Source organism: Pseudomonas sp. Ps21-P2 (genome assembly GCF_039672565.1).
Classification (GTDB): domain Bacteria; phylum Pseudomonadota; class Gammaproteobacteria; order Pseudomonadales; family Pseudomonadaceae; genus Aquipseudomonas.
The window spans coordinates 517,287-574,957 of record NZ_JBDFPL010000002.1 but is presented as its reverse complement, the minus strand read 5'-3'; the positions used below and the strand labels follow the sequence as shown (position 1 = coordinate 574,957).

The 57,671-nt window shown below is 61.7% G+C and carries 44 protein-coding genes and 1 pseudogene (1 of these 45 only partly in view); 9 read left to right on the top strand and 36 right to left on the bottom strand.

The window, feature by feature from the left end:
* The 12 genes from hutI to hutC all read right to left on the bottom strand — a co-directional run.
* Nucleotides 1-704 carry the 5' portion of an imidazolonepropionase gene (hutI, locus tag ABEH28_RS06345; RefSeq protein WP_346629423.1) on the bottom strand. The gene continues 502 nt to the left of window position 1, outside the view, so 704 of the gene's 1,206 nt are visible here — the first part of the coding sequence; the start codon lies at nucleotides 702-704; its stop codon lies off the left edge, out of view.
* Nucleotides 705-860: 156 nt separating this feature from the next.
* Nucleotides 861-2,264, bottom strand: a complete 1,404-nt coding sequence (locus tag ABEH28_RS06340) for an amino acid permease (RefSeq protein ID WP_346629422.1) — start codon at nucleotides 2,262-2,264, stop codon at nucleotides 861-863.
* Between the two features lie 186 nt (nucleotides 2,265-2,450).
* Nucleotides 2,451-3,974 carry a histidine ammonia-lyase gene (hutH, locus tag ABEH28_RS06335; protein ID WP_346629543.1) on the bottom strand — a complete coding sequence of 508 codons (1,524 nt, stop codon included), beginning with the start codon at nucleotides 3,972-3,974 and terminating at the stop codon, nucleotides 2,451-2,453.
* 23 nt (nucleotides 3,975-3,997) lie between these two features.
* The gene (gene hutH / locus ABEH28_RS06330) at nucleotides 3,998-5,647 is read right to left on the bottom strand and encodes a histidine ammonia-lyase (protein WP_346629421.1); all 1,650 of its coding nucleotides are present in this window, start codon (nucleotides 5,645-5,647) and stop codon (nucleotides 3,998-4,000) included.
* 13 nt (nucleotides 5,648-5,660) lie between these two features.
* A complete protein-coding gene (locus ABEH28_RS06325) occupies nucleotides 5,661-6,545 on the bottom strand; it encodes a glycine betaine/L-proline ABC transporter ATP-binding protein (protein ID WP_282369788.1) in 885 nt (294 codons plus the stop codon).
* Nucleotides 6,542-7,393 carry a proline/glycine betaine ABC transporter permease gene (locus ABEH28_RS06320; protein WP_346629420.1) on the bottom strand — a complete coding sequence of 284 codons (852 nt, stop codon included), beginning with the start codon at nucleotides 7,391-7,393 and terminating at the stop codon, nucleotides 6,542-6,544. Before ABEH28_RS06320 ends, ABEH28_RS06325 begins: the two co-directional genes overlap by 4 nt.
* 93 nt (nucleotides 7,394-7,486) lie before the next feature.
* Entirely contained in the window at nucleotides 7,487-8,452 is a 966-nt protein-coding gene (locus ABEH28_RS06315) for an ABC transporter substrate-binding protein (protein WP_346629419.1), read from the bottom strand.
* Between the two features lie 139 nt (nucleotides 8,453-8,591).
* The gene (locus ABEH28_RS06310) at nucleotides 8,592-10,061 is read right to left on the bottom strand and encodes a cytosine permease (RefSeq protein ID WP_346629418.1); all 1,470 of its coding nucleotides are present in this window, start codon (nucleotides 10,059-10,061) and stop codon (nucleotides 8,592-8,594) included.
* Nucleotides 10,062-10,238: 177 nt separating this feature from the next.
* Nucleotides 10,239-11,936 (bottom strand): urocanate hydratase, encoded by a 1,698-nt coding sequence (gene hutU, locus ABEH28_RS06305; protein ID WP_346629417.1) that lies wholly within the window; start codon nucleotides 11,934-11,936, stop codon nucleotides 10,239-10,241.
* 503 nt (nucleotides 11,937-12,439) lie between these two features.
* Nucleotides 12,440-13,618, bottom strand: coding sequence for a Na+/H+ antiporter NhaA (gene nhaA / locus ABEH28_RS06300; protein ID WP_346626932.1), 1,179 nt, complete (start codon nucleotides 13,616-13,618; stop codon nucleotides 12,440-12,442).
* Nucleotides 13,619-13,671: 53 nt separating this feature from the next.
* Nucleotides 13,672-14,265, bottom strand: coding sequence for a HutD family protein (locus ABEH28_RS06295; RefSeq protein WP_346629416.1), 594 nt, complete (start codon nucleotides 14,263-14,265; stop codon nucleotides 13,672-13,674).
* Nucleotides 14,262-14,972, bottom strand: coding sequence for a histidine utilization repressor (hutC, locus tag ABEH28_RS06290; protein ID WP_192171477.1), 711 nt, complete (start codon nucleotides 14,970-14,972; stop codon nucleotides 14,262-14,264). Before hutC ends, ABEH28_RS06295 begins: the two co-directional genes overlap by 4 nt.
* A gap of 190 nt (nucleotides 14,973-15,162) precedes the next feature.
* On the opposite strand from hutC, the gene ABEH28_RS06285 reads away from it, so the two are divergent.
* Nucleotides 15,163-16,527 carry a formimidoylglutamate deiminase gene (locus ABEH28_RS06285; RefSeq protein WP_346629415.1) on the top strand — a complete coding sequence of 455 codons (1,365 nt, stop codon included), beginning with the start codon at nucleotides 15,163-15,165 and terminating at the stop codon, nucleotides 16,525-16,527.
* Nucleotides 16,528-16,654: 127 nt separating this feature from the next.
* Here the strand turns inward: ABEH28_RS06285 and ABEH28_RS06280 are convergent, their stop codons facing one another.
* The 6 genes and pseudogenes from ABEH28_RS06280 to ABEH28_RS06255 form a co-directional block, all read right to left on the bottom strand.
* Nucleotides 16,655-17,152 carry a lipocalin family protein gene (locus ABEH28_RS06280; protein WP_346629542.1) on the bottom strand — a complete coding sequence of 166 codons (498 nt, stop codon included), beginning with the start codon at nucleotides 17,150-17,152 and terminating at the stop codon, nucleotides 16,655-16,657.
* A gap of 86 nt (nucleotides 17,153-17,238) precedes the next feature.
* Nucleotides 17,239-17,493: an outer membrane protein assembly factor BamE gene (gene bamE / locus ABEH28_RS06275; RefSeq protein ID WP_192171240.1), complete on the bottom strand. Its 255-nt coding sequence runs from the start codon at nucleotides 17,491-17,493 to the stop codon at nucleotides 17,239-17,241.
* 311 nt (nucleotides 17,494-17,804) lie between these two features.
* Nucleotides 17,805-18,815, bottom strand: a complete 1,011-nt coding sequence (locus ABEH28_RS06270) for a class 1 fructose-bisphosphatase (protein WP_192171239.1) — start codon at nucleotides 18,813-18,815, stop codon at nucleotides 17,805-17,807.
* Nucleotides 18,816-19,182: 367 nt separating this feature from the next.
* Nucleotides 19,183-20,583: pseudogene (locus tag ABEH28_RS06265) on the bottom strand (DUF3999 domain-containing protein).
* The gene (locus ABEH28_RS06260) at nucleotides 20,580-23,450 is read right to left on the bottom strand and encodes a DUF2339 domain-containing protein (RefSeq protein WP_346629414.1); all 2,871 of its coding nucleotides are present in this window, start codon (nucleotides 23,448-23,450) and stop codon (nucleotides 20,580-20,582) included. Before ABEH28_RS06260 ends, ABEH28_RS06265 begins: the two are co-directional and overlap by 4 nt.
* Before the next feature lie 375 nt (nucleotides 23,451-23,825).
* The gene (locus ABEH28_RS06255; protein WP_346629413.1) at nucleotides 23,826-26,309 is read right to left on the bottom strand and encodes a glycogen/starch/alpha-glucan phosphorylase; all 2,484 of its coding nucleotides are present in this window, start codon (nucleotides 26,307-26,309) and stop codon (nucleotides 23,826-23,828) included.
* 380 nt (nucleotides 26,310-26,689) lie between these two features.
* On the opposite strand from ABEH28_RS06255, the gene pip reads away from it, so the two are divergent.
* The 4 genes from pip (at nucleotide 26,690) to mdoH (ending at nucleotide 32,909) form a co-directional block, all read left to right on the top strand.
* Nucleotides 26,690-27,661 carry a prolyl aminopeptidase gene (pip, locus tag ABEH28_RS06250; protein WP_122533954.1) on the top strand — a complete coding sequence of 324 codons (972 nt, stop codon included), beginning with the start codon at nucleotides 26,690-26,692 and terminating at the stop codon, nucleotides 27,659-27,661.
* On the top strand, nucleotides 27,662-28,099 hold the full coding sequence (dtd, locus tag ABEH28_RS06245) for a D-aminoacyl-tRNA deacylase (protein ID WP_282369766.1): 438 nt from the start codon (nucleotides 27,662-27,664) through the stop codon (nucleotides 28,097-28,099).
* A gap of 264 nt (nucleotides 28,100-28,363) precedes the next feature.
* Nucleotides 28,364-30,319, top strand: a complete 1,956-nt coding sequence (locus ABEH28_RS06240; RefSeq protein WP_282369765.1) for a glucan biosynthesis protein — start codon at nucleotides 28,364-28,366, stop codon at nucleotides 30,317-30,319.
* Nucleotides 30,312-32,909, top strand: a complete 2,598-nt coding sequence (gene mdoH / locus ABEH28_RS06235) for a glucans biosynthesis glucosyltransferase MdoH (RefSeq protein WP_346629412.1) — start codon at nucleotides 30,312-30,314, stop codon at nucleotides 32,907-32,909. Before ABEH28_RS06240 ends, mdoH begins: the two co-directional genes overlap by 8 nt.
* An 88-nt stretch (nucleotides 32,910-32,997) precedes the next feature.
* Here mdoH and ABEH28_RS06230 read toward each other — a convergent pair whose 3' ends face one another.
* The 11 genes from ABEH28_RS06230 to ubiE all read right to left on the bottom strand — a co-directional run bounded on the left by ABEH28_RS06230 (nucleotide 32,998) and on the right by ubiE (nucleotide 44,278).
* Entirely contained in the window at nucleotides 32,998-34,941 is a 1,944-nt protein-coding gene (locus ABEH28_RS06230) for a methyl-accepting chemotaxis protein (RefSeq protein ID WP_346629411.1), read from the bottom strand.
* A 182-nt stretch (nucleotides 34,942-35,123) separates the two neighbouring features.
* Nucleotides 35,124-37,040, bottom strand: coding sequence for a methyl-accepting chemotaxis protein (locus tag ABEH28_RS06225; protein ID WP_346629410.1), 1,917 nt, complete (start codon nucleotides 37,038-37,040; stop codon nucleotides 35,124-35,126).
* Between the two features lie 1,036 nt (nucleotides 37,041-38,076).
* The gene (locus ABEH28_RS06220) at nucleotides 38,077-38,784 is read right to left on the bottom strand and encodes a 16S rRNA (uracil(1498)-N(3))-methyltransferase (protein ID WP_346626924.1); all 708 of its coding nucleotides are present in this window, start codon (nucleotides 38,782-38,784) and stop codon (nucleotides 38,077-38,079) included.
* Nucleotides 38,781-39,575, bottom strand: coding sequence for a twin-arginine translocase subunit TatC (gene tatC, locus ABEH28_RS06215; RefSeq protein ID WP_065986665.1), 795 nt, complete (start codon nucleotides 39,573-39,575; stop codon nucleotides 38,781-38,783). The genes ABEH28_RS06220 and tatC overlap by 4 nt, the downstream gene beginning before the upstream one ends.
* The gene (gene tatB, locus ABEH28_RS06210) at nucleotides 39,572-40,147 is read right to left on the bottom strand and encodes a Sec-independent protein translocase protein TatB (protein ID WP_205485025.1); all 576 of its coding nucleotides are present in this window, start codon (nucleotides 40,145-40,147) and stop codon (nucleotides 39,572-39,574) included. Before tatB ends, tatC begins: the two co-directional genes overlap by 4 nt.
* A gap of 10 nt (nucleotides 40,148-40,157) precedes the next feature.
* A complete protein-coding gene (locus tag ABEH28_RS06205; RefSeq protein ID WP_065986662.1) occupies nucleotides 40,158-40,442 on the bottom strand; it encodes a twin-arginine translocase TatA/TatE family subunit in 285 nt (94 codons plus the stop codon).
* Between the two features lie 42 nt (nucleotides 40,443-40,484).
* Nucleotides 40,485-40,817, bottom strand: coding sequence for a phosphoribosyl-ATP diphosphatase (locus ABEH28_RS06200; RefSeq protein WP_192171226.1), 333 nt, complete (start codon nucleotides 40,815-40,817; stop codon nucleotides 40,485-40,487).
* Nucleotides 40,818-40,819: 2 nt separating this feature from the next.
* Nucleotides 40,820-41,212, bottom strand: a complete 393-nt coding sequence (gene hisI / locus ABEH28_RS06195) for a phosphoribosyl-AMP cyclohydrolase (protein WP_074890798.1) — start codon at nucleotides 41,210-41,212, stop codon at nucleotides 40,820-40,822.
* A gap of 56 nt (nucleotides 41,213-41,268) precedes the next feature.
* Nucleotides 41,269-42,888, bottom strand: a complete 1,620-nt coding sequence (ubiB, locus tag ABEH28_RS06190) for a ubiquinone biosynthesis regulatory protein kinase UbiB (protein ID WP_282373361.1) — start codon at nucleotides 42,886-42,888, stop codon at nucleotides 41,269-41,271.
* Nucleotides 42,885-43,508: an SCP2 sterol-binding domain-containing protein gene (locus ABEH28_RS06185; protein ID WP_346629409.1), complete on the bottom strand. Its 624-nt coding sequence runs from the start codon at nucleotides 43,506-43,508 to the stop codon at nucleotides 42,885-42,887. Before ABEH28_RS06185 ends, ubiB begins: the two co-directional genes overlap by 4 nt.
* A complete protein-coding gene (ubiE, locus tag ABEH28_RS06180) occupies nucleotides 43,508-44,278 on the bottom strand; it encodes a bifunctional demethylmenaquinone methyltransferase/2-methoxy-6-polyprenyl-1,4-benzoquinol methylase UbiE (protein ID WP_122534362.1) in 771 nt (256 codons plus the stop codon). Before ubiE ends, ABEH28_RS06185 begins: the two co-directional genes overlap by 1 nt.
* A gap of 141 nt (nucleotides 44,279-44,419) precedes the next feature.
* Between ubiE and ABEH28_RS06175 the strand changes: the two genes are divergently transcribed.
* Nucleotides 44,420-44,698, top strand: coding sequence for a polyhydroxyalkanoic acid system family protein (locus ABEH28_RS06175; protein WP_346629408.1), 279 nt, complete (start codon nucleotides 44,420-44,422; stop codon nucleotides 44,696-44,698).
* 16 nt (nucleotides 44,699-44,714) lie between these two features.
* Here the strand turns inward: ABEH28_RS06175 and ABEH28_RS06170 are convergent, their stop codons facing one another.
* From ABEH28_RS06170 to ABEH28_RS06145, 6 genes are all read right to left on the bottom strand, one after another.
* Nucleotides 44,715-45,092: a DUF971 domain-containing protein gene (locus ABEH28_RS06170; RefSeq protein WP_346626922.1), complete on the bottom strand. Its 378-nt coding sequence runs from the start codon at nucleotides 45,090-45,092 to the stop codon at nucleotides 44,715-44,717.
* A gap of 127 nt (nucleotides 45,093-45,219) precedes the next feature.
* A complete protein-coding gene (hslU, locus tag ABEH28_RS06165; protein ID WP_346629407.1) occupies nucleotides 45,220-46,557 on the bottom strand; it encodes an ATP-dependent protease ATPase subunit HslU in 1,338 nt (445 codons plus the stop codon).
* A 69-nt stretch (nucleotides 46,558-46,626) separates the two neighbouring features.
* The gene (hslV, locus tag ABEH28_RS06160; protein ID WP_065986638.1) at nucleotides 46,627-47,157 is read right to left on the bottom strand and encodes an ATP-dependent protease subunit HslV; all 531 of its coding nucleotides are present in this window, start codon (nucleotides 47,155-47,157) and stop codon (nucleotides 46,627-46,629) included.
* Between the two features lie 276 nt (nucleotides 47,158-47,433).
* Nucleotides 47,434-48,123, bottom strand: coding sequence for an SPOR domain-containing protein (locus ABEH28_RS06155; protein WP_192171219.1), 690 nt, complete (start codon nucleotides 48,121-48,123; stop codon nucleotides 47,434-47,436).
* Between the two features lies 1 nt (nucleotide 48,124).
* Complete coding sequence (gene argS, locus ABEH28_RS06150; RefSeq protein WP_346629406.1) at nucleotides 48,125-49,870, bottom strand: arginine--tRNA ligase; 1,746 nt, start codon at nucleotides 49,868-49,870, stop codon at nucleotides 48,125-48,127.
* 120 nt (nucleotides 49,871-49,990) lie between these two features.
* Nucleotides 49,991-52,210, bottom strand: a complete 2,220-nt coding sequence (locus ABEH28_RS06145; protein ID WP_346629405.1) for a primosomal protein N' — start codon at nucleotides 52,208-52,210, stop codon at nucleotides 49,991-49,993.
* Nucleotides 52,211-52,378: 168 nt separating this feature from the next.
* Here ABEH28_RS06145 and rpmE point away from each other — a divergent pair, with 168 nt between their 5' ends.
* From rpmE to ABEH28_RS06130, 3 genes are all read left to right on the top strand, one after another.
* Nucleotides 52,379-52,612: a 50S ribosomal protein L31 gene (rpmE, locus tag ABEH28_RS06140; protein WP_065986634.1), complete on the top strand. Its 234-nt coding sequence runs from the start codon at nucleotides 52,379-52,381 to the stop codon at nucleotides 52,610-52,612.
* Nucleotides 52,613-52,635: 23 nt separating this feature from the next.
* Complete coding sequence (locus ABEH28_RS06135) at nucleotides 52,636-53,439, top strand: thermonuclease family protein (RefSeq protein ID WP_346629404.1); 804 nt, start codon at nucleotides 52,636-52,638, stop codon at nucleotides 53,437-53,439.
* 178 nt (nucleotides 53,440-53,617) lie between these two features.
* Complete coding sequence (locus ABEH28_RS06130; RefSeq protein ID WP_282368788.1) at nucleotides 53,618-54,886, top strand: malic enzyme-like NAD(P)-binding protein; 1,269 nt, start codon at nucleotides 53,618-53,620, stop codon at nucleotides 54,884-54,886.
* Between the two features lie 243 nt (nucleotides 54,887-55,129).
* Here ABEH28_RS06130 and ABEH28_RS06125 read toward each other — a convergent pair whose 3' ends face one another.
* On the bottom strand, nucleotides 55,130-57,607 hold the full coding sequence (locus ABEH28_RS06125) for a penicillin-binding protein 1A (RefSeq protein WP_346629403.1): 2,478 nt from the start codon (nucleotides 57,605-57,607) through the stop codon (nucleotides 55,130-55,132).
* Between the last annotated feature and the right edge of the window lie 64 nt (nucleotides 57,608-57,671).

The window sequence follows — 57,671 nt, the reverse complement described above, 5'->3', positions numbered from 1 at the left end:
AGCTTGACCGGCAGGCCCAGCTGGCCGGCGGTGATGAACACCTGTTCGACCTGGGCCGGCGAGAACGCCAGGTATTCGCAGAACGCATCGACGGCATCCACCAGATTTTCCGCCGCCAGCGCCGGCAGCATTTCGCTGCAGATGTGAGCGATGTAGTCGTCGGCGCGGTCTTTGTATTCCGGCGGCAGGGCATGGGCGGCCAGGCAGGTGCTGCGCACGGTGACCGGCAGGTTTTCACCCAGCTGGCGAATCACCCGCAGGATTTTGCGTTCGCTGGCGAGGTCCAGGCCGTAGCCGGATTTCATCTCGATCGTGGTCACGCCGTCCCTTAGCAAGTGCAGCAGACGACGTTCAGCGCTGGCGTAAAGCTCTTCTTCACTGGCGGCGCGGGTGGCGCGCACGGTGCTGGCAATGCCGCCGCCCGCTGCCGCGATTTCCGCGTAGCTGACGCCCTGCAGACGCTGCTCGAACTCGCCGCTGCGGTTACCGCCGAACACCGTGTGCGTGTGGCAATCGATCAGGCCGGGCGTCACCCATGCGCCGTTCAGGTCGACGCGCTTGACGTCGCCCTGGTCAGGCAGGTCTCGGAGAGGACCGATCCAGACGATCCGCGCTGCATCGGTCACGATGGCGGCGTCCTCGATGATCGAGTACGTGCCGTTCGCCATGGTTGCTGCGTGACAGTGGTGCCAGAGCGTTTTCATCGATCTCTCCAAGGTTTCGGTTTTACAGCCTGTTGCAAGTACTAAGTGTAGGAGTGAGCTTGCTCGCGAAGTGTCTCCGCCGAATATTCGGCGCCTGAAATTCAGTCTTCGCGAGCAAGCTCGCTCCCACACGGACCGTTCATGACAGTCCATTTATCAGCTGTTTGATGTGGCCTTTATCAGGTTCTGCTTCGGCTTCACCCAAATCCAGTACGCAACCACCAGCAACCCGATCCACACCGCCCCCACCACCAGCGCGGCCTGGCTGTCCGGGAAATAACCCAGCACACCAAACACGAACACCATGAACAACGTGGCAACAATCGGCGCGACGGGCCAGAACGGCACCGGGAATTTCAGCTGGGCCACTTCTTCTGCGCTCATCGACCGGCGCATGGCGATCTGCGTGACCAGAATCATCAGCCACACCCAGACCGTCGCGAAGGTCGCGATCGAGGCGATCAGCAGGAACACGTTTTCAGGGATCAGGTAATTCAGCACAACGCCGCAGAGCAGCGCGACGCCCATCACCAGCACGGTCATCCACGGCACGCCCTGGGCGGACAACTGAGCAAAACCCTTGGGCGCCTGACCTTGTATCGCCAAGCCGTACATCATGCGTCCGGCGCCGAAGATGTCGCTGTTGATCGCCGAAACGGCGGCAGTGATGACTACGATGTTGAGGACGGTCGCCGCAGAGGAAATCCCCAGGTGATCGAAGATCTGGACGAACGGGCTGCCCTGGCTGCCGATCTGCTGCCACGGATACAGGGACATCAGGACGAACAGCGTGAGCACGTAAAACAGCAGAATCCGCAACGGCACCGCGTTGATCGCGCGAGGAATCACGCGCTCCGGGTTGCGCGCTTCGCCGGCGGTGATGCCGATGATTTCGATGCCGCCGAACGCGAACATCACCACGGCCAGTGAGGCCACGAGGCCACCGATGCCGTTGGGCATGAAGCCGCCGTAGGCCCATAGATTGCTCACGCTGCTCACGCTGCTGACGCCGCCGCCTGAGACCGAGCCGAGGCCGAACAGCATGATGCCGAAGCCGGCGAGGATCATCGCGATGATTGCGCCGACCTTCAGCAGCGACAGCCAGAACTCCGTTTCACCGAAGACTTTGACGCTGCACAGGTTCAGCGCGCCGATCAGAAAGACAATGCCGAGCACCCAGATCCAGCGCGGCACCTCGGGAAACCAGAAGCCCATGTAGATGCCGAACGCAGTGACATCGGCCAGGCAGACGATGACCATTTCGAAGGCGTAGGTCCAGCCGAGGACAAAACCTGCGAGCGGGCCCAGATACGTGGTGGCGTACTCGCCGAACGAGCCGGACACCGGGTTGCGCACGGCCATCTCGCCGAGAGCGCGCATGACCATGTAAACCGCAGCGCCGGCGATGATGTACACCAGCAGAACGGCGGGACCGGCCAGTTTGATGGCCGACGCGGAACCGTAGAACAACCCGGTGCCGATGGCCGAGCCCAGCGCCATGAAGCGAATGTGACGCGCGCTGAGCCCGCGTTTCAGATCTGTAGCGTTTTGCGATGTCATTTCACACGTTCCTAGTCTTACTTTTTGCTGCGAAACGAGAGGCTTTTGTAGGAGTGAGCTTGCTCGCGATTGCGGTGTGTCAGACGGCAAATGCGTTTCTGACCCATTGCATCGCGAGCAAGCTCACTCCTACAGGGGGTAACCCCCCACTCATTTCAACGACAGGCCATCCCTGGCCTGTCCCGATCAGAAGCTCGGCAGCAGGTCAGCAGAAACCAGGTCGCTCAGGCAGTTGGAAGCCAGCAGCTCGATGGCGGCCTCGATATCAGGGGCGAAGAAGCGGTCTTTCTCGTAGAACGGGACTTTGCCGCGCAGCGTGGTGCGGGCGATTTCCAGTTTCTCGGAGGTCTTCAGACCGTTGCGCAAGTCCAGACCCTGACACGCAGCCAGCCATTCTACAGCCAGCACGCCGCGAGTGTTCTCCGCCATTTCCCACAAGCGCTTGCCAGCGGCGGGCGCCATCGACACATGGTCTTCCTGGTTGGCGGAGGTCGGCAGGCTGTCGACGCTGTGGGGGTGGGACAGCGCCTTGTTTTCACTGGCCAGCGCTGCGGCCGTGACCTGGGCAATCATGAAGCCGGAGTTGACGCCGCCGTTGGCCACCAGGAACGGCGGCAGCTGCGACATGTGCTTGTCCATCATCAGCGAGATGCGGCGTTCGCTCAGCGAGCCGATTTCAGCGATGGCCAAAGCGATGTTGTCGGCGGCCATGGCAACCGGTTCGGCGTGGAAGTTACCGCCGGAAATCACTTCACCTTCTGCCGCGAACACCAGCGGGTTGTCCGACACCGCGTTGGATTCGATCGCCAGCACTTCGGCGGCCTGACGCAGTTGGGTCAGGCAGGCGCCCATGACCTGTGGCTGGCAGCGCAGAGAGTAGGGGTCCTGAACCTTGTCGCAGTCGCGGTGGGAGTCGGAGACCTGGCTGCCGTCGCCAAGCAGATCGCGATAGGCCGCAGCCGAGTCGATCTGGCCGCGCTGACCCCGTGCCGCATGAATACGTGCGTCGAAGGGTGCGCGGGAGCCAAGCACGGCTTCAACGGTCAGCGCGCCGCAGCTGAGGGCGCCGGCGAACAGGTCTTCGGCTTCGAACAGGCCGCGCAAGGCATAGGCCGTAGACACCTGCGTGCCGTTGAGCAGCGCCAGGCCTTCTTTGGCCGCCAGCGTCAATGGCGTGAGCCCGGCGATGGCCAGCGCTTCCACGGCATTCAGCCATTCGCCCTTGTAGCGCGCCTTGCCTTCGCCCAGCAGCACCAGCGACATATGCGCCAATGGCGCGAGGTCGCCGGATGCGCCGACTGAACCCTTGAGCGGGATGTGCGGGTAAACCTCGGCGTTGATCAGGGCGATCAGCGCGTCGATGACCTGACGGCGAATCCCGGAGAAACCCCGGCTCAGGCTGTTGACCTTGAGCACCATGATCAGGCGCACCAGCTCATCGCTGATCGGCTGGCCAACGCCAGCGGCGTGGGACAGCACCAGCGAACGCTGCAGGTTTTCCAGGTCGGCGCTGGCGATGCGCGTTGACGCCAGCAGGCCGAAACCGGTGTTGATGCCGTAGGCGGTGCGATTTTCGGCGAGGATCTGCTCGACGCAGGCCACGCTGTCTTCGATCTGCCGATTGGCGCTGGCGTCGAGGGTCAGCGTGACGGGCCGCTGATAAATCGCGCGCAGCTGGGCGAGGCTCAATTGGCCGGGGATCAGATTCAGCGGGGTCGCCTGTTGGGTGTCGGTCACGATGCTGCTACTCCTGATTGGGTATCGGTCGTCTGCGCTGAACCGGCGCCTGCCTGTCCTGCGCGAGGGGCGCTTGCGCTGCGACCGTTGTTGTCGGTGTTGTGGTGAGCGCCCACCGCGTAATCGCGGCAACGCTGGAATACGGTTTCCAATGACTCTTCGTTCTTGAGCAGGGTCACGCTGCTGGCGATGTCCGGCGCCAGCCAGCGGTCTTCGTCGTAGGCCGGCACTCGCTCGCGCAACAGACGCCACGCCGCCTCGGTGCCGACGCCAAAGCGCGGGCCCTTGAAGAACTCGAACGCCTGGGCGGCCAGCAAATACTCGATCGCGAGGATCTGCGTCACGTTCTCCAGCACCTTGTGCAGCTTCAACGCGGCGCTGGTGCCCATGCTCAGATGATCCTCCTGCAGACCGGACGTCACGTAGTTGTCGATGACCGCCGGTTGTGCCAGCTGGCGGTTTTCCGCGCACAGCGAGGCGGCGACGTATTGGGTGATCATCATCCCGGAGTTGACCCCCGGCTGGCTGACCAGAAACGCCGGCAGCCCGCTGACCGTGGGGTTGATCAGCCGGTCCAGGCGCCGCTCGGCAATCGAGCCCAGTTCGGCCATGGCAATCGCCAGCAGATCAGCGGCCATCGCCACGGATTGGCCGTGGGGGTTGGCCTGGGAAACAACGCGATACGCTTCAGGCGTGCCGAGCAGCAGCGGGTTGTCGGTGGCCGAGTTGAGCTCGATTTCGATCTGCCGTGTGGCGTGGGCCAGTTGGTCGCGGGTGGCGCCGTGGACCTGCGGGATCGAGCGGATGCTCAAGGCGTCCTGGGTGCGGATGCCCTGACTGTTGGCGAGCACTTCACTGCCGGCGAGCAGGCCACGCAGGTTTTTGCCGACTTGCTGCATGCCGGGGTGTGGCTTGAGCGAAATAATGGTTTCGTCGAAGGCGTCGAGCTGGCCGCGCAGGCCCTCGAAGGTCATGGCGGCGATCACGTCGGCCCACTGCATCAGGCGATTCACGTCGGCGACGGCCAGGCAGCTGAGGCCGGTCATGCACGGCGTGCCGTTGACCAGACACAGACCGTCCTTCGCTCCCAGCTCCACCGGCGACAAGCCTTCTTCGCTAAGCGCCTGCAACGCCGACATCACTTGGCCGCGGTAACTGACCTGACCCACGCCGAGCAGTGCGACGCCGATGTGCGCCATGTGCGTGAGGTAACCCACCGAACCCTGGGACGGCACTTGCGGGGTGATGCGTCGATTGAGCAGGGCGAGCAGGGCCTCGACCACCTGACGATGAATCCCGGATTTGCCCTGGCTGTAGTTGATGATCGCAGCACAGGTGATCGCGCGGGTCTGCTCGTCCGGTAACGCCGGGCCGACGCCGCAGGCATGGCTGAGCAGGGTGTTGCGCGACAGTCGGCCAAGCTGCTCGTCGGCCAGTGACACGTTGCACAGCGCGCCGAGGCCGGTGTTCACGCCATAGGCGCGTTCGCCGCTGGCAACGATGCGCTGCACGATCGCCTGGGCATTGTCGATCCGCGCCCAGGCGGCTTCGGACAGCGACAGCGTCGCGCCATGACGGGCAACCGCGGTAACGTCCCGCCAGCTGAGCGGGCCTTCGCCGATGATGATCTGTTCTGCTCGCGACATGACCACAGCGTCCTTAGAGAGTCGCCACGCGCCGCTGCACGAAACGATCAACGTAATCGTCGGCGGGCGAGTAGAGGATTTCCTTCGGCGTGCCGACCTGAATCAGCCGACCGTCTTTGAGAATGGCGATGCGGTTACCGATGCGCACGGCTTCGTCGAGGTCGTGGGTGATGAACACGATGGTTTTCTTCAGGCTCGACTGCAGCTCCAGCAACTGGTCCTGCATCTCGGCGCGAATCAGCGGATCGAGTGCGCTGAACGCTTCGTCCATCAGGATGATGTCGGTGTCCGCCGCCAGCGCCCGTGCCAGGCCGACGCGCTGACGCATGCCGCCGGAAAGCTGATGCGGGTACTTTTTCTCGTAGCCCTTCAGGCCCACCGTGGTGATCCAGTGCTGTGCGCGCTCGGCGCATTGGGTCTTGCTTTCGCCACGGATGGTCAGCCCGTAGGCGACGTTGTCGATCACGGTCTTGTGCGGCAGCAGGCCAAAGCTCTGAAACACCATGCTGATCTTGTGCCGACGGAAGTTGCGCAGCGCTTCCATGTCGTAGGTCAGGATGTTCTCGCCATCGACCAGGATCTCGCCGCTGGTGGGATCGATCAGGCGGTTGAAGTGGCGGACCAGGGTCGATTTGCCGGAGCCCGACAGGCCCATGATCACGAAAATCTCGCCGCTGGAAATGGACAACGACAGGTCGTTCACCCCGACCACGCAGCCGGTCTGCGCCAGGACCTGATCCTTGCTCTGGTTGTTCTGCACCATGGCCAACGCATCTTTCGCGCGGTTGCCGAAGATTTTGTACACGTTCTTGACGACGATTTTGCCGCCCGTGTTCTCTGGAACGCCCGCGCTCAGTGGATTGCCCGAGCTCGCTGGATTAATAGTCTCGACGCTCATTTGTTCGCCTCATGCCGTGGACGGCCGTAGGCCTGCGTGATGCGGTCGATCACGACCGCCAGAATGACGATGGCCAGACCCGCTTCCAGGCCGCGCCCTACGTTCAGGGTCTGGATGCCGACCAGCACGTCTTCGCCCAGACCGCGGGCACCGATCATCGAGGCGATCACCACCATCGACAGCGCCATCATCGTGGTCTGGTTGATCCCGGCCATGATGCTCGGCAGGGCCAGCGGCAACTGCACGCCAAACAGTTGCTGCCAGCGGTTGGCGCCGAACGCGTTGATCGCTTCCATGACCTCGCCATCGACCTGACGAATGCCCAGATCGGTCAGGCGAATCAGCGGCGGCGCGGCGTAGATGACGGTGGCGAAGATCGCCGGGACTTTGCCCAGACCGAACAGCATCAGCACCGGAATCAGGTACACGAAGCTGGGCATGGTCTGCATGATGTCCAGCAAGGGCATTAGTATCGAGCGCAGGCGATTGCTCCGCGCCGACAGAATGCCGAGCGGTATGCCGATGATCACCGAGATCACCGTGGCGACCAGCATCAGCGCCAGGGTCTGCATCAGCTTGTCCCACAGGCCCACGGCACCGACCAGAAACAGCAGGCCGACGATAACCACCGTGGTGGTGATCTTGCGGGTCGCGTGCCAGGCGATCAGGCCGACGATGGCCAGCAGCAGCCACCACGGCGCAATGCGCAGCAGGCCTTCGAGCTTGACGATGGCCCACAGCAGCGTGTCGGAGATGTGCCGGAACACGTCGCCGTAGTTGGTGACCAGCTTGTCGACCCAGTCATTGACCCAGTCGGCGATGGAGAACGTGAAGCTTTCGGGGAACATATCGTTATCTCATTCAAATACTGCGTGCGGATCCGTGCTCAGGTGCTGCCCGGTTCGGATGCCGCCGGATCGCGCGGCACCCGGATCAAGCTCTTACAACGAAGCATCCACCTTCTTCGCCGCATCCTCGCTCACCCACTGATGCCACACTTCCGGGTGTTCCTTGAGGAAGATCTTCGCCAGCTTCGGCGACTCGATGCGTTCCTTGGTCATGCGCGCCAGATTCTGGTTGAGCAGGTCGATCGGGATGTTGACCTTCTCCATCACTGACACGAGTTCAGGCGCCTGTTCGTGGAACGCCTTGGACAGGCCGACCTTGATCTCGATGGTCTTGTTCACGCCGTCTTTCTCTTCCAGGCGCACCATGTCCACCTGGCCCATCAGCGGGGTCGGCGACCAGTAGTAAGCCAGGATCGGCTCGCCACGTTTGTAGCTGGACAGAATCGCCGCATCCAGCGCCGGGCCGGTGCCCGGGCGGAAGTTGGTGTATTTGCTTTCCAGGCCATAGCTTTTCAGCATTTCGCTGTTTTCCAGCTCGCAGGTCCAACCCGCCGGGCAGTTATAGAAACGGCCTTTCTCCGGCTCTTCGGCGTCCTTGAACAGCGCTGAGTATCTGCCCAGGTCGGCGATGGATTTCAGGTCAGGTGCCTTGGCTTCCAGCTTGCGCTTGGCGTCGCCTTCGATCACGTAACGTGGCACGTACCAGCCTTCCACCGCGCCTTTCACCGGCGAACCGACGCCGACCACTTTGCCGGCGGCTTCAGCCTTGTTCCAGACTTCGCTGCGGCCGACCCACTCTTCGGCAAACACTTGAATGTCGTTGGTGCTCAGGGCGTTCTCCATGGTGATGGAGTTGCCCGGCAGGCTGTCCGTTTCGCAGCCGTAGCCCTTGTTCAGCACAACTTGCAGTACGTCGGTCAGCAGCATTGCGCTTTCCCAGTTCAGGCCGGCGAATTTCACCGGCTTGCCGGACTCGCACCATCCCGCAGCCTGACTGGCGCCACTGGCGAGCACGCCCGCGGTGAGCAACGTGGATAGCAGGGCCTTTTTCGTGTTCATTGAGTGACGCTCCGGTCTTGTAGTGGATGACGGCAGTAACGAAAACAGACGGCTTCCAGCCAAGGGGAGAGACACTTGTCGGCCTCGTCCCGCTTCTCTCTCCAGCATGCCCCCTGCAACAGACGTGCATGACGAACGGTCAGTTCACCGCGACGTGCGCAGGGGCAACGGTGCAACTTGCCTGAGGCGCCCCCGAATCCGTTGGCAGGATCAGGCGATCGGCCACGTTGCCCGGCCACCTCTTCGCCGCCACGTAGTACAGCACAGCCGGCACGATGAGGCCGATGATCCACGAGATGTCGGTGTCATCGAGGCTCGCCACCAGCGGCCCGGTGTAAAAATGCGTGGAAATGAACGGCATCTGAATCAGCACGCCCACCACGTAAATCCCGATGCCCATCCCGTTCCAGCGGCCATAGCGACCGTTCGGGTCCGACAGCGCGGGAATGTCGTAGCGCTCTTTGGTGATGCAGTAGAAATCCACCAGATTGATCGCGCTCCACGGCGTGAAGAACGCCAGCAGAAACAGGATGAACGCCGAGAAGTCCTTGAGAAACGAGTCCTTGCCCAGCAGCGCCAGGGCCGTCGCGATGCCGACCATGGCGAAGATGTACGTCAGCCGCAGCGCGCTGGAGATGTACCGGTTGCCGCGAAAGCCGCTGACGATGGTGGCGATGGACATGAAGCTGCCGTAGGCGTTGAGCGTGGTGATGGTCACCTTGCCGAACGCGATGCTGAAATACAGCGCTGCCGCCACCGCGCCTGTCCCGCCAAGGCCGACGATGAACGAGACCTCGTGATGGGCGAAGTTCTTGCCGGCCAGCGCCGCCGCGAACACGCCGAAGACCATGGACGCCTGTGCGCCGATCACCGAACCCAGGCCCACCGCCCAAAATGTTTTGCCGGCCGGAGTGTTGCGCGGCAGGTAGCGCGAGTAGTCCGCGACGTAAGGGCCGAAAGCGATCTGCCAGGACGCCGACAGGGAAATCGCCAGCAGGAAACTGCTCAGCGAGAAGTGCTTGTTGCCCAGCAGCGCGCCGACGTCGTTGCCCGCCAGCAGCGCGGCGAACAGGTAAACGAAGGCGATCACGCCGATGAGGCTGGCGACGCGGCCGATCATGTGGATGACCCGGTAGCCCAGAATGGTCAGTACCACGATGGCGGCGGCGAAGATCACCACGCCCTGCCAGTCCGGCACGTTGATCAGTTGCGCCACCGCTTGACCGGCAAGCAACGAGCCGCTGGCGGAAAAGCCGATGTACATCAGGCACACCAGCACCAGCGGGATCACCGCGCCGTAGACGCCGAATTGCACCCGGCTGGAAATCATCTGCGGCAGGCCGAGCTTCGGTCCTTGTGCCGCGTGGAGCGCCATGACGCCACCGCCGATGAGCTGACCGATGAACAGCCCGATCAGCGACCAGAACACATCGCCGCCCAGTACCACGGCCAGGGCCCCGGTGACGATCGCGGTGATCTGCAGGTTGGCGCCCAGCCACAGCGTGAACTGACTGAACAGACGACCGTGTCGTTCGGCATCAGGGATGTAATCGATCGAACGCCGCTCGATCACGGAAGCAGGTGCAGCACGATCATCTGGAATAGCCATTGCGAAGATCCCCGTAAAGCGAGTGTTGGCACGCGCAAATTCTGCAGAATGCATCCCTCTGTAGGAGTGAGCTTGCTCGCGAAGAGGCCGGTACAGACGACGCATCACCTGCGTCTGGGCCTAAGCATTCGCGAGCAAGCTCGCTCCCACATGGGCTGCGAGCAACCCGGGCATTGATCAGTTATTGATCATCGGCAGGTTCAGACCCTGCTCTTTGGCGCAGTCAATCGCGATCTGATACCCCGCGTCGGCATGACGCATCACGCCGGTGGCCGGGTCGTTGTGCAGGACGCGGGCGATGCGCTCGGCGGCTTCATCGGTGCCGTCGCAGACGATGACCATGCCCGAGTGCTGCGAGAAGCCCATGCCGACGCCGCCGCCATGGTGCAGCGAGACCCAGGTCGCGCCGCTCGCGGTGTTGAGCAGGGCGTTGAGCAGTGGCCAGTCGGACACGGCGTCGGAGCCGTCCTGCATCGATTCGGTCTCGCGGTTCGGGCTGGCGACGGAGCCGGAGTCCAGGTGATCGCGACCGATGACTACCGGCGCCGACAGCTCGCCGCTGCGGACCATTTCGTTGAACGCCAGGCCCAGCTTGGCGCGCTGACCCAGCCCGACCCAGCAGATACGTGCCGGCAGACCCTGGAAGCTGATGCGCTCACGGGCCATGTCCAGCCAGTTGTGCAGGTGCGCGTCGTCCGGGATCAGCTCTTTGACTTTGGCGTCGGTCTTGTAGATGTCTTCAGGATTGCCCGACAGCGCGGCCCAGCGGAATGGACCGACGCCACGGCAAAACAGCGGACGAATGTAAGCGGGCACGAAACCGGGGAAATCGAAGGCGTGGGTCACGCCGACTTCCTTGGCCATCTGACGGATGTTGTTGCCGTAGTCGAACGTTGGCACGCCCATCTTCTGGAACGCCAGCATGGCCTCGACGTGCTCGGCCATGGACTGCTTGGCGGCCTTGACCACAGCGGCAGGCTCGGTGGCGGCGCGCTCGCGGTACTGCTCCCAGGTCCAGCCTTTTGGCAGGTAGCCGTTGAGCGGGTCATGGGCGCTGGTCTGGTCGGTAACCATGTCCGGGCGCACGCCACGTCGGACCATTTCCGGGAGGATCTCGGCGGCGTTGCCGCACAGGGCGATGGAGATCGCCTTGCCTTCGGCGGTGTATTTGGCGATGCGGGCGAGGGCGTCGTCGAGGTCAGTGGCTTGCTCGTCGACGTAACGGGTCTTCAGGCGGAAATCGATGCGGCTCTGCTGGCATTCGATGTTCAGCGAGCAGGCGCCCGCCATGCCGGCGGCCAGCGGCTGTGCGCCGCCCATGCCGCCAAGGCCTGCGGTCAACACCCAACGGCCTTTGAGGTTGCCGTCGTAATGCTGGCGACCGGCTTCGACGAAGGTTTCGTAGGTGCCCTGAACGATGCCCTGGCTGCCGATGTAGATCCAGCTGCCGGCGGTCATCTGGCCGTACATGGCCAGGCCTTTGGCGTCCAGTTCGTTGAAATGCTCCCAGCTCGCCCAGTGCGGCACCAGGTTGGAGTTGGCGATCAGTACGCGCGGTGCGTTGCTGTGGGTCTTGAACACGCCGACCGGCTTGCCGGATTGCACCAGCAGGGTTTCGTCGTCATTCAGGTTCGTCAGGCTTTCGACGATCTTGTCGTAGCATTCCCAGTTGCGCGCTGCACGACCGATACCGCCGTAGACCACCAGTTCGTTCGGGTTCTCGGCGACTTCCGGGTCGAGGTTGTTCATCAACATCCGCAACGGTGCCTCGGTCATCCAGCTCTTGGCCGTCAGTTGCGTGCCACGGGCTGCGCGGATTTCCACATCGCGGCGTTTGGTCCATTGCTGAGCAGGGGTGTTGTGGTCAGTAGTCACTTAACAATCCTCGATGATCAATCCGGCCGGGACGCGGGGTCCGTGACGAATGTGGGAATAAGGTTCTGCATGAGCGTCGCTGCTGTGATCCGAACCGGGCGTGGACGCCTTTTATCGACTCATGCTTACTTGTACATACAAGCATATGCAACCAGGGGGCCAATGTTGGTTTTGCAGGCGCAGAAATCCCGTCGGCCCGCTCTGCGTCGGGCTTGCCAAGATTTCAGGTTTAAGGAGGGTTACGGATGCAAAGAAGATGAAACGAAGGAAATTGTTACTTTTCGGTGCGAACGCACCAGCTCAGTGCGCGAATTGGGTAACAGAACGTCGTGTGCAGATATCGCTGCCGACACCTGACCTGTGGGAGCGAGCTTGCTCGCGAAGAGGCCCGTACATCCGCCAAATTCTCTGCGGCTGATACACGGTCTTCGTGAGCAAGCTCACTCCCACATGATCGGTAGCGCTGGGTATATCAGGGTAGTCTCAGTGCTAATCAGCACTAATCAGTGCCGGGCCAGCTTGCTGCGCAGCAGCCACACCCCGGCAAGCGCCGACGCGATCGAACCCAGCAACACGCCCACTTTCACTTCATCGATCAGATGCGCAGCGCCCGGGAAGGCCAGGTTGCCGATAAACAGGCTCATGGTGAACCCGATCCCGCAGAGCAGGGCCACGCCATACAGCTGCGGCCAGTTGCTGCCTTCCGGCAGGGTTGCCAGGCCGGATCGAATTGCCAGCACGGCTGCGAGAAACACGCCGATCTGCTTGCCGACGAACAACCCCAGTGCCACCCCAAGCGGCACCGGATCGACCAGATTGCCGAGGGTGATGCCCGACAGGGACACGCCCGCATTGGCGAAGCCGAAAATCGGCACCACCGCGAACGCCACCCAGTAGTGCATTTTTTCCTCAAGGAACAGCAGCGGCGAGCGGGCTTCTTCCTTGGGCGTGCCCAGCGGAATGCACAGCGCCAGCGCCACACCAGCCAACGTCGCGTGCACGCCGGATTGCAACACGAAGAACCACAACAGCAGACCCAGCAGCAGGTACGGCAGCAATCGCTGCACGCCCATGCGGTTCATGATCACCAGCACGGCCAGCGTCGCGAAGGAGGCACCGAGCATCGGCATGTTCAGGCCGCTGCTGTAGAACAGCGCAATGATGGTGACGGCGCCCAGGTCATCGAGAATCGCCAGTGCGGCCAGAAACACCTTTAACGACGTCGGCACCCGCTTGCCCAGCAACGACAGCACGCCGAGAGCGAAGGCGATATCGGTGGCCGCAGGAATCGCCCAGCCGCTCAGGGTTTCGGCGTTGCCCATGTTGATGCCGATATAGATCAGCGCCGGCACCAGCATGCCGCCCGCTGCCGCAAAACCGGGGAGCGCGCGCTGACCCCAAGTGGCAAGGCCACCCGCCAATACTTCGCGTTTGATTTCCAGACCGACCATGAGAAAGAAGATCGCCATCAGCCCGTCGTTGATCCACAGCTCGATCGACAACCCGCCCCACACACTGTGCAGTGCGGCGAAATACGAGGGGGCGAGGGGGGAGTTGGCAACGATGATCGCCGCGAGGGCAGCGCCCATCAGCACAAGGCCGCCTGCCGACTCCGATGAAAGAAAACTGGCAAGAATGGCGAGGGCTCGGGGGCTTTCTTTATTGTTGTTGAGCGTCGTCATGGTCGTCCCTGTGCTGGCGAAAAAAACGCAATCTACCACAGGGACGGCGGGACTCAGACGCGTGACAACTCGATCACGCACACGCGACTGGCGCGAGGGGCGTAGAGCACAACCTCCAGCAGCCCGCCTGCAGCGTTGTCCAATTGCAGGCAATCGTGTTTTTCCAGCCGTTGCGGCGGATGCTCGCCGACATTGGCGGCCATCTGCTCGGCCGCGCTGAATACCACGAACGTGTTGGCCGAACTGAAAAACCGCTGCGGCTGCATCACGTCGATCCACTGCAGGCGCGCGCGGTAGCGGGCTGGCGAGTAGATCAGGTTGAAGTCGCGAATCGGGCCGTCGAGCAGCGTGCATGACACTGCGCTGTCGCCGCTGAATGCGAACGGATCGGACGGCAGCAGTGGCTCGCTGTCCTGGCCATCGATGTTCAGCGTCATGCCTGCGCCTTGCAGCACCGTGATGATGCGCTGATAACCGGCGAACACCGAAAAGCCGCCCGACTCACCGATGTCGGCAATCGACAACCGCCAGCCGAAACCCTCCAGGCCTTCGCCGGCATCGCGAGTGATTTCCTCGGTGCTGCCGCCGCCGTTTTTCCAGGGCATGCGCGGGTAGTCAGCAGCGCGCAGAACAGTCAGTTGAGTCATTTGCTGAAGCGTCCTTCCAGGCGGTGGCGTGAACCGGGATGAATCAGGCGGGCGGCAGTCACCGGTTGGCGCCCGGACCAGGTGCGCCGACGCACCAGCAGGCACGGCTCGCCCTTCTCGATCTGCAGCAATGTGCACTCGTCGGGTTCAGCGAGAATCGCCTCAACCACGTGCTCGCCCTCGGTCAGCGGCGCGACCTGAGACAGATAGGCGTAGGGCGTTTGTTGGGTGAAATCCTGCTGCAGGTAGTCCGGCGCGACGAGGGCGTTAACGAAACGGTCCTCGATTTGCACGGGGATATCGTTTTCGAAATGCACGATCAGCGAATGAAACACTCGCTGGCCTTCACGCATGTCCAGCGCCAGCGCGCGTTCGGAACCAGCGGCTTCTTCCGTGAGGATGATGACCTGGCAGGTGTGGGTATGTCCGCGGGCGGCGATCTCATCGGCGATGTTATGCACTTCGAACAGTGCCGATTGGGTCTTGGGCTCGGCGACGAATGTACCGACGCCTTGCATGCGCACCAGCAGCCCTTCGGCGGTCATCTCGCGCAGGGCACGATTGATGGTCATGCGGCTGAAGCCCAGCTGCGTCACCAGTTCGCTCTCGGACGGTACGCGGTGGTGCGGCGGCCACGTGCCGTTCTGAATTTGTTGGGTGATCATGTGCTTCACCCTGGCGTACAGAGGCGCCGGACTGTCACCCATCTGGGAGGCCAGCGGCAAATTGGCAGGCGGAGTCGGCACAGAGAAATCCTTGTTATGGCGTTATTCAGGCGGAAGAGGTTACAGCGTCCACGCTAACCATTAACACGTGTGCCGACAAGCGCGGCGCAGTTTACCGGCCGTATAAACGTCTGTATATGTATAGACAATTTCACGCAAGGGGTGCCGAGTCATGTCCGTTTTCTTTGCCGAACGCGCGCTATTGCCCACCGGCTGGGCCAATAACGTTCGTTTCGAGGTCAGCGCCGATGGCCTGCTGAGCCAGATTCAAGCCGATGCCGAACGCGCTGGCGCCGAGCTGCTCAACGGGCCGGTCGTGCCGGGCATGCCCAATCTGCACTCCCACGCCTTTCAGCGCGCCATGGCGGGCCTCGCGGAAGTGGCCGGCAATCCCAATGACAGTTTCTGGACCTGGCGTGACCTGATGTATCGCCTCGTCGGGCAGATCAGTCCGCAGCAGCTCGGCGTCATCGCGCGGCAGCTGTACATCGAAATGCTCAAGGGCGGTTTTACTTCGGTTGCGGAGTTTCACTACGTCCATCAGGACACCACCGGCAAGCCCTACGCCGACCCCGCCGAGCTGGCGCTGCAGGTCAGCCAGGCGGCGAGTTCGGTCGGCATCGGCATTACCCTGTTGCCGGTGCTCTACAGCCACTCCGGTTTCGGCGGCCTGAACCCGAACGAAGGCCAGCGCCGATTCATCAACAGCACCGACAGTTACCTGGACCTGCAAGCACGTCTTAAGCCCATCATCGCCGCGCAACCCGCCCAGGCGCTGGGGCTTTGCTTTCACTCGCTGCGTGCCGTGACCCCGCAGCAAATCAGTGACGTGACGGCCGCCAGCGACACCCATTGCCCGATCCACATTCATATCGCCGAGCAGCAAAAGGAAGTCGACGATTGCCTGGGCTGGAGCGGTCGCCGGCCATTGCAGTGGCTGTATGAAAACGTCGATGTCGACGCGCGCTGGTGCCTGGTTCATGCGACCCATGCCGAGCCTGACGAAGTGGCGTTGATGGCGAAAAGTCGTGCGATCGCGGGCCTGTGCCTGACCACCGAAGCGAACCTTGGCGACGGGATTTTCCCAGCGGTGGATTACATCGCACAGGGCGGGCGCTGGGGTATCGGCTCTGATAGCCATGTGTCGCTGAGCGTGGTCGAAGAGTTGCGCTGGCTCGAATACGGTCAGCGTCTGCGCGATCAGCGCCGTAACCGCCTGTACCGGCCTGATCAGCCGATGGTCGGGCGCACGCTATACGACGCGGCGCTGGTGGGCGGTGCCCAAGCGATGGGCCAACCGGTAGGTGCGCTGGAAGTGGGAAAACGGGCCGACTGGCTGGTGCTGGACGGTAACGACCCTTATCTGGCAACGGCGTCTGGCGATGCCATTCTCAATCGCTGGCTGTTCGCCGGGAGTGATCGTCAGATCAAGGATGTGATGGTCAATGGCCGCTGGGTGATCCGCGACGGCCACCATGCCGATGAAGGGCAGAGCAGCCGTGCGTTCGCTCAGGTGCTGAGGGAATTGCTGGGCTGAACATGTGTGCAGAGGCGAAGGGCCCCTTCGCGAGCAAGCTCGCTCCCACAATTTTTGTGTCCATAGGTAGAACTGCGGCGCTGTCATGTTTTATGAGAGTGAGCTTGCTCACGAATGACCGAACAGGTCAGTCCTTTGCCTTGCCCACTTTCGAATCCGCCACCCGCCAGATCAGCTTGGTGGTGTCGTAGCCCTGTTGCTGCGCTCTCATCAGCAGGTCGTTGCGCACTGCATCCGGCACTTGAGGCGTGCGCGACAGCAGCCAGAGGAACTTGCGGTTCGGACTGCCCACCAGCGCCACCTTGTAGTCGGGGCTCACGTACAGCACCCAGTAATCGCCCTTTGCCACACCCGGGAAGAGGTTCGAGAACCAGTTGTCGAACACGACCCACAGCTTGTCGGTCTTGCCCTGAACCTGCGGTGAAGCCGTTCCGGTTGCTTGCTCCCACTTGCCCTCGATCGTGCAGCAGCGGTTGGTGACAGCGATGTTGCCATCGTCCTTCAGCGTGTAATGCGCTTCGGACTGCGCGCAGTTGCGCTGGAAGAACATCGGCAGCCGCGCCACTTCGTACCACGTGCCCTGATAACGCTTGAGATCAACATGATCAACCGTCTTCGGCGCCATGGATTCAGTTTCTGGCTTAACCGCACAGGCGCTGATCCACAATGCTGCCAGCGCCACGGCGCCGATTTTCAATCCCTGACGAATATTCATTCAAGCCCCTGCGCTGAAAACAGCACGACCTTGTCGGCGGCGTATTGGACGCTGATGAAGGTCTTCGCATCGCCCCACGTGCAACTGGACATTCCCAACGCGCCGGAGCATTCGGTCGGACTGCCGAGCAGTTGCTCGACTTGGGCCTTGGGCATGCCGGCCGAGATTTTCGAGTAATTTTCCTGAGTGACCTTGCTGCAGGCCGCCAGCAATACGCAGAACGACAACACCGCGAGAGTGCGCAAAGACATGAGATGAAGCTCCTGAATCGAGGGAGGAGAGCAGCGCCGCAGCGCCGCCCTGATGCCGCAAGCTTAGAAGAAAAAAGGGGAGGACTGGTTTCGAGGAAGAGATTTTTCCGCTCGGCCAGACAGCACGCGGTTGTGCAGCAAAAGTAAACCCTGTGGGAGTGAGCTTGCTCACGAAGACGGAATTTCAGCCGCATAAAATTTAGCGGTTGTTCTTGCCCGCCTGCGACAACAGTGAAGCGCCACCCAGGTCACTTCCACTTAACCGGGTCCTGCAGAAAAGAAATGGCCGCCAAAGGCGGCCATCCAGGACGTTACTCTTTGTGATACGCCGTTGCGCGTTCCACTTCTTCTTTCGAACCCAGGAACACCGCGACGCGCTGGTGCAGGCCTTCGGGCTGGATGTCGAGGATGCGCTGATGGCCATCGGTCGACGCGCCACCGGCTTGTTCCACTAGGAACGACATCGGGTTGGCTTCGTACATCAGGCGCAGTTTGCCCGGCTTGGAAGGCTCGCGGGAATCGCGCGGGTACATGAACAGGCCGCCACGGGTCAGGATACGGTGTACATCAGCGACCATCGCCGCGACCCAGCGCATGTTGTAGTTCTTCTTCAACGGACCGTCTTCGCCCGCCAGCAGCTCTTCGACGTAGCGCTTGACCGGGGCTTCCCAGTGACGCTGATTGGACATGTTGACCGCGAACTCCTGAGTGGACTCCGGGATCTTGATGTCTTCGTGGCTGAGGACAAAGCTGCCCATCTCGCGGTCCAGCGTGAAGCCTTTGACGCCGTCACCCAGGGTCAGCACCAGCATGGTCTGCGGGCCGTAGATGGCGTAACCGGCGGCGACTTGCTGGGTGCCTGGCTGCAGAAATGCCTTCTCGTTCAGCGCTTCGTTCTGGCTCAGGTACTCGTTCGGGCAACGCAGCACCGAGAAGATCGTGCCGACCGGCGCGTTGATGTCGATGTTGGACGAGCCGTCCAGTGGGTCGAACACCAGCAGGTAGGCGCCTTTCGGGTATTTGCCGGGGATCTGGTAGGCGTTGTCCATTTCTTCGGACGCCATGCCAGCCAGGTGACCACCCCATTCGTTGGCTTCGAGCAGAATCTCGTTGGACATCACGTCCAGTTTCTTCTGCACTTCACCCTGCACGTTTTCGGTGCCCATGCTGCCGAGCACGCCGCCCAGGGCGCCTTTGGATACCGCGTGGCTGATCTCCTTGCACGCACGCGCCACCACTTCAATCAGAAAGCGCAGATCGGCAGGGGTGTTGTTGGTGCGGGTCTGCTCGATCAGATAACGACTCAAGGTAACGCGGGACATGGAGAGCTCCGAAATGGGGGATAAAAACGCGCACAGTCTAGCGTGAGCGGAGATTTAATACTGCCTGTCAGACCGGTTAGGTAGTGATTCAGTTCACGGGCTACATCCAAGTGGGACCGGCTTTAGCCGGGAAGAGGCCAGTGTGAACACCGCAAATCTTGCAGCGTGACGACCGACGCCTTCCCGGCTGAAGCCGATCCCACAAGGGATCGTCGCACCCGGTCGCATCGGGTGTACGTTAAGCGTAACGCGATCGGGGTGACGAATTGGCGGCCATCGTCTGCAATTTTTTCGATGCCGGATCGATTCAGCGTCATCACCCCGACACTTATAATTTGGCGCCTCGGTTGGCGCGTTATTTTGCGCGTTACTTGCTACGAGACCCGCGCAGTGTGCCAAGCGCCATCCAGGCCAGAAAAACCACGCCGAGTATCAGCACGGCCCACAAACCGATGCGTTTCAGGTCGGGACCACTGGCCTCCACGGGTGCAGCCGCAGCAACCGGCGCGACCGGTGTGGAGGCCATGGACGCACTGCCCAGCGCCGCCAGTTTCTCGGGGCTGACACCGGGAATCAGCGTCGCCAGTGGCAGCGCCGCGCTTTTCACCGTGGCACTGCCGACGGCCAGGCTGTAAGGCGGCGCGCCGCGGCCGAGAAACACCAGTTGCGTGGCGCGCACGGCAAAACTCAGCGTCGGCGCGTCATTGCCCAGGCCGCCGCCACGGTCATCGACCTCAAGTTTCAGCTGCTGCACGACATTGCCCGGCAGCTCCATTTCATCCTGCACAACGTCCTGACCGTTCTGGCTGAGCCGATAAAGCAGGCCGTTGTCGATCAACTCCCACGCTGCGTTGCTGTCACGACGCCCATAGAGCGTGGCAGGCGCGAGGCTGTTGGGTTGCGCGATGTCGATCCGCATGCGTTCCAGCGGCAGGGCCACCGGCAGTTGCCACACATACACGCCCGGTTTTTCGACGCGTCCATTGATGGCCGGCGACCAGCTCAACGGCAGCACGCCGGGCCGCGTGCTGATCAGTTGCACGGCGTTCAGCGTCGGCGCGGACAGGGGCGATTTCCACAGCAGACGCAGATAGCGGGCGCTGCGCCCCGGCAGATTGACGACGCGCTGCTCAACCAACTCTTCAGCAAATGACAGCCTCGCGACCTGACCCTCGCCCCAGCGCTGCCAGTGCTGGAGGTCGTCGCTGGCCTCGATGCTGAACCGCTGAAAGCCGTCGCGCTCGCTGCTCCAGTCCAGAATCAATTGATCCAGCGGCGCGTTGATCGCGCTGGTGTCGAGCAACCAGCCGCGCAGAATCTCTTCGCCCGCCTCGATCTCGCCCTGGGGCTGCACCTCCACCAGCGTGCCGTTGGGCGTTCGCTCGACGCGGATTTTCGGCTCGGCGTCTTACGCGGCATCACTGTTGTACAGCGGGAACCACTTCACCGAGACCGGGCTTGCGTCGGCTGCACGCTGGGGCGGGCTTTGAGTGATCGCGTAGGGCTGGGCCTGGCCGTCCGCATTGAAAACGCGCACATCGTTGAGATTGCTCTGGCGCGCGTTCAACTGCACGCCGAGGGGCAATTCCAGCCGATACCAAGGCCCTTCGCCGCTGACGGTCAGGGGCGCATGGGTGGTGAAATCATCCGGCAGATCCTCCGCCTGACTGAGCGACGCCGCGCACAGCAGCGAGCCCAGCAACGGGACAAGCAGGGCAGCCTTGATGAAGAACTGACGACTCAACTGAACACTCCTTACACCCTTCATTTCGATGCCCGGTCCGCAGTACCCGCATCGGTCAAACCCTCACTTCGGGCCGGATGCCGGGGCGGCAGGGGGGCGAAATATCCCACCACCAGCAACAGAACGCCAACGCCGATGAAGGAAATGATTCGCTCCAGTCCGCCGCGATTGCTCAGCTCGACGAAGAACAGTTTGGCGACGACAACCCCAATCAGCGCGGCGCCGACGATCCACAGGTCGCGGCGGGCGCTTAGGTGGCCACCGATCATCAGCGCCAGAGCGCTCAGCGTCCAAACGATGGAAAGCCCGGCCTGTACCCGCATGGATTCAAACAGCGCATCCGGATACCAGGCCACGCCCAGCCAGTGATGCGCCGTGCGCAGGACCATGGCTGTGATCAACGCAAATAGCGATGCGCCGGCAATGACCAGCGCCGCTTTTTGAGCCCGCCCCTCGCTGACGCCCAATTGCGGGAGTTGCTGGCGGCTCCAACTGAAGATACCGGTCAGTGTGATCAGCAAGCCCAGCTCCAGCGGGTTCAGCAGCGGCAGATAGGGCAGGGGATCGGCAGCGCCTTCGCTGAACCCGTTCGCCAGCCAGAACCAGCCGAGCATCAATGCCGCCAGCGGCGCGGCGGCCCAGACACGGTATTCACGCGGATAGGCGGTGACGGGCCAGAGCCACGTGCGGGAAGCCGTCATCGCCAGCAAGTACAGGCTCGGCAGCAACGCCCAGCCCAGCCAGCGCCAAGCGTTATACGACTCTGACAACACCAGCAATCCGTAACGAAGTTGCAGCGAGAGCACGGCGATGATCAGCCAGCAGCCGATCACATGGGCTGCACTGCGCAAGCGCGGGAGCAGCAGTTTGTCGAGCCGATTCAGCGACAACAGATGAACCGCAAACACCGCGAGCCAGCCCAGCCAGCCCCAATCGGCGGCAGGGTTGTAGTAAGAGTTGAAGCTCATCAGCGCCAGCAATACCGCACTCATGGGCGTCAGCAGCGTGGACAGCTGCGCGATTCCCGCCCAGTTCAGACGCAGGGCCGCCATTGTCCACAGCCCGACACTGAAAGCGCCCAACAGCAAGAGCGTCGAGAACTCGGTCTCTCCCGGCACGTAATGGGTGCTGACGCCCACTGCCGCGGACCACCACAGCGCGCCCCAGATCAACAGCAATGGCTGCAGGAAGCGATTGCTCAACGACAAACGCAAGGTGCCTACGCGCTCGACCGTGAAGGCGCTGACCAGGCCGGCAAGCGCGATGATCAGCGGTGTCCAGAAATCGCCGTGGTTGAAGTTCGGCACAAACCAGCGGCCGACCACGCCAAGGAACGCGATCCCCGCGCCCAGTTGCAGCAGCAAGCCGAAAACCCGCGCCAGCAAGCGGTTCTGGCGCATGCCGAGCCAGAACACCGCCGCGCCTTCGACGGCCCAGGCGACCGTCGTCCATTGCGCGCTCAGGCCCAGCGGAATCGCCAGCGTGCCGAACACAACGCCCAGTGACAGGCACGTTTCGACCAGCAGCAATGCCCGACCCGGTGCGCGCCTGGCCAGGAACCGAGCAATGCCCATGTACAGCAAGCCAAGCGCCAGTGCGCTCAACGCAGCGCCGAATTCCAAATGTTTGACGAGCGCGTATTGCAGGCCGAAACCCACGATAGGCGTGCCGAACAACAGGCTGCCATCGACGTAGTGAGTCTGGCGCGCGGACCAGCGCAGGGTGGCTTCGCGGCTGTCGTCGTCGGGCCCGGCGGCATGCTCTTGCAGCTTGCGTCGGGCGAACAGCAGGCCGATGGCCAGGTACATCAGGAAGAACAGAATCAGGAAGGGTTCGGTGCTCCAGAACAGCTCGGGCGTGTACGCGTCCATGCCCCAGGCGAAGCCAATGCCGAACGTGCCGATGAAGCCGATCAGGTTCAGCGGGCGCCATGCCTTGAACCACGCGATGGCGAAAATGCCGGCGTTGAGCAGGGCGAAATAACTGAACAACGCGACATGACTCCCCTCGCCGGAGGACGTCAGCAGCGGCGCAGCAAACCCGCCCAGCGCGGCCACGCAGGCGAGGGCCAGGGAGTTTTGCGTGACGGCGAGAATGGCCGAAAACACGGTGACTGCAACCAACAGGCTGAACGCCATCCCCGTCACCAGCAGGGTGTGGACTTTCATGGCGGCGAATACGGTCAGGTACAGCACCGCGACGCCCGTCCCCTGCAGCATCAGCGCGAAGGACTCATTGCGGTGACGCAACCACCAACCCAGACCCAACAGCGCCAGGGCTGCCAACGCCACGCCGGCATAACGGGCTTCGATCGGGACGACCATGCCTTCGGTGGCGTAGCGCAGCAGAAACGCCAGGCCGAGAAACAGCAGCACCACGCCGACCCGCAGCACGGTGTTGCCACCCAGCAGCCAGTTTTTAGCGCGCAGTAAGGCGCTGTCGAAGAGGCTGTGCGGGGGAGGAGCGGGCTGGGTTGAAGCGGGCAGGGAGGCGGGCGGGTAGCTCGGGGCTGTAGGTGACGGCGCGTGCGGAGGCCGGCTCCATTCTGAGTCGCCAGCGTCCGAGGCGGCCGGTTCAAGATCCGGGAGGTCCCACAGCAGTTCCGGGCCGTCGTCTGCGATGGGCTGAACATTCAACGGCGCAGGCGCGGGCGCATCCGGCAATTGCGCGGCGGCTGAGTCCAGCTGGCTAAGGCGTTGTTGAACGGCGTTGAGGTCCAGCCGGGTTTTGGCGAGCTCGGCTTTCTGCGCAGCGGTCTCCCGCGTCAATGCACCAAGCCGGAAGCTCAAGCCTGCGGCCAGGCCAATGACCGCGCCGACAGCGCCGCCCAACAGCGACTCATCAAGAAGCGCTCCGATTACCAGACCGGCCAGCAGAAGAATCCATTGCACGCGACGACATCCCTTTTCGGCCGATTAACGGCGATGGCGAAAAGTATATCGGGCCTCAGGAAAGGGGAAACATTTTGTGTCGGGGAGGAGATCTGGGTTTAAGAGGGCGGTGAAGGGGGGCGGCGTTTTTTGGTGAGTGAAGGTAAGTCTTCGCGAGCAAGCTCGCAGGATCGAGGTGAGGTCAGGATCTTGGCCTCGCTGCCGGAATTGTGGGAGTGAGCTTGCTCACGAAGAGGGCGGTACATCCGCTAAATCACCAGCGGCTGAAATACCTATTCGCGAGCAAGCTCGCTCCCACAGGATTTGCATCTGCTTCGAAACCGAGTGCTGTGGCCGAGGTGATCGTCTCCGCTGAGGCGATCACCCCCCGCGTCCTTAATCCAGCGCGTTCCAGATTTCGGTCGCGTACTCGCGGATGGTCCGGTCCGAAGAGAACCAACCCATGCGCGCGGTGTTGAGCACCGCCGAGCGCCACCATTCTTTCGAATCGTGCCAGCGCGCTTCCACCTTGGCCTGGGCGTGCCAGTACGACTCGAAGTCCGCGCAGACGAAGAAACGGTCGTAGTTGATCAACTGATCGATCAGCCCGGCATAGCGATACGGATCATCCGGCGAGAACACCCCGCCCCGAATCGCTTGCAGCACGTCATTCAAACGCCCGGACGCCGCGATGTCCTGATGGGCGTTGAACTCACCGGCATGCTTGCGCGCTTCGACTTCCTGCGCGGTCATGCCGAAGATGAACATGTGCTCCAGGCCGACCTGCTCGCTCATCTCCACGTTGGCGCCGTCGAGGGTGCCGATGGTCAGCGCACCGTTGAGGCCGAACTTCATGTTGCTGGTGCCGGACGCTTCCAGACCTGCCGTGGAAATCTGCTCCGACAAATCCGCCGCCGGAATGATGCTTTCCGCCAGGCTGACGTTGTAGTTGGGCATGAACACCACTTTCAAACGGCCGCGCAGCGTCGGGTCATTGTTGACCGTACGCGCGATGTCGTTGGTCAGCTTGATGATCAGCTTGGCCGAGTGATAACTGGCCGCCGCCTTGCCGCCGAAGATCTTCACCCGCGGCACCCAATCGGTGCTCGGGTCGGCGCGCATGGCCTGATACAGCGCCACAGTGTGGAACAGGTTCAGCAACTGACGCTTGTACTCGTGGATGCGTTTGACCTGCACGTCAAACATCGCCTCGGGGTTAACCGAGATGCCCATGCGTTCCTGAATGATCGAGGCCAGGGCTTGTTTGCTTTGCAGGCGCTGAGCAGCGAACTCCTTCTGGAAACGTGCGTCGTCGGCCAGCGGCTCCAGTTTCAGCAGTGCGGTCTCGTGGTTGTCGAGCACCTGCTCGCCCAGCTCGTTGACCAGCATGGACGTCAGTTGCGGGTTGGACTGGAACAGCCAGCGGCGGAAGGTGATGCCGTTGGTTTTATTGTTGATGCGATCCGGGTGCAGCTTGTGCAGATGGGCGAAAACGGTTTTTCGCATCAGCTGCGTGTGCAGCGCTGACACACCGTTCACGCTGTGCGAACCGAGGAATGCCAGGTTACCCATGCGCACGCGACGGCCGTTGTCTTCTTCGATCAGCGACACGGCGCGCAGCAGGTCGAACAGTGCGGGGTCGTCTTTGAAGTCCTGGCGAACCTTGTCGATGTGCTGAGCGTTGATCATGTAAATGATCTGCATGTGGCGCGGCAACATGCGCTCCATCAGGCCGACCGACCAGGTTTCCAGCGCTTCAGGCAGCAGCGTGTGGTTGGTGTACGCCAGGGTGCCCACGGTGATGCGCCAGGCCTCGTCCCACTCCACGTCGTGCAGGTCGATCAGAACGCGCATCAGCTCTGCCACAGCGATCGACGGGTGCGTGTCGTTCATCTGGATGGCCACGTGTTCCGGCAGGCTGCTGATGCAGTAGCCCATGTTCTTATGACGGCGCAGCAAATCCTGCAGCGACGCCGAAACGAAGAAGAACTCCTGACGCAGGCGCAGTTCCTGGCCCGCTTCGGTGCTGTCGTTTGGATACAGCACACGGGAAATACTTTCTGCCCGCACCACTTCCGCCACCGCACCGACGTGGTCACCGGCGTTGAAGCGTTCCAGGTGCAGGTCTTCCACGGCGCGCGCACGCCACAGGCGCAGCGTGTTCACCGCTTTGCCGCGCCAGCCCACAACCGGGGTGTCGTACGCGATCGCGCGGACGGTTTCACCTGCGGTCCAGACCTGACGGGTTTCGCCCGAGGCATCCAGAACAGGTGCGCCGGCTGCATCAAGCAGGGGCTGGACGCTGCCGCCGAAGCCGATCTGGTAAATCACTTCAGGGCGTTCGAATTCCCACGGGTTACCGAAGTCCAGCCAGTTCTCGGTCTGCTCCTGCTGCCAGCCATCGACGATGGCCTGACGGAACAGGCCGTGCTCGTAACGAATGCCGTAGCCATGACCCGCAATGCCGAGGGTCGACATGCTTTCCATGAAGCACGCCGCCAGACGACCGAGGCCGCCGTTGCCGAGTGCAGCATCAGGCTCCAGCGAGCGGATTTGCTCAAGGTCGACGTTCAGGCCCTTCAACGCTTCGCGCGCGGTTTCGAGAATGCCCAGGTTGCTCAGGCTGTCGAACATCAGACGGCCGATCAAGAACTCGAGGGAGAGGTAATAGACGCGCTTCTTTTCCTGCCGGTAGACGTAGCGCGTGTGGTTCATCCAGCGCTCGGCCATTTTGTCGCGCGTCGCCAGGGCGATTGCCATGAACCAGTCATGATCGAAGGCATGGTCGGGGTCTTTACCGACGGCATACTCGAGTTTGTTCAGCACAGCTTCTCGGAAGGCTGCCACTTCAGCGTCACGAACGTTGGGTTCCGGAGACATCGGGTACGACCTCAAGTTGGTTTGACGATTAAATGGGTGGGTTGACTGTAGGGCGTGTCATTGGTTATTTCCTCCCGATCGGATGAAAAATACGCGGTTGCACGACCCTCGGTTCGACTCGAACAAGCTACCTCGGTTCGCCGTCAATGCACACCGGCGGCGAATATCTGGCGCTTTCCCCCTGATCTGGAGACGGCTTGCATTGATCGTTCCACTCTGACGTTGATCTTGCTCATGCCTGCTTTCAGTGGGCTTATGCCGCGTGAAACAGGGGATCACAGTTGGCCAGAATGAGGCAGACATGTTCATTCGCCGATTCGGGTTTATGATGCCCCACGGCAGATACACCGCAGCCCCTGAACCGGACTTTTGGAGCACCTATGCAGACTTTGTACCCGCAGATCAAACCTTACGCCCGGCACGATCTGGCGGTGGAAGAGCCGCATGTGCTGTATGTCGATGAAAGCGGCTCGCCAGACGGCTTGCCCGTCATCTTCATCCACGGCGGGCCGGGTTCGGGATGCGACGCACAGAGCCGCCGCTACTTCGATCCGAACCTCTACCGCATCATCACGTTCGATCAGCGCGGTTGCGGCCGGTCCATTCCTCACGCCAGCCTGGAAAACAACACCACCTGGCATCTGGTCGACGACCTCGAACGCATTCGCACTCACCTTGGCATCGACAAATGGGTGGTGTTCGGTGGCTCGTGGGGTTCGACGCTTTCCCTGGCCTACGCGCAGAAGCACCCGGATCGGGTTCACGCACTGATTTTGCGCGGCATCTTTCTGAGCCGTCCCCAGGACATCAAGTGGTTTTATCAGGAGGGTGCGAGCCGGCTGTTCCCTGATTACTGGCAGGATTACATGGCGCCGATTCCGCCGGACGAGCGCCACGACGTGCTCGGCGCATTCCACAAACGCCTCACCGGCAGTGACCAGATCGCGCAGATGCACGCCGCCAAGGCATGGTCGACGTGGGAAGGGCGCACCGCCACGTTGCGTCCGAACCCGCAGGTGGTCGATCGCTTCACCGAGCCCCATCGCGCCCTGTCCATCGCGCGCATCGAATGCCACTACTTCACCAACGGCGCGTTCCTTGAAGAAAACCAGCTGATTCGCGACATGCCGAAGATCGCCCATCTGCCGGGCATCATCGTCCATGGCCGCTACGACATGATCTGCACGCTGGACAACGCCTGGGAGCTGCATCAGGCGTGGCCGAACAGTGAGCTGCAGGTCATCCGCGACGCCGGGCACTCGGCGTCCGAACCGGGGATCACCGATGCGCTGGTGCGCGCAGCGTCAGAAGTGGCGCGCCGTTTGCTGGATCTACCCCCGGAAGAAGCATAAATGAAAGCGTTGCTGCAGCGCGTTTCCCAGGCGCGCGTCGACGTCGCCGGCGAAACCATTGGCGCGATTGATCAAGGATTAATGGTCCTGATTGGCATCGAGCCTCAAGACACGCCGACCAGCGCCGACAAGATGTTGCACAAGCTGCTTAACTACCGGGTATTCAGTGACGCCGACGCAAGGATGAATCTTTCGTTAACCGACGTTAATGGCGGGTTGTTGCTGGTCTCTCAGTTCACACTGGCGGCGGATACCAAAAGCGGGATGCGGCCGAGCTTCTCAAAAGCCGCGCCTCCGGCACTCGGTGCCGAGCTGTTTGGCTACCTGGTGACGAAGGCCAGAACGTCTCACCCGACCGTGGAAACGGGCCAGTTTGGTGCAGATATGCAGGTGCATCTGGTCAACGATGGCCCCGTGACATTTTTGCTTGAGACCTGAATGGCCAGGTCTGTTTGATGACCCCGGATTTACGCGCTTTAAACGCAATAAATAGTTTGCGTCACCTGATGCGTTGTAACGCGAGCTACTGGATAATCGCGCGCTACAAGGACGGGCCAGGGCCCGTCAAATCGGTAAAACGCAGACTGGTCCGACACCGCTTGGGGAATCATTGGCCCCTTTTGGAGTCGGAACAATGCTCGCCAACCCGGCATTTGATAGCTGGCCGTTGGTTTCTTCATCTGTTTTCGGCGAGGGTTGCTCGTGATTGTTAGTCCATGTAATGCACCAAAGAACCCGGGTGGTCGCTTGCGTAGCGCACTGCTGGCAGGGTCGGCTTTGTTTTGTCTGTTCGGCGCCAGTCAGCTGTGGGCGTTCGATCTCGACGACGTGGCGACAAAGGCCAAAGATCTGGCCGGACAGAAATTCACCGCGCCGAAGAGCAATCTTCCGGCCGAATTCCGCGACATGAAGTTCGCGGACTATCAAAAGATCCGCTTCCTGCAAGACAAAGCCGAATGGGCCAATGACAAGACTCCGTTCAAGGTGTCTTTCTACCACCAGGGCATGCACTTCGACACCCCGGTCAAGATCAACGAAGTCACCGCCAACTCCGTCAACGAGATCAAGTACGACCCGAGTCGTTTCGATTTCGGCGACGTGAAGTTCGATCCGAAGTCGACCGAGAACCTGGGCTATGCCGGTTTCCGCGTGACTTACCCGATCAACAAAGACGACAAGCAAGACGAAATCATGACCATGCTGGGCGCGAGCTACTTCCGCGTCATCGGTAAAGGTCAGGTTTATGGTCTGTCTGCGCGCGGGATGGCGATCGACACGGCCATGCCGTCGGGTGAAGAATTCCCTCGCTTCACCGAATTCTGGATCGAGAAGCCGAACCCGGATGACAACCATCTGGTCATCTTCGCCCTGCTCGACTCCCCTCGCGCCACTGGCGCGTACAAGCTGACCCTGCGTCCGGGCACCAACACACTGGTTGATGTCCAGTCGCGCATGTACCTGCGTGACAAGGTCGGCAAACTGGGCGTTGCGCCGCTGACCAGCATGTACCTGTTCGGTGCCAATCAGCCGTCGAAAGTCCTCAACTATCGTCGCGAGCTGCACGACTCCAGCGGTCTGTCGATTCAGGCCGCCAATGGCGAGTGGATCTGGCGGCCGCTGAACAACCCTAAACACCTTTCGGTCAGCAGCTTCTCTGTGGAGAACCCGCGCGGTTTCGGTCTGCTGCAACGTGGCCGCAACTTCAGCCACTACGAAGATCTGGATGACCGCTACGACAAACGTCCAAGCGCCTGGATCGAGCCGAAGGGCGACTGGGGCAAGGGCACTGTTGATCTGGTAGAGATCCCGACTGCCGATGAAACCAACGACAACATCGTTGCGTTCTGGAAGCCGGAAACCCAGCCAGAGCCGGGTCAGGCGATCGACTTCAACTATCGTCTGCACTGGACCATGGATGAAGATGCCATTCACTCGCCAGATCTGGGCTGGGTCAAGCAGACCCTGCGCTCCACTGGTGACGTGAAGCAGTCCAACCTGATTCGTCAACCGGACGGCAGCGTTGCCTACCTGGTCGATTTTGTCGGCCCGACCCTCGCCAAGCTGGGCGAAGATCCGTCGATCCGCAGTCAGGTCATCACCGACGACAACACTGATCTGGTCGAGAACAACCTGCGCTACAACCCGGTGACCAAAGGCTGGCGTCTGACGCTGCGCCTGAAGGTCAAGGATCCGGGCAAGGCGGTTGAGATGCGTGCTTATCTGCTGCGCGAAACCCCTGCTGAGCCAGGCAAAGAGCCTGCGGTGATCACAGCTGACAAGTCCGACAAGAAGCCGGCCGCCAAAGCTGATTCCAAGCCTGCTGTTGCCGCTGCCCCAGTCGTTGCTGCGCCGAAGGACGAGAAAGCTGAAATCGTTAAAACCGACGCTTTGAAGGCGGGTGATGCGAAGGAAGCCAAAGGCCCGAAAGCCGACAGCAAAGACGCCGCCAAGTCTGCCGACGCCACCAAAGTAGCGGAAGCCAAGTCGGACGAGGCCTCCAAGCCCGAAGCCGCTCTGGGCGACGCTGCCAAGGCCAACAAAGGCGTGAAAGATACCCCGCAGCCAGCGGTAGAGGCTGCATCCACCCAACAGGGGCCGGCCATGATTCAACAAGTCCTGACCGAAACCTGGAGCTACCAGTTGCCAGCCGATGAGTAATTCACACGCGGTGCCAGAGCCTTTGAATGAGTCTCTCAGCGAGTACCTGGCGCACTTGCCGATGACCGATGCGCAGCGGGCAGAACTTGCCAACTGCACCTCGTTCGCTGAGTTGCACGAACGCCTTTCGGCGCAGACCGTCGCTGATTCTGCCGAGGCCTCCCAGGCTTCGGTGGGTCGTCGCCTCACCCTGACGACCGCTGATGAACTGCGCGAAGCCGAGATGCTGAGTGTCGACGCCAGCGGGCGCGTGGTCCTGAAAGCTACGCCGCCGATTCGTCGGACCAAAGTCGTGCCGGAGCCGTGGCGGACCAACATCCTGCACCGCGGCTGGCGCCGGTTGACCGGGAAATCCAACCCGCCGCCGCCAAAGGACGATTTGCCACGGGATCTGCCGAAAGCGCGCTGGCGCACCGTCGGTTCGATCCGTCGCTACATTTTGCTGATCCTCATGCTGGGCCAGACCATCGTCGCCGGCTTCTACATGAAAGGCATCCTGCCGTACCAGGGCTGGTCGCTGGTTTCGTTTGACGAAATCAGTCATCAGACCCTGTGGCAGACCGCGGTTCAGGTCATGCCGTACGCGTTGCAGACCAGCATTCTGTTGCTGTTCGGCATTCTGTTCTGCTGGGTATCAGCGGGTTTCTGGACCGCGCTGATGGGCTTCCTCGAACTGCTCACTGGCCACGACAAGTACCGTATTTCCGGTGCCAGTGCGGGCAATGAGCCGATCGAAGCCGGTGCGCGCACTGCGCTGGTCATGCCGATCTGCAACGAAGACGTGCCTCGTGTATTCGCGGGTCTGCGGGCGACGTTCGAATCGGTTAAAGCCACGGGCGATCTGGATCGTTTCGACTTCTTCATTCTCAGCGACTCCAACGAAACCGACATCTGCGTGGCCGAGCAACAAGCCTGGCTGGACGTGTGCCGTGAGACCGGCGGTTTCGGCAAGATCTTCTATCGTCGTCGCCGCCGTCGCGTTAAGCGCAAGAGCGGTAACCTCGATGACTTCTGCCGTCGTTGGGGCGGTGAATACCGCTACATGGTCGTGCTTGACGCTGACTCGGTCATGAGTGGCGACTGCCTGACCAGCCTCGTGCGCCTGATGGAAGCGACGCCGGACGCCGGTATCATCCAGACCGCGCCACGTGCTTCGGGCATGGATACGCTGTATGCCCGCATGCAGCAGTTCGCGACTCGCGTATACGGCCCGCTGTTCACGGCCGGCCTGCACTTCTGGCAGCTGGGTGAATCCCACTACTGGGGTCACAACGCGATCATCCGCATGAAGCCATTCATCGAGCATTGCGCCCTGGCGCCGCTGCCCGGGAAGGGCGCCTTCGCCGGTGCAATTTTGTCCCACGACTTCGTCGAAGCTGCGCTGATGCGCCGTGCCGGCTGGGGCGTGTGGATTGCCTACGACCTGCCGGGCAGTTACGAAGAGCTGCCGCCGAACCTGCTGGATGAGCTCAAGCGTGACCGTCGCTGGTGCCACGGTAACCTGATGAACTTCCGCCTGTTCCTGGTGAAAGGCATGCACCCGGTACACCGTGCGGTGTTCCTGACCGGCGTGATGTCCTATCTGTCGGCGCCGTTGTGGTTCTTCTTCCTGGTGTTGTCCACTGCGTTGCTGGCGGTGAACACGCTGATGGAGCCGACCTACTTCATGGAGCCGCGTCAGCTGTATCCGTTGTGGCCACAGTGGCACCCGGAAAAAGCCGTCGCCTTGTTCTCGACGACCGTCGTGCTGTTGTTCCTGCCGAAACTGCTCAGCGTCATTCTGATCTGGGCCAAGGGCGCGACCGGCTTTGGTGGTCGCATCAAGGTTACGATGTCGATGCTGCTGGAGATGCTGTTCTCCATGCTGCTGGCGCCGGTGCGCATGATCTTCCACACCCGCTTTGTACTGGCCGCTTTCCTGGGCTGGGCAGCGACCTGGAACTCACCGCAGCGTGATGATGACTCGACGCCATGGAGCGAAGCGGTCAAGCGTCACGGCCCGCAGACGCTGCTGGGCTTTTGCTGGGCGCTGCTGGTGGCTTGGCTGAACCCGAGCTTTCTGTGGTGGCTGGTGCCGATCGTGGGTTCGTTGATGCTGTCGATCCCGGTGTCGGTGATTTCCAGCCGCACGAACCTGGGTTTGAAGGCGCGCGACACCAAGCTCTTCCTGATCCCGGAAGAGCACACGCCCCCGCAAGAGCTGGTGTCCACAGACAAGTACACCCACGAGAACCGCTGGCACGCGCTGAACGACGGCTTTGTTCGGGCCGTGGTTGATCCGCAGCAGAACGCTTTGGCCTGTGCGCTGGCGACCTCTCGCCATCGCGACGCCGAGCCGATCGAGTGGATGCGTGTCGAGCGTGTGCGTCATGCGATCAAGGGTGGCCCTGAACTCCTGAACAACCATGAGCGCCTGCAATTGCTGAGCGATCCGGTTGCACTGGCTCGGTTGCACGAACTGGTCTGGAGCGAAGGCAATTCTGCGTGGCTCAATGCCTGGCGCGCCTCGGTCGAAGCCGATCCTCATGCGCCGCTGCTGCCTCTGCAGCCAGCGACCCATGTGAACGACGCGACCCTCGTCAACGCCTGATTGACCCGCTAAACAAAACGCCGCCGAAGAGCCAATCTTCGGCGGCGTTTTTGTTTGGGGATCGGTGTTGGCGCTTCCCCGTTTCGCCTCAACTCACCCGAAATTTCCCGACCATCTCCTGCAACTGCACCCCCAGCCGCGCCAGTTCGATGCTGGAGGCAGCGGTCTCCTCGCTGGACGCGGCGGTTTGCTCGGACACATCCCGCACGTTCAGCACGCTGCGGTTGATCTGCTCCGCCACGCTGCTCTGCTCCTCGCCCGCGGCAGCGATCTGCTGGTTCATCGTCTGAATCGTCGACACCGTGCGTGTGATGTGTCCCAGGGCATCGCCGGCCTGACGACTCAGCTCGACGCTGCTGTCGGTCAGTGTTCGGCTGGCATCAAGGGTCATCACCACCTGCTGGGTGCCACTTTGCAGGGCCGCGATGAGTACTTCGATTTCTTCGGTGGATTCCTGAGTGCGTTGCGCCAGGCCGCGAACCTCATCGGCCACCACCGCAAACCCGCGTCCCGCTTCGCCTGCACGGGCGGCCTCGATGGCGGCGTTCAGTGCGAGCAGATTGGTCTGCTGCGACACTGACTTGATCACGTCGAGCACCCCGCCGATCTTGTCGCTTTCCAGTTTCAGCTTGCCCATGGCTTGGGTTGAGTTGTTGACCTCCAGCGCCAGGCGCTCGATCTGCGCGATAGCGTCGTTGACCACCTTGTCGCCGTCCCGCGCCTGCTGATCAGCGTGCCGCGCGGCTTCACTCGCTTCTTCGGCATTGCGGGCCACTTCCATCACGGTCGAGGTCATCTGGTTCATCGCCGTGGCGACGCAGTCCGTTTCGTCTTTCTGGCTGGTGACGCCCACGCTGGTCTGCGCAGTGACGGCCGACAGCTGCTCTGCCGCGCTGGCAATCTGGGTCACGCCGTCGCTGATGCCGCTGATGAGTTGCCGCAGGCTCAGGGTCATGTCCTGCATGCTGCGCTGGAGCATGCCCATTTCGTCGTGACGGCCGATTTCCAGGTCCTGACTCAGATCACCCTTGGCGATGCGCGCAGCGGCGCTCAAGGTCAGCCGTAGCGGCGCGATGATCTGCTGGGTGATCAGCCAGGCGGCCAGCAGGCCAAGCAGCATCGCCAACCCGGCCACGCCACTGAGCGTCTGCCGCGACTGAGTGGCTTCGGCATCACGCCGCTGGCCTTGCAGCGCAGTGATCTCACCGGTTGATGTCAGCAGATTCTCGCTGAGCGCCTCCATGGACTCCTGGGCCGCTTCAACCTTGACCTGGAGGTCCTTGAACTGGCCCATGTGCTCGCGGTACTTGAGCAGCGTCTTACGGGCGTTGAGCAATTCACTGACATTGCCATCGGCCTGGTCGGTGGCAATTTGTTCGACTTCCTTCAGCGCTTCGTCGATGGCGGTAATGGCGGCGACCTCGTAGGACTCCTTACCGCTGAACACGTACGCCTGGACTTCGTAACGGGCGTTCTGCACCTGGCCGCGCAACTGCTGGATGTTGGTGAACTCCCCCAGCCGCTCGCTGCTGTCCTGCTCCTGACTCACAGCCTTCAAAACCTCGCTTTCCACCTGGCCAATGGACGTGATCGCCTCTTCAGACAGAACGGCCAGTTGCGCGCGGGAATCTGCCCGCGCACTCAACAGCTTGGCCAGATCGGCGAAGGTGGCTTCGAGGGCTCGTACGGTGTCGCTCTGCCCGTTGAGTAACGTGAGGATGTCGGCCGGTGGGGCGTCGTCACGCAGGAGCACCAGATGCGCTTCGATCTCATTGATGCGGGCAACGACGCGCGAGGCGCTGTCAGCGGTGTTTTCGACCCGAAAGACAATGCGCTCGGCGCGCAGGTCCTTGGTCATCGCGTTGAGCTGGGCGATGGAGGTCAATGACTCCGAGCGCTCGATCATGGTGTCGAGCCCATGCCAGCCGGTCAGCGTGATGGCCAGGGTCAGAAGCAAAACCAGGCCGAAGCCCAGCGAGAGTTTGAGTTTGACGCTGGTGTTAGCCAGCGTCCGGTTGATGCCTTGCAGCATGATGCGTCTCCTGCGGATGAGCGATAAACGCGCATCGGCAGGGCAAGCGGAGGCGTGACCTGATCAGGTCGTAGGAGATTTCCGAGGGGCGGGAAGGGGTGACGCGTGTCACAGATTCCACCCCTGATCGGAGGTTTTGCGGCAGGTGCGTTACTGAGACGGGTGCGGATCAGGCCACTGAATCAGACCCGGAAGCGACCCACCAGCGCTTGCAGATGGCTGCCCAGTCGCGCCAGTTCGACGCTCGATGCGGCAGTTTCCTCGCTCGCGGCCGAGGTCTGTTCCGATACATCGCGCACGTTGAGCACACTGCGGTTGATCTCTTCGGCGGTGGCGCTTTGCTCCTCGGCCGCGGCAGCGATCTGCTGGTTCATGGATTGAATCGCAGACACGGTGCGGGTGATGCTTTCCAGGGAGGTGCCGGCGCGGCGGGTCAGCTCTACGCTGCTGACAGTGAGCTCGCGGCTGTTGTCCATGATCGTCGCCACCTGCCGCGTACCGTTCTGCAGGCCGGAAATCAGTTCCTCGATCTCTTCAGTGGATTTCTGAGTGCGCTGCGCCAGGCTACGCACTTCGTCCGCCACGACAGCAAATCCGCGACCAGCCTCGCCCGCCCGCGCAGCCTCGATAGCGGCGTTCAGGGCGAGGAGGTTGGTTTGCTGTGCGACGGACTTGATCACGTCGAGGACGCTGCCGATCTTGTCGCTCTCTCGCTTGAGCTCGGCCATGGCCTCGGTGGAGTGACCGACTTCGGTGGCGAGAAGCTCGATCTGGGCGATGGCCTCGTTGACCACCTTGTCGCCTTCGCGCGCCTGGAGGTCGGCAGCTACGGCGGCCTCGGACGCTTCTTCGGCGTTACGGGCGACTTCCTGCACCGTGGCGGTCATCTCGTGCATCGCCGTCGCTACCTGGTCAGTCTCGACCTTCTGGCTGTTGACGCCGGCGCTGGTCTGTTCGGTGACCGCCGACAGTTCTTCGGCAGCGCTGGCGATCTGCGTCACACCTTCGCCGATGCCGCTGATCAACTGACGAAGCTCCACGGTCATGCGCTGGATGCTGCCCTGCAACTGACCCAGCTCATCGCGGCGGTCGACGCTCAAGTTGTGGGTCAGATCACCGGACGCCACGCGCTCGACCGCCACGAGTGTCTGGCCCAGTGGCACCGTGATTTGTCGTGTGATGATCCAGGCGGCGAGAACACCGAGGATCAGGGCCACTATCGTAGCGATGCCAAGCGTCGATTGGGCCTGACGAGTGTCTGCATCACGCTTGGCGTTTTGCGAACTGTTCAATTGTTCGCTGTTGTCCAGCAGCTGCTGGCCCAGCTCGGTCATTTTGGCCAGGGCCTGAACGCTGACCAGTTGTGCGTCACGGTACTGGCCGACAGCGTCGCGGTAGCCTTTGAGCGCCAGGTTGGCCTTTTGCAGCTGCGGGATGTATTGGGAGGAAACGTCCCCGGCCAGCGTGTTCACTCCGACGATGGCTTCGTCGATGGCGGCGGTGGCGTTCTTCTCGAAATCCGCTTTGCCGCTGAAGGTGTAACCGCGCACCTGGAAGCGTGCCTGCTGAATCTGTTTGCTGACATCCACCGCGCTGTTGAATTGCAGGATGTTGTCGTGTTGGATCAACGCTTCTTCGATCTTTTTGACGACATCTACGGCTGCATCGGCCGTAGTTCCCAGATTGGCTCGGCTCGCTTCGCGGGTCTGGATGGCTTTGGTCATGTCGCCAAAGGCGCGGCGGTATTCGCCCGCGGCCTGAGCCTGAGCGTCCATCAGTTTGAGATCGCCGACACCTTTGACCATGCTCTGCGCGGTTTTCAGGTCGGCGTCGAGATTGTCCAGTGCGGTCATGACAGCCGTCGCGGCTTCAGCGGTGTATTGGGTTTCATACACCATGCGTGCCGTGCGCAGATCCATCGTCCGCTCACTGATCTGCGAGATCATCCCCAGCTTGTCGCCGCGCTCGATCAACGCCTTCACGCTAGACCACCCCGTCGCCGTGATGAGCAGCGTCAGCAATAGCACCAGGCCGAAACCGATACCCAGTTTGAGGCTGACGCTCATATTTCCAAGGCGTTGGGTAAACCAGCGAGACATGATGATTCCTGCGAATTGTAGTTATGGACGCCTGTACATCGGCCGCTGCGTGACGAACTGAAGTGTAGGGTGATGAAGGGGGCGTGGGGGTGTTGGATGGAAAATTCCCCATCGCTCTGACACCGCGTAATTCAGCCAGCCAACACTGCCCATGTGGGACTGAGCTTGCTCAGGAAGAGGCCGGGACAGTCAGCAACGTTGTCGGGTGACTGACAGTGAGCCTTCGCGAGCAAGCTCGCTCCCACGGGTTCTTCGTCGGCGGGGAGATCGGTGTCGCCATGTGCTCAAGCGCGGGTCTGTGTTCTGACACCGCGCTGTCGAGCAGCAGACACAGGACTTGTGGGAGTGAGCTTACTCACGAAGACTGCATTTCAAGCGCCGGATATTTAGCGGATGTATCGGCCCCTTCGCGAGCAAGCTCACTCCCCCAGGTTTTGCGTCTGCGGGGAGATCGGTGTCGCCATGTGCTCTAAGCGCGGGTCTGTGTTTTGACACGGCGCTGTCGAGCAGCAAACACAGGACTTGTGGGAGTGAGCTTGCTCACGAAGACTGCATTTCAAGCGCCGGGTATTTAGCGGATGTATCGGCCCCTTCGCGAGCAAGCTCGCTCCCACGGGGTCTTCATCTGCGGGGAAATCGGCGTCACGATGTTTGGTGAGCGTTGGTGTGCGTTCTGAAACCGCGCGGGGGCACAGCAAACATCGATCGTGTGGGAGTGAGCTTGCTCACGAAGACTGCATTTCAAGCGCCGGATATTTAGCGGATGTATCGGCGTCTTCGCGAGCAAGCTCCTCCCACGGGGTCTTCGTCGGCGGGGAGATCGGTGTCGCCATGTGCTCTGAGCGCGGGCCTGTGTTTTGACACCGCGCTGTCGAGCAGCAAACACAGGACTTGTGGGAGTGAGCTTGCTCACGAAGACTGCATTTCAAGCGCCGGATATTTAGCGGATGTATCGGCCCCTTCGCGAGCAAGCTCGCTCCCCACAGGTTTTGCGTCTGCGGGTAACGGGTGTCCCCATGTTCGATGTGCGCGGGCCCTAGAACAACCGGGCGAGCAGCGCGGTGACGGCGGTTTCGACGCGCAGGATCCGCGCGCCCAGCTGGACTGGAGTCAGGCCCGAGGCCTGCAGCAAATCAACTTCGTAGGGAATCCAGCCACCTTCAGGGCCGATCGCCAGGGTGACAGGCTGCTCAACCGCACGCGGGCAGGCGGGGAAGTCACCCGGATGACCGACCAACCCCAACGTTCCGTCCACAATGGCGGGCAGTCGGTCCTCAACGAAGGGCTTGAAACGCTTCTCGATGATGATCTCCGGCAGCACGCTGTCCCGGGCCTGTTCCAGCCCGAGAATCAACTGTTCGCGGATGGCCGCAGGCTCCAGAAAAGGCGTCTGCCAGAAGCTTTTTTCGACGCGGTAACTGTTGACCAGGATGACCTTGGGCACCCCCATCGTCGCTACGGTCTGAAACACCCGGCGCAGCATCTTCGGGCGGGGCAGTGCCAGGATCAGCGTCAGAGGGAGTTTGGCCGGCGGGGCGTGCTCGAAGCTCACTGACAGCTCGGCTTCCCGCGCTTCCAGCCGCAGCAGTTGCGCACTGCCCAGCAGTCCGCCCATACGGCCGACCCGCAGGCTGTCGCCCACTTCACTGCGATGCACTTCCTGCATGTGCTTGAGGCGCCGATCACGCAGCACCACCCGGTCCGCCGCGATGAAGTCGGCGTCCTCAAGCAACAGCAGGTTCACGGCTGGGTCGCTGGCGGTTGGCTCTGTTCGTCTTCGGCTTTTTCGTCGTCTTCATGATCGCCGCGCTTAGTGATCATCGAACTGCACAACACGCCGATTTCAAACAGCAGCCACATCGGCACAGCCAGCAGGGTCTGCGAAAAGATGTCCGGCGGGGTGAGGATCATGCCCACCACGAAGCAGCCGATCACCACGTACGGGCGAATCTTCTTCAGGTATTTGACGTCGACGATGCCGATCCACACCAGCAGCACAACCGCCACCGGGATCTCGAACGCCACACCAAACGCCAGGAACAGCGTCATGACGAAGTCCAGGTAGCTGGCAATGTCCGTCATCATCGACACGCCTTCCGGCGTAACGCTGGCGAAAAAGTGGAAAATCAGCGGGAAGACCAGAAAGTAGGCAAATGCCATCCCGGCATAGAACAGGATGATGCTGGAGATCAACAGCGGCACTGCCACGCGTTTTTCATGTTTGTACAGCCCCGGCGCGATGAAGCCCCAGATCTGATACAGAATCACCGGCATCGCCAGGAACAGCGCCACCATCATCGTCAGCTTGAACGGCGTAATGAACGGCGAGGCCACATCGGTCGCGATCATCGTGGCGCCATCAGGCAGAAACTTGCGCAGCGGGGCAGAGACGAAGGTGTAGATCTTCTGGGTGAAGTAGAACAGCGCGCCGAAGATCACGAAAATCGCCAGCACGCAGCGCAGCAGTCGCGAGCGCAGTTCTGTCAGGTGCGAGACCAGCGGCATTTGCTGGTCATTTTCCGGAATTTCGCTCATGGGGCTCGTGGTGGCAGTGACGAATCGTTGGCAGAAGGCGCACTTTGCACCCCGGTCGCAGGGGTGATGACCGGCGCAGGTGCGGGTGCAGATTCTGGTGCAGCAGGCGCGGCAGGCCCAACGTGAGCAGGCGGCGGTGTGACCGACGCACTTTCAGCCGGAGCGGCCGGGCCAATGTCCGCGCTCTGTACCGGAGATGCGGCACCTATAACCGGCGCTGTAGAGGCCGGAGCCGGTGAAACCGGCGTCTCGGCGACAGGTTCGGCCGGCGCTGGCGCAACAGTTGCCGCCGGGGCCGCCGGGGCGACAGGCGCAGCAGGCGGTTGCTGCGGCTGCATGATTTTGCGGGCTTCTTCTTCCAGCGAAAGAATGTGCTCGTTGTGCAGCTGACGCCGAATTTCGTCAGCGCCGATTTCGCGCTCAACTTCCTGTTTGATCGCATTGAAGCTGCGTTTCAGGCGGCCGATCCAGAGCCCGGCCGTCCGTGCTGCGCCCGGCAGACGCTCGGGGCCCAGCACCAGCAGGGCAACGAGGCCGACCAGCAGCAGTTCAGAAAAGCTGATACCAAACATGCGTCACGACCTAGTCTTTGCGGAGGGGGTCTTCGACTCGTTGTGCCTGAGCGTCGATGGTGTGCGGCTGGTGCAGCGGCTGAGTCGGAGGCACCGGCTGCGCGGTCGGCTGTGGCTGAACCGGCGGCTGCACCGTTGGCTCTTCCGGATGCTTGTCATCGTCATTCATGGCCTTGCGAAAGCCCTTGATCGACTCACCTACGTCAGTCCCCAGGTTCTTGAGTTTCTTGGTGCCGAACACCAGCACGACAACCACAAGAATGACGATCCAGTGTTTCCAGTCAAAAATGCCCATGACGCGTTCCTCACAAGAAATTTCGGGCCGCAGCCCAGGTGTTTATTCCGCCGAGCGAGACGCTTTCTCGGCGTGTCCGGACAGGCCGAAGCGGCGGTCCAGCTCATCGAGCACGGCTTGCGGGTGTTGACCCAGTTGGGCAAGCATTACCATGCTGTGGAACCACAAGTCGGCGGTTTCGTAGACGACATCACTGCAGTCACCGCTGATGGCAGCGTCCTTGGCAGCAATTATGGTTTCGACCGACTCCTCGCCGACCTTCTCCAGAATCTTGTTCAGTCCCTTGTGATAAAGGCTGGCGACGTAAGAAGAGTCGGCAGCCGCGCCCTTGCGTGCTTCAAGCACCTCGGCAAGGCGTGACAAGGTATCAGTCATGTTCAGTGTCCTGCTTGGTAAATGGCATCCGGGTCTTTGAGCACCGGGTCCACGGTCTTCCAGCCGGCGTCGTCGTAGACGCGGTAGAAGCAGCTCTCGCGGCCAGTATGGCAAGCGATGCCGCCGATTTGCTCGACCATCAGGATAATGACGTCGGCATCACAGTCCAGGCGCAGTTCATGAAGCTTCTGCACGTGGCCCGATTCTTCGCCCTTTCGCCACAACTTGCCACGTGAACGTGACCAATAGATAGCGCGCTGTTCGCTGGCAGTCAGGCTCAAGGCTTCGCGGTTCATCCAGGCCATCATCAGCACGCGACCGGTCTTGTGGTCCTGCGCGATGGCGGGCACCAGACCGTCCTTGTCCCACTTAATCTCGTCCAGCCAGTCTTTCATCATCGGCTCCGGCCGTTCCAGGGGAGGGTTAGTGTGCCAGCGGCTCGCGCCGATGGCTATCGGCGAACGACCAGATAGACGCCTGCCGCCAGCATCAGCAAGGCAGGCCAGGCGCTCAGCGTGTTCAGCGCTTCGCCGGTCTGGGTATGGGTGATCGCCAACAGAACGCCACCGGCCAGCAGGCCAGCGCCGAGCAAGCGAAGGGCCCAATGATCGCCGTCGCGCCGATAGGGCGGGGGCGGATCGTGGCGATGGGGCTGCGACAGACGCTCGAGTAAATCCCGGGTCATGTTCGCCAGATGCGGAATCTGTTCGACCTGCGACTGCAGATTGCCGAGCAGGGTCTTGGGGCTGACGCGTTCGCGCATCCAGCGTTCGAGGAACGGCTGCGCAGTCGCCCAGAGATCCAGCTCCGGGTACAGCTGACGGCCCAGGCCTTCGATGTTGAGCAGCGTCTTTTGCAGCAGCACCAGTTGCGGCTGCACTTCCATGTTGAAGCGGCGAGCGGTCTGGAACAGGCGCATCAGCACCTGACCAAAGGAAATGTCCTTCAGCGGTTTTTCGAAGATCGGCTCGCACACCGTCCGGATGGCCGCTTCGAATTCATTCAGCTTGGTCTCGGCCGGCACCCAGCCCGAGTCAATGTGCAGCTGAGCCACACGGCGATAGTCACGCTTGAAGAACGCAAACAGGTTGCGCGCCAGATAGTCCTGATCCTCAGGGGTCAGGCTGCCGACAATGCCGCAGTCGATGGCAATGTACTGCGGATCCCACGGCGTGACCGTGCTGACGAAAATGTTGCCGGGGTGCATGTCGGCGTGGAAAAAGCTGTCACGGAAGACTTGGGTGAAGAACAGCTCGACGCCGCGCTCGGCCAGCTTCTTCATGTCGGTGCGCTGATCGGCGAGGGTTGCCAGATCGGTCACTTGCACGCCGTAGATGCGCTCCATGACCAACACCTTCGGCCGGCACCAGTCCCAATAGACCTGCGGCACGTAAAGCATGGTCGAGCCTTCGAAGTTACGGCGCAGCTGGCTGGAGTTTGCCGCCTCGCGCAACAGGTCGAGTTCGTCGTAGATGGTTTTTTCGTAATCGGCGACCACGTCCACCGGGTGCAGCAGACGCGCATCAGCCGAAACCCGCTCGGCAATCTTCGCCAGGATGAATAGCCACGCCAGGTCAGAGCCGATGATCGGCTTCAGGCCTGGCCGCACGACCTTCACCACCACTTCTTCGCCTGTTTTCAGGCGCGCGGCGTGGACTTGAGCGACAGACGCCGAAGCCAGCGGGGCCACGTCGAAACGACTGAAGACCTCGCTGATCTTCGCGCCCAGCTGTGATTCGATCAGCGCAACGGCTTTGGCGGAGTCGAACGGCGGCACGCGGTCCTGCAGCATCATCAGCTCGTCGGCGACGTCTTCAGGCAGCAGGTCACGGCGGGTGGACAGCAGCTGCCCAAACTTGATGAAAATCGGCCCCAGGTCCTGCAACGCCAGCCGCAGACGCGCGCCACGGCTCAGTTCGTTCTTGCGCCGCGGCAGCCAGCGCCATGGCAGTACAAAGCGCACGGCCAGCAGCCACCACGGCAGGGGCAGGGCGAACAACAGATCATCAAGGCGGTAACGGATTACGACACGCTGGATGCGAAACAGGCGGCGGACGGCAAGCAGGCTCATGCGTTATCGCTGGATTTGAGGGAGTGGGCCAGACGCTCGAAGCGGGCTTCGAGGCGTTCCAGGTCTTGTTTGGTCTGATCCAGTTCGGCGAAGCGGGCTTCGGCCTCGCGTTTGCCGACCAGCGTGCGGGATTCTTCGGCCAGGTATTCGGCCAGGTTGTGGCTGAGGCTGGCTGCGCTGTCGCGGGTCCAGCGCGCGCTGTTGCGCAGGTGTCCGCCGATCAGGGGCGCCGCGACGGGACCGAGCCAGCGTTGCAGCTCGTATTCCCAGTCGAGGTCCAGGTCCTGCAGCACGCCCGCCAGCTCAAGCAGCACGGCGCTTTCGCCATCCAGCTCGACTTCCGGGCTGTGCAGCACGGCATTTTTGTCATTGCTCATCGCCAGGCGCATCAGGCTCGCAGCGGGGGCGCGCAGGGTTACGTCGGCACCGCCTTCCCAGTTCGCCGCCAGCATCAGGCCGTCGTCGCTGGGCAGTACGTGAAGATGAAACGCCGGGCTGGTGCACTCGATCGCGATGACCTTGCCGCTCAGCCGGTCAAGGCGTGGCAAGGCAGTGCTGTCCATGCGCAGCACGCGGTTGATGCCGTGCTCGGCACTGGCGAGCAAGCCGTTGATCAGCATCAGGGCTTGATGCCCCGGTGCAGCGCGACGATGCCGGAGGTCATGTTGTGGTAGGTCACGCGGTCGAAACCGGCCTGGACCATCATCGACTTCAGGGTTTCCTGATCAGGGTGCATGCGGATCGACTCTGCCAGGTAACGGTAGCTTTCCGAATCGTTGGTGATCAACTTGCCGGCCAGCGGCATGAAGGCGAACGAGTAGGCGTCGTAGATCTTGGACATGACTTTGCTGGTGGGCTTGGAGAATTCCAGCACCAGCAAACGACCGCCCGGCTTGAGCACGCGCAGCATGGAGCGGATGGCGTCCTCCTTGTGGGTCACGTTGCGCAGGCCGAAGGCGATGGTCACGCAGTCGAAGTAGTTGTCGGGGAACGGCAGCTTTTCAGCGTCGGCCTGGACGAACTTGATGTTGCCGGCCACGCCGCGATCCAGCAGGCGGTCACGACCGACCTTGAGCATCGAAGCGTTGATGTCGGCCAGTACGACTTCGCCGGTCGGGCCTACAAGATGGGAGAACTTCTTCGCCAGATCACCGGTGCCGCCCGCGATGTCGAGCACGCGGTTGCCGCTGCGAACGCCGGACAGTTCGATGGTGAAGCGCTTCCAGAGGCGATGCATGCCGCCGGACAGTACGTCGTTCATCAGGTCATATTTGGCCGCGACGGAGTGAAATACCTCGGCGACTTTCTCGGCCTTCTGGCTTTCCGGTACGTTTTTGTAACCGAAGTGGGTGATGGGTTCGGCATCGCTGCCTTTGCGCGGATCATTCATATCGCTGTCACCGGAATAAAGTGGCGCCATTCTAATCGTCGGGGCTGGCTTTGTCTTGACAAGGCTCACGGCCAACAGTTTCTTCGGTCCGGGCCGCTGGTATAGTGCGCCGACGATTTAAGCCGAAGCAGGAGCCCGTCAGTGGCCAGAATTACCGTGGAACGCCAGCACACGCTGGGAAAGGAAAAGGCCCGCGAGAAGGCTGAGATCATGCTGCAGAAACTGTCCGACAAGTACGGCATCGAGCACGAGTGGACAGGCGACACCGTCGCCCTGGAAGGCAAGGGTGCCAAGGGCACGGTCGCTGTCGAAGATGAGTGGGTGAGGGTAAACATCGACCTCAACTTCTTCCTCTCGGCCATGAGCGGTTCGATTCAGACCGAAGTTGAACGGCAGCTGGATAAGGTGTTGACCGCCTGAAGCCCGGAAAGAAGGGCTAGAGCATCAGCTTGATGACTTGCTCGGAAGGGTCGCGGGATTTGCCGGCGGCCTTGAGCTCGGCCAAATACTCGTCCCACAGTTGCGTCTGGCGTTGCGCCAGTTGCTCCAGGTATTCCCAAGTAAACAGCCCGCTGTCATGACCGTCGTCGAAGGTCAGCTTCAGCGCGTACTGGCCGGCGGGCTCGACCTTGGTGAGCCCGACGCCCAGTTTGCCGAACTGCAGAATCGGATTGCCATGGCCCTGCACCTCCGCCGACGGCGAGTGCACCCGCAGGAACTCCGCCGGCAAGCGGTATTCCTCATCCGGCCCGTATTTCAGGCTGAGGACTTTCGAGGCTTTGTGCAGCTGGATAGCGGTGGGGATGCGGGTCATAGAGGTAATCTCAGCTACAAGCTACAAGCTACAAGCTACAAGCTACAAGCTACAAGCTCCAAGCGAAGCAGATTCGTGCAGCCAGTGAAATCTGCTTGCCGCTTGAAGCTAACCGCTTGCAGCTGCTTTAAAGGATATAGCGCGACAGATCTTCGTCTTCCGCCAGCTCACCCAGGTGACTGTTCACGTATTCAGCGTCGATCTGGATCGTCCCGCCATCCTGCGCGCCTGCCAGGTCGCCGGCACTGAAAGAAACCTCTTCCAGCAACCGCTCAAGCAGCGTGTGCAAGCGACGCGCACCGATGTTCTCGGTTTTCTCGTTGACCTGCCAGGCGATCTCGGCCAGGCGCTTGATGCCATCCGGCAGGAACGCAATGTTCAGGCCTTCGGTCTTCAGCAGCTCCCGGTATTGCTCGGTCAGCGACGCATGGGGTTCGGTCAGGATGCGTTCGAAATCCTGCGGGCTCAGCGCTTTCAGCTCGACACGAATCGGCAGACGACCCTGCAGCTCAGGCACCAGATCGCTTGGCTTGCTCAGGTGGAATGCACCAGATGCAATGAACAGAATGTGGTCGGTCTTGACCATGCCCAGCTTGGTGTTAACGGTGCAGCCTTCGATCAGTGGCAGCAAGTCGCGCTGCACGCCTTCGCGGGACACATCGGCGCCGCCAACATTGCCGCGCTTGGCCACTTTGTCGATCTCGTCGATGAACACGATGCCATGCTGCTCAACCGCTTCCAGCGCCTTGGCTTTCAGTTCTTCATCGTTGACCAGACGGCCCGCTTCTTCATCGCGAACCATCTTCAGCGCGTCCTTCACTTTCAGCTTGCGGCTCTTCTTCTTGCCCTTGCCCATGTTGGCAAACAGGCTTTGCAACTGGTTGGTCATCTCTTCCATGCCCGGCGGCGCGGAAATGTCGACGCCGCCCATCTCAGCGACCTCGATCTCGATTTCCTTGTCGTCCAGTTGGCCTTCGCGCAGGCGCTTGCGGAACAGCTGGCGGGTGTTGGAATCGCTGCCTGGGGACGCGTCCTCGTTGAAGCCCGCGCGTGCCGGTGGCAGCAGGGCGTCGAGAATGCGGTCTTCGGCGGCGTCTTCGGCGCGGTGGCGAACCTTGGTGATTTCCTGTTCACGCAGCAGCTTCATCGCGGCGTCGGCGAGATCACGGATGATCGACTCGACGTCGCGGCCTACGTAGCCGACTTCGGTGAATTTGGTCGCTTCGACCTTGATGAACGGCGCGTTGGCGAGTTTCGCCAGACGACGGGCGATTTCGGTTTTACCGACGCCGGTCGGGCCGATCATCAGGATGTTCTTGGGGGTGACTTCGACGCGCAGCTCTTCGGGTAACTGCATTCGGCGCCAGCGATTACGCAGCGCGATGGCGACGGCGCGTTTGGCATCGTCCTGGCCGATGATATGGCGATTGAGTTCGTGGACGATTTCACGGGGAGTCATGGACATGGTTTTCAACGGTCCTCGGCAGATGGCAAGTCGGGCAGGCCGCGATGAATGGCGGCCGGCACCTCAGGCTTACTCGGCGAGGTCCTGCTCCTCAATGGTGATGTTGTGGTTGGTGAAGACGCAGATGTCGCCGGCAATGTGCAGGGCGGTTTCGGCGATTTCACGGGCAGAGAGTTCGGTCTTCAGCAGCAATGCGCGGGCAGCGGCCTGGGCGAAGGCGCCGCCGGAACCCATAGCGATCAGGCCGTCTTCGGGCTCAACGACGTCACCGTTACCGGTAATGATCAGCGAAGCGTCCTTGTTGGCAACGGCCAGCATGGCTTCAAGGCGACTCAGGGAGCGGTCGGTACGCCATTCTTTCGCCAGCTCGACGGCGGCGCGAATGAGGTGACCCTGGTGTTTTTCCAGTTGGGCTTCGAAACGCTCGAACAGGGTGAAGGCGTCAGCGGTGGCGCCTGCGAAACCGGCGATGACCTGGCCGTGGTAAAGGCGCCGGACTTTCTTGGCGTTGCCTTTCATGACGGTATTGCCCAGGGAAACCTGGCCGTCACCGGCCATGACGACTTTGCCTTGGCGGCGCACTGAAACGATGGTGGTCAAGGGGAGAGTCTCCACGCTGCGGGGCGAAAATGCCCTGATGGAAACTCATATGGGGGTGGGGGCGGGTATTTCAACCGTTGAGTGGGTTGAGGGATGAATGGTGGTGCGTCAGGTTGCTTCAAGTTTGCGTAGGAGTGAGCTTGCTCGCGATTGCGGTCAATCAGGCACCCATTATGTTGGATGAGCCGATTTCATCGCGAGCAAGCTCACTCCTACAACTGATCGCCCCCGCGTGGAGCGGGGCCAATTTTTTGCCCTGCAGCGGGTGGCAGTGCCTTAGCGGGCCTGGCGCTGTTGCAGCAGCAGGTTGCTGAAACCGCCACCTGCCAACTGCTTCTGCGCTGTGGTCAGCTGTTCGCGGTTGCTGAACGGGCCGACCAGCACGCGGTACCAGGTTTCATCCTTCACCGTGCCTGACTCCACAGTCGACGTTTGCCCCAGCAGAATGATCTGCGCGCGCACCTTCTCGGCGTCGGCCTGTTTGCGGAACGAGCCCGCTTGCAGGAAGAACGTCGTCACCGCCGCCGGCTTGGTCACCGGAGGCGCTGGCGGTGGCGTCAGACCGCTGAGCGCCGCCTGGGCGCGAGCGGTGTCGATCTTCGCGGCCACTTCAGGCGTAACCGGCGTGCTTGGCGCAACGACCGGTGGCGTCTTCTCCGGTACTGCTTCGTTCGGCACGATGACTTCCGACTCAGGCAACAGCGTGTAGAAGTCGTATTTCGGCTTCACAGGCGCGGTCGGGCTGGGCGGCGTCTTGTTTGCTTCGGCAATCTTCGCGGCCTTGGCTTCAGCCTTGACGCGCTTGATGTCGTCGCCGCTGCCGGGTTCGAGCTTCATCAGGAAAACAACGAACGCGCCGACGGTCAGGCCGATCGCCATCCACACCCAGCCCGGAATCGGCTTCTTGGCGGGTGCCTGATACCGGCTGGCGCCGCGCTTGGGAGCAGGTTTTTTTTTAACGGCCAACTTACATACGCTCCAGAGTGTCCAGACCCAGCAACTGCAGGCCTTGCTTGAGGGTGCGACCGGTCAGGGCGGCGAGGCGCAGACGGCTTTGCTGTTGTTCAGGGTTTTCCGCCGCCAGGATCGGGCAGTTCTCGTAGAAACTGGAGAACAGGCCGGCGAGGTCATACAGATACGCGCAGAGCACGTGAGGTGTGCCCTTGTCAGCAACGGTGTTCACGGTCTCGCCGAACTGCGCCAGGCGCGCGGCCAGGTCTTGCTCCTGGGCGGCGTCCAGGATGATTTGGCCCTCGCTCGCGTTGAAGCTTTCGCCCTTTTCTTCGAGCTTGCGGAACACGCCGGCCACGCGGGTGTAGGCGTACAGCAGATAAGGCGCGGTGTTGCCTTCGAAGCTGAGCATCTGGTCGAAGTTGAAGCTGTAGTCGCTGGCGCGATGCTTGGACAGGTCCGCGTATTTCACCGCGCTGATGCCCACGGCCTTGGCGATCGAGCGCAACTCGTCTTCGGCGACGTCCGGGTTTTTCTCTTTGACCAGCGTGTAGGCGCGCTCTTCGGCTTCATCGAGCAGGTCGACCAGCTTGACCGTGCCGCCATCGCGGGTCTTGAACGGACGGCCATCGGCGCCGTTCATGGTGCCGAAGCCCATGTGCTCCATCTGCATGCCGTTGGTGACGAAGCCTGCGCGGCGCGCCACTTCGAAGACCTGCTGGAAGTGCAGCGCCTGACGCTGATCGACGAAATACAGCGCGCGATCGGCTTTCAGCACGTTGCTGCGGTAGCGAATGGCGGCGAGGTCGGTGGTGGCATAGAGATAACCGCCACCGGCCTTTTGCACGATCACCGGCAGCGGCGTGCCTTCGGCGGTTTTGAATTCTTCAAGAAACACACACTGCGCGCCGTTGCTCTCGACCAGCAGTCCGGCCTTCTTCAGGTCGGCGACGACATTGGCGAGGTCGTCGTTGTAGGCGCTTTCGCCCATGACGTCCTTCGGCGTGAGTTTGACGTTCAGGCGTTCGTACACTTCCTGACAGTGGGACAGCGAGATGTCCTTGAATCGCGTCCACAGGTTCAGGCACTCGGCGTCCCCGGCTTGCAGCTTGACCACAAGCCCACGTGCGCGCTCGGCGAACTCTTCGGACTCGTCGAAACGGCCCTTGGCGGCGCGGTAGAAGTTTTCGAGGTCAGCCAGCTCATCGCTGGTCGCCGGGGTTTCCTGCAGATAGGCCAGCAGCATGCCGAACTGAGTGCCCCAATCGCCGACGTGGTTCTGACGGATCACGGTGTCGCCAAGAAACTCAAGGACGCTGGCCACGCCGTCGCCAATGATGGTCGAGCGCAAATGGCCAACGTGCATCTCTTTCGCCAGGTTCGGCGCGGACAGGTCGACCACAACGCGTTGAGCAGGGCCGTTCTTGCGCACGGACAAGGTCGCGTCGGCGAGGGCTTCATCAAGGCGCGAAGCCAGGGCCTGGGTGTTCTGGAAGAAATTGAGGAAACCGGGGCCGGCGATGTCGACCTGGGTGATCTGCTCGTCCGCGGGCAGCGCGGCGACGATTTTCTCGGCCAGGTCACGCGGCTTCATGCCCGCAGGCTTGGCCAGCATCATGGCGATATTGCTGGCGAAGTCGCCGTTTTTCTTGTCCTTGGCGTTCTCCACCTGAATCGCCGGCGTCAGCCCCTCCGGCAAGACGCCATCGGTGACGAGTTGGCTCAGAGCTTGTTGAATCAGCTGGCGAATGGTGTCTTTCATGGTGCTCTCTTTCGACCGCAAGCGCGGCCGCGCCTGGATGCGCGGGTGGAAAAACTGGGCATTATCCGTGGCCGGGGCCACCTTGCCAACCGCGCTGGATGCGCGGTCAACCGATGCGAATCAATAAAGGTCCACCGGATCCACGTCCAGCGACCATCTGACCTGGCGCCCGCTGGGCATGTTTTCCAGTGTCAGCAACCAGGTCGCGAGCAGCTTGTGCAGCGGCGCGCGGGCGTTGGCCTGGACCAGCAACTGAGCGCGATAGCGCCCGGCGCGTCGTTCCATCGGTGCCGGAACCGGGCCCAGCAGCTCAATGCCGCCCAGCGCCAGGTCCTTCAGCAAGCGCTCGGCTTCGGTGCAGGCCTCGTCGAGAAAACCCTCGGCCTGACCCGGCTTGTGCGCTTCGGCGCGCAACAGCGCTAGGTGCGAAAACGGCGGCAGCCCGGCGGCGCGACGTTCGCTCAAGGCCTGCTCGGCAAACGCGAAATAGCCCTGTTCGGTGAGTTGAATCAATAAAGGATGGTCGGCCAGGTGAGTCTGGATGATCACCTTGCCCGGCTCTTCGGCGCGCCCGGCTCTGCCTGCGACCTGCACAATCAATTGCGCCATGCGCTCGCTGGCGCGGAAGTCGCCGGAGAACAGCCCGCCATCGGCATCGAGAATCGACACCAGCGTCACGCGCGGGAAATGATGCCCTTTGGCGAGCATTTGCGTGCCCACCAGAATGCAGGGCTGGCCTTTCTGGATGGTCGCGAACAGCTGATTCATCGCGTCCTTGCGCGAGGTGCTGTCCCGATCAACGCGCAAGACCGGGTAGTCGGGGAACAGAATCGCCAGCCGCTCCTCGGCACGCTCGGTCCCCGCACCCACCGGGCGCAGATCGACCTTGCCGCACGCCGGGCAATTGCGTGGCACCCGTTCGACATGGCCGCAATGGTGACAACGCAGCTCGCCCGAGCGCTGGTGCACGGTCATGCGGGCGTCACAGCGAGGGCATTCCGACAGCCAGCCACAGTCGTGACACAGCAGCGTCGGGGCAAAGCCTCGCCGGTTGAGGAACACCAGCACTTGCTGGCCCGCCGCCAGAGTCTGACCGATGGCTTGCTGCATCGGGCCCGAGATGCCGCTGTCGAGGGGGCGGCTTTTGACATCCAGGCGCAGGAAGCGGGGTTGCTGAGCACCACCCGCGCGCTGATTCAGACGCAGGAGCGCGTATCGACCGGTGTGGGCGTTGTGCAGACTTTCCAGCGAAGGCGTCGCCGAGCCGAGGACGATCGGGATGTCCTCCTGATGCGCCCTCACCAGCGCCAGATCCCGGGCGTGATAGCGCAGGCCTTCCTGCTGTTTATAGGAGCCGTCGTGCTCCTCGTCGATGATGATCAGCCCGGGGTTTTTCATCGGGGTGAACAGCGCCGAGCGGGTGCCGATGATGATGTCGGCTTCGCCATCGCGCGCCGCCAGCCAGGCGTCCAGCCGGTCGCGATCATTGACTGCCGAATGCAGCAGCGCGATGCGCGCGTTGAAACGCTGCTCGAAGCGCGCCAGGGTCTGCGGACCCAGGTTGATTTCCGGAATCAGCACCAGCGCCTGCTTGCCCGCTTCCAGCGTTTCGCGGATGAGCTGCAGATACACCTCGGTCTTGCCGCTGCCGGTGACACCCGCCAGCAGTGAGGCATGAAAGCTGCCGAAACCCGAGCGGATGGCTTCATAGGCGGCCCGCTGCTCAGTGTTGAGCGGCAGTTCCGGCTGCGCCAGCCAGTGCTCGTGCCGCTCGACCGGCCCATGACCGCGCACCTCGACGGTCACCAGTCCCTTGGCGAGCAGCAGATTCAGGCTGTCCCGGTTGAGCATCAGCTTGCTCAGCAACTGGTGAGCCACGCCGTGGGGGTGCTGGGCCAGGGTGCGCAGCGCTTCCTTTTGTTTGGGCGCCCGGGCGATGCGCGGGTCATCGACGCTGGCATCCGGCGCCGCGTGCCAGAAACGCTCCTGCCGCGCTTCCGCCGGCTCGCCCTGACGCAGCAACACTGGCAACGCCCAACTGAGCGTGTCGCCCAGGCTGTGCTGGTAATACTGGGCCGTCCACAGGCACAACTTGAACAGTGCGGGCGGCAACGGCGGTTCGGCATCCAGCACAGCAATGGCCGGCTTGAGCTTGTCGGCCGGCACGTCGCTGTGATCGACGAGTTCCACCAGCACGCCGATCATTTCCCGACGGCCAAATGGCACGCGCAGGCGCATCCCCGGCTGCAACGTACTGCGCGCCACACCTGCGGGGGCAAGGTAGTCGAACAGGCGACGCAGCGGCGAGGGCAGGGCGAGGCGCAAGATGGCGTCGGGCACGCGGGGGATATCCTGTTACGGAGTATGACGAAGGGCGCGATCTTAGCAGACGACCGGCGTGAACGTTCCCTTGCGTGATTGGCGTTGTCTGTTAATATGCGCGGCCTAATTCCGTGCGGTATTCAACAATAGTGTTGGGTGGCGGCACGATAGCCTGAGGAAATGCCCATGAAAGCTGATATCCATCCAGTTTACGAAGCCATTGACGCAACCTGCAGCTGCGGCAATGTCATCAAAACCCGTTCCACACTGGCCAAGCCTCTGAGCCTGGACGTGTGCAACGAGTGCCACCCGTTCTACACCGGCAAGCAAAAAACTCTGGACGTTGGCGGTCGTGTCGACAAGTTCAAGTCGCGTTTCGGTGCATTCGGTCCTACCAAAGCTCCTGCTGCTGCAGAGTAAGGTTGGCCGTTCTGGAGTCGCCGATGCGTTTCTCCAGGCTGCTTAAGAAGGCGTCCCTCGCGGGCGCCTTTTTTATGTCCGCGATTTGGCTTTCGACGGCCCAGGCCTTGTGCCCTGCGCCGCCGTCGCTGCCCGTGGTTCAGGTGCAGCGAGTGGTCGATGGCGACACGGTGCGTCTGACAGATGGTCGCAGCGTTCGCATGATTGGCCTCAATACGCCGGAAACCGGCAAAAAGGGTCAGTCAGCCCAGCCGTTTGCAGATGTGGCGAAGCGTCGTTTGCAGGCGTTGATCGATGCCAGTGATGGGCAGGTCAGGCTGCGCGTGGGTGAAGAGCCGACCGATCATTACGGCCGTACTCTCGCTAACGTCTATGGCCGTGATGGTGCCAGCCTTGAGGCGCAACTGCTTGCCGAGGGCCTTGGCTATCTCGTCGCGGTTTCCCCGAACGTTGCGCTGGTCAGCTGCCAGCAGGCCGCAGAGCAGTCAGCTCGACAGGCCGGCCTGGGTCTGTGGCGCAATTCGCCGGTTCAACCGGCCGAGCAGATCAGCACCGGCGGGTTCGCGCTGGTCAGCGGGCGCGTGACCAGCGTGCAGCGCAATGGCGGCGGCCTGTGGATCGAATTCGGCGATTCATTGGTGCTGCGCATTGCGCCCAAGCTGCTCGGCCAGTTCGACACTGCCGCACTGCAGCGCTTGAAGGGGCAGCGAATCGAAGCCCGTGGCTGGGTGGTCGATCGTTCGCGTCGGGGCGCTCTGAAATCAGGTCAACCGCGCTGGATGATGTCGATCACTCACCCTGCAATGTTGGATACAGTTAATAAATAAATTGTAGACATTTTTGCTGAGGATTGTTGCCGCTCCAGGCCTTATGTTCTGCGGCTCTACGCTGAAAGTCGTAGATGCGGCCTCTTGACACAGGTGACCCGCCAGTCTTGTTAGGACTTTATGACTTGCGTATGCTCGGCGGTCCGTCTGTCCAACAGCAAAAAAGCGGAATGCCCCCATGTCAGATTTGAAAACTGCCGCTCTCGAATATCACGCTCATCCCCGTCCGGGGAAACTCAGCGTCGAGCTCACCAAAGCCACTGCCACCGCTCGTGATCTGTCGCTGGCCTACAGCCCGGGTGTGGCTGAGCCGGTCCGCGAAATCGGTCGCGATCCGGAACTTGCCTACAAGTACACCGGCAAGGGCAACCTGGTAGCGGTCATCTCTGATGGCACCGCGATTCTGGGTCTGGGTAACCTCGGGCCTCTCGCGTCCAAGCCGGTTATGGAAGGCAAAGGCGTGCTGTTCAAGCGCTTTGCCGGTATCGATGTGTTCGATATCGAAGTCGATTCGGAAAGCCCGCAGGCCTTCATCGACACCGTGCGACGCATCTCCATCACCTTCGGCGGCATCAACCTGGAAGACATCAAGGCACCTGAGTGCTTCGAGATCGAAAAGGCGCTGATCGAGCAGTGCGACATCCCTGTTTTCCACGATGACCAGCACGGCACCGCGATCGTTACCGCAGCCGGCATGATCAACGCGCTGGAAATTGCTGGCAAAACCCTGGAAGCGGCGAAGATCGTCTGCCTGGGTGCTGGCGCTGCGGCCATCTCCTGCATGAAGTTGCTGGTGAGCATGGGCGCGAAGATCGAAAACATCTTCATGATCGACCGCAACGGCGTGGTTCACGACGGGCGTACCGATCTGAACCAGTACAAGGCGCAGTTCGCTCACTCCACCGAAAAGCGCACGCTGGCCGATGCACTGGAAGGCGCCGACGTGTTCGTCGGTCTGTCCGGTCCGAACCTGCTGAGCGCTGAAGGCCTGAAGTCGATGGCGGCCAACCCGATCGTGTTCGCCTGCTCGAACCCGGATCCGGAGATCTCGCCAGAACTGGCTCACGCCACCCGCAGCGACGTGATCATGGCCACCGGCCGTTCGGACTACCCGAACCAGGTCAACAACGTGCTGGGCTTCCCGTTCATCTTCCGTGGCGCACTCGACGTTCGCGCCAAGCGCATCAACGAAGAGATGAAGATCGCCGCGGCCAACGCTTTGCGCGAACTGGCCAAGCTGCCAGTGCCTCAGGAAGTCTGCGACGCCTACGGCGGCATCGCCCTGGAATTCGGTCGTGAGTACATCATCCCGAAACCACTGGACGTGCGCCTGCTGACTATCGTTTCCGATGCCGTGGCTAAGGCCGCCATCGAGAGCGGTGTCGCAACCCTGCCGTATCCAAAGCACTACCCGCTGAAAAGCGTGGATGACGTGTTTAACGGCTGATAGCAATGCCCACAAAAAACCCAGCCAAGTGCTGGGTTTTTTATGGGTGCTCGTTTTGCTGTCCGGCTGGACACAACACCTTTGTTCAGGATACGCAATCCTTGTGGGAGTGAGCTTGCTCACGAAGACGGTGCTTCAACCGCTGAAGATGCAGCGGATGTTCCGACCTTTTCGCGAGCAAGCTCGCTCCCACATGGACGGTGTTGATGCCTGAGGATCACCCGCCTACTGATCTACGCCTCACTAGAACAAATCGATCGGCGCCGACTCATCCGCCGGCAGCGGGCTGCCTGGAGGCGGGCTGCCGCCGAGTTCGTTCACGCTAGGCGGTGTGTCCTCGCTCTTGAACAGTTCGAAGAACGCGCCCGGCGTGCTCGGTGTGGCGGAGCGGCCGCTGACGGGATCGATGCGCAGGCTGAGGATGCCATCCGGTTCGGCTTGAACGTGTGGCGGTTTGTCCTTCAGCGCGGCGCTCATGTACTTCATCCAGATCGGCAGCGCGACCGTGCCGCCGAACTCATGGCGACCCAGGCTTTCCGGCTGATCGAAACCGGTCCAGACCGTCGTCACGTAATCCGCGTTATAGCCCGTGAACCACGCGTCTTTCGAATCGTTGGTAGTCCCGGTTTTACCGGCGATGTCCGGACGGTTCATCGCCAGGGCACGGCGGCCAGTACCGCGTTTGATCACGTCCTGCAGCATGCTGTTGAGGATGTAGACCGTGCGACCGTCAACGATCCGTTCAGCGACCACGGGGGCGGGCGCTGCACCCGACGCGTCGAGTGCGTTCGGTACGACGTTGGCCGTCAACGGCGGGGTCTCTGGCGCTGCATAGGTCGATGCACTGCTGATGGCCGCTTCGCTGACCGCTTTCGGGTTCGGGTCGTTGGCAGGCACTGTCGGCGGGTTGGCCACGAACAGGGTTTTGCCTTCACGGTCCTCGATCTTCTGGATGAGGTACGGACTGATCTTGTAGCCGCCGTTGGCGAACGCACTCCAGCCGCCGACGATTTCCATCGGCGTCAGGGTTGCAGTGCCCAGTGCGAGGGACAGGTTGGGCGGCAAGTCCTGTTTGTTGAAGCCAAAGCGGGTGATGTAGTTGATCGCGGTGTTCACGCCCAGGCTTTGCAGCAGGCGGATCGACACCAGGTTACGTGACTTGTACAGCGCCTCGCGCAGCCGAATCGGACCGAGGAAGGTGCCGGTGTCGTTCTTTGGCCGCCATACTTTGTCGATGGCCTCGTCGACGAATACGATCGGCGCGTCGTTGACCAGGCTGGCGGCGGTGTAGCCGTTGTCCAGCGCCGCCGAATACAGGAACGGCTTGAAGCTGGAGCCCGGCTGACGCTTGGCCTGCATCGCGCGGTTGTAGTTGCTTTGCTCGAACGCGAAGCCGCCGACCAGCGCACGAATCGCGCCGTTCTGCGGATCCAGCGAAACCAGCGCGCTCTGCGCCACCGGAAGCTGGCTGAACTTGAGCGAGTTGTCCGGCTGACGCTGCAGGCGCACCAGATCGCCGACATGGGCGACATCGCCGGGCTGTTTGGGATTGGCGCCGACGCTATTGGTGTTCAGGAACGCCTTGGCCCACTTCATGCTGTCCCAGGTGACGGTTTCTTCGTTCTCGCCATTGCGGGTCAGGACGCGGATGCCGGTCTTGTCGACCTGAGTGACGATGGCCGGCTCCAGACCGCTGATCGGACGCTGTTTGCTCAGCTCCTGAACCCAGCCCTCGCGGGTCAGGCCTGGGAATCGGCTCTCAGGCCCGCGATAGCCATGGCGCTGGTCGTATTCGATCAGGCCGTCCTGCACCGCCTTGTTGGCGTCTTCCTGCAGGCCGCTCGGGACAGTAGTGGTGACGCGGAAGCCTTCTGTGTAGGCTGCGCTGCCATAACGACCCACCATTTCGGCGCGCGCCATTTCAGCGATATACGGCGCGTTCACTTCAGGGCTCTGAACGTGATAGCTGGCGTTGATCGGCTCGGCAAGGGCGGTCTGGTAGGTGTTCTGGTCGATTTTCCCCAGCTTGAACATGCGGCCAAGAATCCAGTCGCGGCGCTCTTTGGCGCGCACCGGATTGGCCAGTGGGTTGAATCGTGACGGCGCCTTGGGCAGGCCGGCAATCATTGCCATCTGCGCAACGCTCAGGTCGCGGATGGATTTGCCGTAGTAAACCTGCGCTGCGGCCTCGATGCCGTAAGCGCGGTTACCCAGATAGATCTTGTTGACGTACAGCTCGAGAATCTCGTCCTTGGTAAGTTGGCGCTCGATTTGCAAGGCCAAGAGAATCTCGGTGGTTTTGCGCGAAAAACTGCGCTCGCTGGTCAGGAAATAGTTTTTCGCGACCTGCATGGTGATGGTCGAGCCGCCAGACTGAATGTGACCGCTCTTGACCAGTTGGCTGGCCGCGCGCATCAGGCTGCTCGGGTCCACGCCATAGTGGTTCTCGAAGTTGTCGTCTTCGGCGGACAGCAGGGCATGGATGAAATCGGGCGGAATGTCGGCGAAACGGATGGGAGAGCGGCGCATTTCGCCAAACTCTGCAATCAGCTTGCCGTCGCTGCTGAAGACGCGCAGCGGGATCTGCAGCTGGATGTTGCGCAGCGCATCGACCGATGGGAGGTTCGGGGCCAGGTAGAGAAAGGCGCCGCTCAGGCCGAGGAGCAGCCCGCAGACGACCGCGACGATGGACCACCAGACAAACTTCAGCAGGCGTATCAAGGCTTTTGGATTTCCAGAAAAAAGAATGAGTTAGACGCAGGCATTTACAAATGAACACGCCTTG

What these genes read in the sequence shown, in the direction of transcription:
- tatB (WP_205485025.1), bottom strand. Translation starts at nt 40,147, where the DNA reads ATGTTTGGTATCAGCTTTTCTGAACTGCTGCTGGTCGGCCTCGTTGCC.
- pip (WP_122533954.1), top strand. Translation starts at nt 26,690, where the DNA reads ATGCAGACTTTGTACCCGCAGATCAAACCTTACGCCCGGCACGATCTG.
- ABEH28_RS06270 (WP_192171239.1), bottom strand. Translation starts at nt 18,815, where the DNA reads ATGTCCCGCGTTACCTTGAGTCGTTATCTGATCGAGCAGACCCGCACC.
- nhaA (WP_346626932.1), bottom strand. Translation starts at nt 13,618, where the DNA reads ATGACGACGCTCAACAACAATAAAGAAAGCCCCCGAGCCCTCGCCATT.
- ABEH28_RS06285 (WP_346629415.1), top strand. Translation starts at nt 15,163, where the DNA reads ATGTCCGTTTTCTTTGCCGAACGCGCGCTATTGCCCACCGGCTGGGCC.
- ABEH28_RS06185 (WP_346629409.1), bottom strand. Translation starts at nt 43,508, where the DNA reads ATGCTGATCAACGGCTTGCTCGCCAGTGCCGAGCACGGCATCAACCGC.
- hisI (WP_074890798.1), bottom strand. Translation starts at nt 41,212, where the DNA reads ATGAAAGACTGGCTGGACGAGATTAAGTGGGACAAGGACGGTCTGGTG.
- ABEH28_RS06280 (WP_346629542.1), bottom strand. Translation starts at nt 17,152, where the DNA reads ATGGCGCCGAAGACGGTTGATCATGTTGATCTCAAGCGTTATCAGGGC.
- ABEH28_RS06295 (WP_346629416.1), bottom strand. Translation starts at nt 14,265, where the DNA reads ATGACTCAACTGACTGTTCTGCGCGCTGCTGACTACCCGCGCATGCCC.
- ABEH28_RS06130 (WP_282368788.1), top strand. Translation starts at nt 53,618, where the DNA reads ATGTCAGATTTGAAAACTGCCGCTCTCGAATATCACGCTCATCCCCGT.
- ABEH28_RS06205 (WP_065986662.1), bottom strand. Translation starts at nt 40,442, where the DNA reads ATGGGCATTTTTGACTGGAAACACTGGATCGTCATTCTTGTGGTTGTC.
- hutC (WP_192171477.1), bottom strand. Translation starts at nt 14,972, where the DNA reads ATGGGTGACAGTCCGGCGCCTCTGTACGCCAGGGTGAAGCACATGATC.
- ABEH28_RS06325 (WP_282369788.1), bottom strand. Translation starts at nt 6,545, where the DNA reads ATGAGCGTCGAGACTATTAATCCAGCGAGCTCGGGCAATCCACTGAGC.
- ubiE (WP_122534362.1), bottom strand. Translation starts at nt 44,278, where the DNA reads ATGAATGATCCGCGCAAAGGCAGCGATGCCGAACCCATCACCCACTTC.
- ABEH28_RS06310 (WP_346629418.1), bottom strand. Translation starts at nt 10,061, where the DNA reads ATGGCTATTCCAGATGATCGTGCTGCACCTGCTTCCGTGATCGAGCGG.
- ABEH28_RS06135 (WP_346629404.1), top strand. Translation starts at nt 52,636, where the DNA reads ATGCGTTTCTCCAGGCTGCTTAAGAAGGCGTCCCTCGCGGGCGCCTTT.
- ABEH28_RS06230 (WP_346629411.1), bottom strand. Translation starts at nt 34,941, where the DNA reads ATGCTGCAAGGCATCAACCGGACGCTGGCTAACACCAGCGTCAAACTC.
- hutH (WP_346629421.1), bottom strand. Translation starts at nt 5,647, where the DNA reads ATGTCGCGAGCAGAACAGATCATCATCGGCGAAGGCCCGCTCAGCTGG.
- ABEH28_RS06340 (WP_346629422.1), bottom strand. Translation starts at nt 2,264, where the DNA reads ATGACATCGCAAAACGCTACAGATCTGAAACGCGGGCTCAGCGCGCGT.
- tatC (WP_065986665.1), bottom strand. Translation starts at nt 39,575, where the DNA reads ATGAGCGAAATTCCGGAAAATGACCAGCAAATGCCGCTGGTCTCGCAC.
- ABEH28_RS06200 (WP_192171226.1), bottom strand. Translation starts at nt 40,817, where the DNA reads ATGACTGATACCTTGTCACGCCTTGCCGAGGTGCTTGAAGCACGCAAG.
- dtd (WP_282369766.1), top strand. Translation starts at nt 27,662, where the DNA reads ATGAAAGCGTTGCTGCAGCGCGTTTCCCAGGCGCGCGTCGACGTCGCC.
- mdoH (WP_346629412.1), top strand. Translation starts at nt 30,312, where the DNA reads ATGAGTAATTCACACGCGGTGCCAGAGCCTTTGAATGAGTCTCTCAGC.
- ABEH28_RS06225 (WP_346629410.1), bottom strand. Translation starts at nt 37,040, where the DNA reads ATGTCTCGCTGGTTTACCCAACGCCTTGGAAATATGAGCGTCAGCCTC.
- hslU (WP_346629407.1), bottom strand. Translation starts at nt 46,557, where the DNA reads ATGTCCATGACTCCCCGTGAAATCGTCCACGAACTCAATCGCCATATC.
- argS (WP_346629406.1), bottom strand. Translation starts at nt 49,870, where the DNA reads ATGAAAGACACCATTCGCCAGCTGATTCAACAAGCTCTGAGCCAACTC.
- ABEH28_RS06315 (WP_346629419.1), bottom strand. Translation starts at nt 8,452, where the DNA reads ATGAACACGAAAAAGGCCCTGCTATCCACGTTGCTCACCGCGGGCGTG.
- bamE (WP_192171240.1), bottom strand. Translation starts at nt 17,493, where the DNA reads ATGTCTTTGCGCACTCTCGCGGTGTTGTCGTTCTGCGTATTGCTGGCG.
- ABEH28_RS06255 (WP_346629413.1), bottom strand. Translation starts at nt 26,309, where the DNA reads ATGTCTCCGGAACCCAACGTTCGTGACGCTGAAGTGGCAGCCTTCCGA.
- ABEH28_RS06170 (WP_346626922.1), bottom strand. Translation starts at nt 45,092, where the DNA reads ATGACCCGCATCCCCACCGCTATCCAGCTGCACAAAGCCTCGAAAGTC.
- rpmE (WP_065986634.1), top strand. Translation starts at nt 52,379, where the DNA reads ATGAAAGCTGATATCCATCCAGTTTACGAAGCCATTGACGCAACCTGC.
- ubiB (WP_282373361.1), bottom strand. Translation starts at nt 42,888, where the DNA reads ATGAGCCTGCTTGCCGTCCGCCGCCTGTTTCGCATCCAGCGTGTCGTA.
- ABEH28_RS06320 (WP_346629420.1), bottom strand. Translation starts at nt 7,393, where the DNA reads ATGTTCCCCGAAAGCTTCACGTTCTCCATCGCCGACTGGGTCAATGAC.